A 57671-nucleotide genomic window follows, 5' to 3' on the forward strand; every position below is an offset into this window, starting at 1 on the left:
GCCCGCATCGCGGAGGCCCAGCGCGATCAGGAGGCCACCGAGGCCGAGCAGGTCGCCGCCGCCAAGAAGGCCGCCGCGATCCGTGAGTCGCAGATCCAGCAGTCCGGATATCAGGCCGAGGTCGACCAGGCCGCGGCCAAGGCCAGGCAGGCGGGCCCGCTGTCGGATGCCACCGCTCGCCAGGAGGTCGTGGTCCAGGAGACCAGGGCGGCCGAGCTGGAGGCCCAGCTCGCCGAGCAGCGGTTGCAGTCGCAGGTGCGCAAGCCGGCCGACGCCAAGGCGTACGAGACCGTGACGCTGTCGCAGGCCGAGCGTGACGCGCGCATCGCCCAGGCCGAGGCGGAGGCCCGGGAGACCGAGCTGCGCGCGGCGGCCCAGGCGTCGCAGGTGAAGCAGGCGGCGGCGGCCGAGGCGGAGTCGGTCCGGCTGCGTGGTGAGGCCGAGGCCGCGGCGACGAGGGCGACGGGTCTGAGCGAGGCCGAGGCATCCAAGGCGCGCGGACTGGCGGAGGCCGAGGCGGCCAAGGCCAAGGGTCTGGCCGAGGCCGAGGCGATCCGCGCACGCTCGGAGGCGCTGGCCGAGAACCAGGAGGCCGTCATCGCCCAGCAGCTCGCCGAGAACTGGCCGCAGATCGTGGAGGCCGGCTCGAAGGCGTTCGGCAACGTCGACCACATGGTGGTGCTGAACGGCGCCCAGGGCATCGAGGAGATGCTCGCCAAGGCCCTCACCCTCGGCGGCACCGGTCTCGGCCTGGCCCGGTCGCTGCTCGCAGGCGGCAACGGCCTGGGCGGCGGCGTGAACGGCACCGAGTCCGTCAACGGGAACGGCGCCGAGCCGGTCACCAAGAACATCATCGACACCGCCTCCTGAACGGGGTCGACGGAGAACGGCGTCGACGGTAAGCGCGGTTAACGGTAAGCGCGGTTGACGCGGCTCCGGGGCCGGTCACTCGGTCCCGGAGCCGGCGTCCGCCTCGGCCTGAGGGCGGCCGCCGGGCAGGAGAAGCAGCGCGCCCACGATGAGCACGGCCACGACGAGGAGCGCGAGGAAGACGTTGTGGACGGCGTCGGTCAGCGCGCCGCGGATGAAGGACATCGCGGCCGAGCCCGCGTCCGCGCCGCCCTGTCCGGTCAGCACCGAGCTCGTGGCGTCCACGCTCTTGGGCAGATGGTCGCCGGCCACCGAGGCGGGCGGATGGGCGAAGCGGTTCGACAGCGTCGCGTTGGAGACCGCGCCGAGTACGGCCGCGCCGACCGCGCTGCCGATCGAGCGGGAGAACATGTTGGTCGCGGTGACCACGCCGCGGCGCTCCCACCCGACGGAGGACTGAAGCGCGACCATCGTGGGACTCGACGTGAGCCCCAGGCCGATGCCGACGATCAGACACGCCACCGCGACCTGCCAGATCTGGGACTGCCGGCCGAGCAGGACGCATAGTACGGCCCCGGCCACGGTGAAGACGCTGCCGATCAGCGCGGTGTCGCGGAATCCGATGCGCATGTAGACGCGGCCCGAGAGCGTCGCGGCGAGCGGCCACCCGATGCTCATCGTGGCCAGGGTGAAGCCCGCCACCAGCGCGCCGGTGCCGAGCACGCCCTCGGCGTACGTGGGCACGTAGGAGCTGAGGCCGATGGTGAGCACGCCGATGCCCAGCGCGGCGAGGTTCCCGCCGGTCAGCAGGCGGTGGCGGAACACCCACAGCGGCAGGATCGGCTCGGCCGCCCGGCGTTCCACCAGGACGAAGGCGGCCACTCCGCCGACGCCCACGGCGAAGATGGCCAGGCTGATCGGAGACCCCCAACTCCAGGCCACCCCGCCTTCCAGCAGGCCGAGGATGAGCAGGGACGAGCCGGCGGTGAGCAGCACCGCGCCCAGGTAGTCGATCCGGTGCGAGCCGCGGGTCACCCGCTCCTTGAACCGCCGGGCGAGGGTCCAGGCCGCGATCGCGCCGAGCGGAAGGTTGATGAAGAAGATCCAGCGCCAGGACACGTACTCGGAGAACACGCCGCCGAGCGTGGGACCGACGACCGCCGACACCCCCCACACGCTGGCGAGGTAGCCCTGCACCCGGGCGCGCTCCGCCACCGAGTACATGTCCCCCACCATCGTCACGCTCATGGGCTGTACCGCCCCGGCGCCGATGCCCTGGATCGCACGGAACAGGATGAGCGTCGGCATGCTCCACGCGATGCCGCACAGCATGGACCCGAGAAGGAACACGGCGATACCGAAGAACATCACCGGCTTGCGCCCGAAGACATCGGCGAGCTTGCCGTAGATGGGGACGGTCACCGCCTGGGTGAGCAGATAGATCGAGAACAGCCATGGGAACTGCGAGAACCCGCCCAGGTCGGCGACGACGGACGGCACCGCGGTGGCGATGATCGTGCTGTCCAGCGCCACCAGGCCGGTGCACAGCATGACGGCGGCAAGCACCGGCCCGCGCTCGGACCTGAACCCGATGCCGTCCCGTTTGTCACCAGTCGTGATCGCGCTCACCCTGTCAAGCTCCCCCCGGACACACCGCCGTTACGGGAGTGACCAACCACTGTTTGTGCCCATACATTCCGGTCGTTACATTTCCGGCCGTACGGTCCCGACGGGGCGGCGCCACGACCCGAGGAGATACACCCTAGATCAGGACATGTTTCTCCGGGTTGCCGGCGAAGCAGAACTGGGCGTTTCGGGTCAGCTTGTAGTCGGCGGCCTGCCAGGTGTGGGCGGTCGCGTCCGATCCCCTCATGTAGATGAAGTTGAACCGGTCGGCCGAGTAGATCCGGATGCCCTCCGCCTTGCATCGCCGTACGAGCCGGGTGTCCTCACCGGCGTTCACCGGCTCGAACGGGTACGTCCGCAGCAGGTCGGCCCTGGCCAGAATCGTCGCGCCCTGGATGAGGTGGGCGTAGCGGTGCTCCAGGCCGGGCAGGCGCAGGACCGTGATGTCCTGGGAGGGGAAGTACGTGTAGTGGGCGCCCTTGCCGACCATCTCGGCGTCGGCGTAGTCGAACGACCGGACCAGGTCGGACAGGTAGTGCTCGCCGTAGATGTTGTCGTCGTCCATCTTGGCGATCAGCTCGCCCTCGGCGTGCGCGATGCCGTGGTTGAGCACCTCGCCCAGCGTCCAGGCGGGATCGGCGGTGAGCACCTTGACCGCGGGCACGCCGGCGGCCAGCGCCTTGTCCCGCACGACCGCCGGGTCCTCGGACAGGCCGTGCAGGACCAGCACGAGCTCCAGGTTGCGGTGCCGCTGCCGGGCCACCTGGTGGATCGCGTGGCCGAGCTGGCCGGCCCGGTTGGTCGGCAGCACGACGGAGATCGACGGCGACCGCGGGGCGACCGGGCGGCCGAGATCGGTGAGGATCTGGTCGACCCGGTGGGAGAACAGGTGCTTGTCGAACACCTCGCGCATGGCCAGATGGCCCTGGCGGGCCCGCAGCTCCGGGCTGTTGATGAGGTAGATCGCCCGGTTGTAGGCCTCCTCCTGGGAGTGGGCGACCGGGATGAGCTCGCCGAACGTCTCCTCGATCGCCCGCGACCACCCCGACAGCACGCTCGTCGAGCACGCGGACAGCTCGAAGACCCGGCGGGCGCACATGGTCGGCGAGTCGATCACCGAGTTGACGTTCAGGAAGACCTTGTACATCTTGTACGCGGCCAGCATCCGTTCGTACGGCAGCTCGCCCACGATGTGCGGGCGATACTCCTCGGGCCAGGCGTACTTGTCGGCCACTGAGGCGTTGCGCGCGAAGATGTGCAGGCCGAGATCGCGGGCAGGGGCGATGATGGTCTCCATCTGCTCGCGCCGCTCGGGATGCTTGTCGCGGAAGTACATGCCCGCGAAGACGATGTCGTACGGCCGGCCGTACCTGGTCTGGATCGGGTTGTGGATGCGCGGCTGGGCGGCGAACTGCAGCACACCGACCCGGTCATGCCCCAACTTTTCCCGATATTTCGGGATCATGTCGCCGTCGCACGTGTACACGTAGTCGAACAGCTTGGCCGTCTCGATGAAGAAGTCGAAGTTGGGCGGGTCCTCCTTGTTCCAGAAGACCGTGGGGATGCCCTCGGCCCGGCACCAGGCGATCAGGTCGCGCAACTCCTGCTTGGGGGCGTTGGTCCCGGTCATCTGGTAGCGCCACCGGCCCTGGTTGCCGTGCCAGGCCGACTCGCAGAACAGCAGCTCGGGCCGTTTCTCGGCGAAGATCTCCCGCCAGTCCTGCAGGCCGAACTCGATCTGGTCCCACTCGTAGCGGAACGCCATCCGGGAGAAGTCGTCGAGGATCACCGCGACCGGCATGTCCGGCCGCACGGTCGGGCCGTCGGGCCACTTCAGGTTGGGAATGGTGACCTCTGGGCCCCTGGCCTCGGCCTCCGCCGCGACCTCGATCGCCGGCCTCGGCGCCTGCGGCGCCCGCTTGCGGTCCTTCATCACCTTGCGGATCTCGCGCGGCAGCCGGATGAACTTGGCGGGCTTCGATCCCGTGCTCGTCAGGACCTCCGCCACCCGGTAGGGGCGCTGAACCTGGGTGGCCTTGATCCGCCAGACGGCGTAGTCGGCACGGGCCTCCTGGTAGGCGAGGCGGTTCTCCAGGTCGCGGATCCGCTGCTCGTAGTGCTCGACCTGCTTGCGCTCCTCGGGCAGCCAGTTCGCCGCCCCCAGCCGCTTGAACCGGGGCTCCTCGGGAGTCTGGGGCTCCTCCGGAGTCTGGCCCGGGTGCTGGGCGCCGGTCTCACGAGTCTCGTCCGTCTCAGCCATGCTTCTCCCCTTTGTGGAAAAGACATCGTACGGTGACTACCGCCCGCTTCGTGCCGATATGACCGAGCTAGTTCCCCCCCCACCCCCGTGATCTTGCGAATACTCGCACATCGGACCGTGAGCAGGGGTTTCCCGTGCGTGATCTTGCAATTTCTCGCAGGCATGGCCCTGAGCGGCGAAAACGTCATTCGTGATCTTGCACTTCCAACTGCGAGATCACGCGACACGTAAGCGCAGGTCGGCTGGCTCGCCTGCGAGAAACCGCAAGATCACGGAGCCGATTCGCGCAGGTCGGGACCGTGGCTTGCGAGAAACTGCAAGATCACGGGAAGGGGGTTTGGTCGACGCGGCCGCGGGCGGCGGGGGAGAGGTTGTCGCCCGCCAGCCAGGCGGAGATCACCCGGGCGATCCTGGGCCCGGCCGCGCCGTCCCACAGGGGCGGCAGCTCCCCGCTCGGTGTGGCCGCGCCGTCCGCGAGGGCCTTTTCGGCGGCGGCGGCCAGCCCGGCGGGGGTGACGAGGCGGTTGGTCCCGTGGGTGACCGTGATCGGGCGCTCGGTGTTCGGCCGGACGGTGAGGCACGGGACGCCCAGCATGGTCGTCTCCTCCTGTACGCCTCCGGAGTCGGTCACCACCAGCGCCGCGCCCCGTACAAGCGACAGGAAGTCGACGTAGCCGAGCGGGTCGACGATCTTGAGGTTCCGCCGGTCCACGAGGCCGGCCTCGGCCAGCCGCTGCCGCCCGCGCGGGTGCAGCGGCACGATGACCGGCACCTGCTCGGCGACGCCGAGCACCGCCTCGACGAGTTCGCGTGCCGCCTCGGGGGCGTCCACGTTGGCCGGCCGGTGCAGCGTCGCGACCGCGTACCTGTCCGACACGCCCAGACGCTCCCGCACCGGCGCCGGGTCGAGCTTCGGCAGCGCGGCGAACAGGCTGTCGATCATCGGGTTGCCGACGAGGTGCACCCGCGCGGGATCGACGCCCTCGTCGGCAAGGTGCGACAGGGCCTCCGGCGAGGTGGCGAACAGCAGGTCCGACAGCGCGTCGGTGACGACCCGGTTGACCTCCTCGGGCATCCCCCGGTCGAACGAGCGCAGCCCGGCCTCCACGTGCGCGGTCGGCACGTGCAGCTTGGCGCACACGAGGATGGCGGCGAGCGTCGAGTTCACGTCGCCGTAGACGACCACCAGCGAGGGGGAGTGCTCCAGCACCACCTCTTCGAGGCCGGTGAGCAGCGCGGCCGTCTGCCGCGCGTGCGATCCCGAGCCCACACCGAGGTTCGCGATCGGCTCGGGCAGGCCCAGGTCGGCGAAGAACACGTCCGACATGAGCGCGTCATAGTGCTGGCCCGTGTGGACGATGCCCTGCTTGACCCCGAGGTCGGCCAGGCCCTTCACGACCGGGGCCGCCTTGACGAAGTTGGGCCGGGCGCCCAGCACGTGCAGGACGAGGGGATTGTCCCTCATTGACCACGCCTTTCATCCGGTCGTCGGTGGTTTGACCTCTCTGGGACAAACGTTGCCTATGGTACGTTCACGCCGTGCAACCCGAGGCCAATACTCCTGCTACGCCTCCCACGCCCCCGGCAGCTCCGACGCAGGCTTCCCGGATAGCCGCCAAGTCTGCCAAGGTCGGCCTGGGCGGTTTCCTCCGCGGCTTCGCGAGGAATCCGGTCGTCGTCTCACGGATCTTCGTGAGCAAGGTCAAGTCGGATCCCGTACGGGTCGCCCAGGCCGCGGCGGAAGCCATGCCGTCGGGGCTGCGCCCGGTGATCGGACGTGTCGCCTGGCCGGCGGCCCGCTACACGCGGGTGGGCACCCGTCGCGTGCGGAGGGTCGCCCGGAAGATCCTCCGCCGGATGGCCGACGGGCCGATGGAGAAGGCGAAGGAGCACTTCGACACGGGGCACATGACGCAGGCGATCAAGACGCTGCAGCCACACCAGCGGTGGCCGTTCATCCGCCGCAGGATCGCCTACTACGAGGGCGAGATGGCCGCGCTCGGGCCCGACCCGATCCCGCCCAAACCCAGGGTCATCATGGGTGAGCGGGTGCCCGGCCGGGTGCTCCACATGGTCACCAACGCGCTGCCGTACACGCAGGCCGGCTACACGGTGCGCACGCATCGGATCGTCACCGCGCAGCGTGCCGCCGGGCTCGACCCCCACGTGGTGACGAGCTGGGGCTGGCCGATGCTGCAGGGGCACACCGAGGCCGAGCCGTACGAAGAGATCGACCAGATCCCGTACTACCGGCTGCTGCCGAAGGGCGAGGTGCCGTTCGAGACCCGCGGCCGGATCACCCGCGGGGCCGCCGACGTGACCGAGCTCGTCCGCACCCTGCGGCCGCAGGTGCTGCACGCCGCCACCGATCACCGCAACGGCTCGGTCGCGATGGCCGTACGCGAGCGGACGAACACCCCGTTCGTCTACGAGGTACGCGGCTTCCTCGAGGAGACCTGGGCCTCTCGCGACCCCAGGCGGGTCGGCACCGAGCGCCACCGCATGCAGCGCGAGCGCGAGGCGACCATCATGCGCGCCGCCGACGCCGTCGTGACGCTCGCCGAGACGATGGCCGTCGAGATCGTCGAGCGCGGCGTCCCGCGTGAGCGGATCCACCTGGCGCCCAACGCGGTGGACGACGCGCTGCTCACCGCGGAGTACGACGGCGCGGCCTTCCGCGAGCGGTACGGCATCGCGGCGAACGAGATCGTCGTCGGCTCGGTGTCGAGCATCGTCGGCTACGAGGGATTCGCGACGCTGCTGAGCGCGGCGGCGCTGCTGCGCGACGCGAAGACGCCGGTGCGGGTCCTTCTGGTCGGTGACGGCGCCGAGCGGCCGGCTCTGCTCGAGCAGGTCGAGCGACTCGGCCTGCGTGACGCGATCCTGCCCGGCCGGGTGGGGCCGGACGAGGCGCTCCAGGCGCAGGCGGCGATCGACATCTTCGTCTGCCCGCGCGAGGACCTGAGGGTCTGCCGCCTGGTCACCCCGCTCAAACCGGTCGAGGCCATGGCGCTCGGGAAGCCGGTGGTGCTCAGCGACCTGCCCGCGCTCGCCGAGCTCCTCGGCGCCGGAGGCGCCGCCGACATGACCGCGGGAGGCGCCGGGACGGGCGGGGCGGGTCTTCTCGTACGGCCCGGCGACCCGGCCGCCCTCGCCGAGGCCCTGGCCGCGCTGCGAGACGATCCGGAGCGTCGCCGCGCGATGGGCGAGGCGGGAAAGGCCGAGGTGGCGGCGCATCGGACGTGGAGCAGCCTGGCCCGCACCTACCAGCACATCTACCAAACAGTTACCGAGAGTCGCTAATCACCTGAACATCTGGTGCATTAGACGTCCTTGGTGCCAAGTTGAGATAACCTTTGCCACCATGAAGTGTTGTTTCCGCCCCCAGGTCACCACCCGGGTCGTCCCGTGACCCCCGTCGATCTCACGGTCATCGGGCTGGGTTACGTGGGCATGCCGCTGGTCAAGGAGGCCGCGGCGGGCGGCCTGCGGGTGGCCGGCCTGGACGTCGATCCTCGTAAGGTCGAGGCCATCAGCGCCGGTCGGTCGTACATCGACGACATCACCGACGCCGATCTCGACGCCATGCTCTCCAGCGGCTTCACCGCCACGCTGGATCCCTCGGTGCTCGCGCGCTCGCAGACCATCGTCATCTGCGTGCCGACGCCGCTCGACGAGGATCGCCGGCCGGATCTGTCCGCTGTCGAGGGCGCGATCGACGCGGTCGCCGAGCGCCTCCAGCGGGGGACGCTGGTCGTGCTGGAGTCCACCACGTGGCCCGGCACGACCGACCAGCTCGTACGGCCGCTGCTGGAGCGGCGCTCGGGGCTGGTGGCGGGCCGGGACTTCCATCTGGCGTACTCGCCCGAGCGCATCGACCCGGGCAACCTCAAGTACGGCCTGCGCAACACTCCGAAGGTCGTCGGCGGCCACACGATCGCCTGCCGGGACCGGGCGGTGGCGTTCTACAGCCGGTTCGTCGAGCGGGTGGTGCCGGTCAGCGGCACCCGCGAGGCCGAGATGGCCAAGCTGCTCGAGAACACCTACCGCCACGTCAACATCGCCCTCGTGAACGAGATGGCGATCTTCTGTGACGAGCTCGACGTGAACCTGTGGGAGGCCATCGAGGCGGCCTCCACCAAGCCGTTCGGGTTCCAGAAGTTCCTGCCGGGCCCGGGGGTGGGCGGCCACTGCATCCCGGTCGACCCGTCCTACCTGTCGTACACCGTGCGCAAGCTCGGCTACCCCTTCCGCTTCGTCGAGCTGGCCCAGGAGATCAACGAGCGGATGCCGGCCTACGTGGTCGCCCGGGTGCAGCGGCTGCTGAACCGGGAGCGCAAGGCCGTGAACGGCTCCCGCGTGCTGCTCCTCGGCGTCACCTACAAACCCGACATCGCCGACCAGCGCGAGACCCCGGCGGTCCCGGTGGCCGAGGCGCTGCTGGAGTTGGGCGCTGAGCTGTCGTACTGCGACCCGCACGTCCCGGAGTGGGAGATCGAGGGCAGGACGATCCCGCGTGCGGAGGACCTGGCCGAGGCCGTGGAGGCGGCCGACGTCACCGTGCTGCTCCAGCAGCACTCCATATTCGATCTGGACGTGGTGGAGAATCGGGCCCGGCTCGTGCTCGACACTCGCGGCGTGCTCGCGACCGGCGAACGCGTCGAGCGGTTGTAGGAGGGGTCCGCTCGTGCACGTGCTCGTCATGACCGTGGTGCATCACCCCGAGGACGCCCGGATCCTGCACCGGCAGATCCGCGCGCTCGTCGACGCAGGTCATGAGGTCACGTACGCGGCGCCGTACACCGCGCGCGGGGTGGTGCCCCGCCCGTGGGTCAACGGGGTGGACCTGCCCAGGGCGGCGGAACGGCGACGCCTGTCGGCCGTGTGGGCCGCGCGCAAGCTGTTCAAGAGCATGCGCGGCAGCGTGGATCTCGCGCTCATCCACGACCCCGAGTTGCTGCTCGCGGTGACCGGGGTGCGCAACCGGCCGCCGGTCGTCTGGGACGTCCACGAGGACACGCCCGCGACGCTCTCGCTGAAGCCGTGGCTGCCCGCGTTCCTGCGACCGCCGATGCGGTTCCTCGCCCGGCTCCTTGAGGGTACGGCGGAACGCCGCCTGCACCTGCTGCTCGCCGAGACGGCCTACGCCGGGCGGTTCAAGCAGGTGCACCTCGTCGTGCCGAACGAGACGTGGGTGCCCGACACCGTCAGCCCCCCAGGCGACGACCGCGTGGTCTATCTCGGCTGGCTGTCGGAGGCCCGCGGCGTGCGCGAGGCGGTCGAGGTGGCCAGGCTGCTCCAGCCGCATCGTGTGGCGGTCGAGCTGATCGGCTACGCCGACCCGCAGAGCCGGCCGGTGCTCAACGAAGCCGTCGCCCGCGGCCTGCTTGAGTGGCGCGACTTCATGCCGAACGACGAGGCGCTGAAGCGGCTCGATGGCGCGCTCGCCGGGCTGTCCCTGCTGCACGACGAGCCGAACTATCGACACTCGATGCCCACTAAGATCATTGAGTACATGGCGCACGGGATCCCGGTGATCACCACGCCGTCGCCGCGTGCGGTGGAGCTCGTCGAGCGCTACCAGTGTGGCGTCGTGGTCTCCTGGCAGAACCCGGACGCGGTGGCCCAAGCCGTGCTCCGGCTCAGAAACGACGCGGCCGAGCGGCGCGCCACCGGCGCCCGCGGCTACGCCGCCGCCCGGGCCAACCATCACTGGCCGAGCTCGGCGCGCCGGTTCGTCGCCCAGCTCGAAGCCTGGGGCGGCGTCAAGAAGCGCTGATCATTTGATTTTGAACGACGGGCGGTAGTGTCCTGAACGTGCGTTGGTTCACCCTCATCCTGGGCATGGCGATCCTCGCCGGGGTCGCATCCGTCGTGATCGTCCTGAGAGAAGCGGGTTCCGCGCCACAGACGGCCAGCGCCACATCGCCCGCGGTCTCACCCTCGCCTCCGCAGGGAGGCCCGCCCTCGCCCACGGCCAGCGCGTTCACCGACCCGTGCGGCACCTTCGACACCACCGCCGCCACGCCGTACGCCGTCACGGGCTACTGGCTGATCCCCACCTCCGATCCGTGCACCTGGCGCCGCCAGCTCCAGGCCATCCACCGCCTGGGCGGGGACACGGTCGTACGGCTCGGCTTCGGTCTGTCGCCGCGCCCGGTGGACCATGAGGGCCGAATCCTGGACAGACTGGACGAGGGCGCCGGTCCGAAGACCGCGACCCCGAAGACCGCGACCCCGAAGACCGCGACCCCGGGGAACGGCGCCCAGGACGAGCCCAAGCCCGACGGACGCTACGCCAAGTGCGAGGAGAACGGCCTCACCTGCGTGCAGTCGGCCGAGAAGGACCTCAAGGCCGCCAACCCGGGCAACATGCTCACCTGGACCTACGTCTACCGCACCGACGAGCGCTTCGGCCCGGGGATCTTCCGCTGCCCGTCCATGGAGCACGAGATCGAGGTGAACGGCGCCGTCTTCTACCGGCTGATCGCCCCCGAGGACGGCTCGGACGACCCCACGTGCGACTTCACCTCCAAGGGGCGGCGCTATCACCTGATCCTGGTCTCGGCCGGGGTGAAGGACAGCCTGTCCGAGCTGCTCGACCTGGGGGACCAGTTCGGCATCCAGGTCTTCCCTGCCCTGCCGCTCGCGCCCCGCGACCTGGTCAAGACGGCGACCGCCGATCCCCGGCACATCGGCACGCTCACCACGCTGACCCGGCGCGTCCTGCAGGACTACGGCGGCCGTTTCGCCGGCCGGGCCTCGCTCGGCGGCGTCTACCAGCCGTTCGAGCTGCAGATCCGCGACTGGACCGACCCGAGCAAGTTCCAGACCCTCCAGGTCTACGAGGAGCAGCACCGGATCGTCGAGCAGGTGCTGCCGGGCAAGCCGATCCTCGTCAGCCCCTACCTGGACGGCCGCAGGCAGAAGAAGTTCACCGCCACTCCCGCGCAGGTCGCCGCCGGGTTCAAGGCACTCGCCCGGACCGGTGTGGGCATCATCGCCCCGCAGGACGGCCGGGGCACCGGCAAGCTCGGCCTGTACTGGCCCAACCTGAAGAACAAGCCGGTGGACGACCGGCTCAAGCCCGTGGTCGGCGACACCACCTACGCCGACGCCTACCACGGCTCGACTCGCGACTACTACCGTGCGATGGCGCAGGCCCGGGAGGAGCTCGCGCAGGAGGGCGTCGACGTGAGCCTCTGGGCCAACGTGGAGGCGTTCGAGCCGACGCCCGGCGGCGGCGACGTCTGCGGCCGCCAGTCGGCCCGGGGGCGTACGGACAAGGCCCGGTTGGACACCCAGGTCGCGCTGGCCGCGCCGTACGTCTCCAAGATCATTTCGTACATGTGGAGCGACTTCTTCACCTGTGACTCTCCCTCGCTGTCCGAGGAGATCTCCGCCGACTGGAACCGGCCCATCGCGATCGAGGCGCGGCGCGACGACCGGGACGGCCAGGGCGGCCTGGAGATCCGGGGCTTCCACGTCGGCGCCGTCAAGGTCACGCTGAGCTGGAGCGGCGTGGAGACGCCTCGGGTGGTCGACTCGGCGCTGGCCGGCGCACACGACCCCGCGCCCATCGAGGGGCTGCCGGTCGGCGCGGAGAGCATCTGGATCCCGGTCGACTGGGCGAGCGTGCCGGAGAAGGTGTGGGTGCGCGTCGACGTGACCGCCCCCGACGGCAGGAAGGCGGCGGAGCCGGTCTACTACCGCAATAACGTGTAGGTTGCCTGTCGTGATCCCGCGAATCCCGGTCAGCGTGGATCTGGTCGTGCTCACCGTCAGGTCCCAGGAGCTCAGCGCGCTCGTGTGGCGGCGCAACCGGCCCCCGTACGAGGGCCGGTGGGCGCTGTCCGGCGGGTTCATCAAGCTGGAGGAGGACCTGCCGGCCGCCGCCGCCCGCGTGCTGGCCGAGCGGGCCGGGCTGCCGGGCGCCCAGGTCCACCTTGAGCAACTGCAGACGTACGGATATCCCGACCGCGACCCCCGCCAGCGGGTGGTCAGCGTCGCCTACCTGGGTCTCGCCCCCGACCTGCCCGCCTCGACCGAGGCGCACATGAGCTGGCAGCCGGTCGCCGAGCTGACCGAGATGGCCTTCGACCACCGCCGCATCATGCTCGACGGGGTCGAGCGGGCCCGGGGCAAGCTGGAGTACACCTCGCTGGGCGCGGCCTTCTGCCCGCCGGAGTTCACCGTTGCCGAGCTGCGCCGTGTCTACGAGATCGTCTGGGGGCGGCAGCTCGACCCGCGCAACTTCCACCGCAAGGTCACCAAGACCGAGGGGTTCCTCATGCCGACGGGCCGTACGACCACGAGGGACGGCGGCCGGCCCGCCATGCTCTATCGCCGGGGCCCGGCCGTGCTCCTGCACCCGCCGATGCTACGCGTCTGATCGTCGCTCAGGGATCTTTCAGGATATATTCCGGCCTATGCTCTTCACGGCCCCCCGCATTTCGGATGCGCCGGCCAAACTTCCCGATCCCCCGCGACTGCGCGTCCTCGACCTTCTACGGTTCTGCGCGGCGCTCGGGGTGGTGCTGTTCCATTTCGGCGAGACCCGTGCCTGGGGCACGCCGAACGCCTTTCCCGCGCTGAGCGCGGTCACGATGTTCGGCGTCTACGGCGTGCGGCTGTTCTTCGTCATCAGCGGGTTCGTGATCCTGATGAGCGCCTGGGGCCGTACGACCGGCGAGTTCGCCGTCTCGCGGATCGCCCGGCTCTACCCCGCCTACTGGGCGAGCGTGCTCGTCCTCGGCGGGCTGGCCGTCGGCGGGCTGATCACCGATCACCGGCCGTCCCTGAGCGAACTGCTGGCCAACATGACCATGCTCCAGCACGGTCTGCGGATCAGGGACCTGGAGATCGTGTACTGGACGCTCTGGCAGGAGCTGGTCTTCTACGCGCTCATCGCGTGCTTCGCCGCGATAGGCATCACCTACCGCCGCTGCCTGGCATTCCTCGGCGGCTGGGTGTTCCTCCTCGTCATCGCGGAACGGGTGGACGCCGACCTCCTCCAGGCCGTGCTGGTGCCGTTCGCCGCGCCGTACTTCATCGCCGGGATGGCGCTCTATCTCATCCACCGCTTCGGCGGGTCGGTCTTCCCCTGGCTGTTCGTCGGGATCGGCTGGGTGCTCGCGCTCGTCAACGTGCTCGGAGAGAAGCCCGCCGCGTTCACCAGGTTCGGCCACTCCCTCGGGTCGGCGCTCGTGGTCGGCGTGATCTCGCTGATCTTCCTGGTGATGATCCTGGTGGCGCGGGGGTCGCTCGACCGGCTCGACTGGCGCTGGCTCACCACGCTGGGCGCGCTGACCTATCCGCTCTACCTCTTCCACCACCACGTCGGATTCCTGCTCATCCAGGCGCTGCACCCCGTGCTCGGGAACCGGCTCACGCTGCCACTGGTGGTCGCCGCCGTCCTGGCCGTCGCGTACGCCGTCTACCGGCTGGTGGAGCGGCCGCTGCAGCCCCGGCTGAAAGCCGCGCTCACCCGCTCCCTCGAGACAACCGCCGTCGTGGCCACCGCCGCCACCGCCGCCGCCACGGCCGCTGCCAACGCGGCGGCCACCGCCGTAGCCGGGGCGGCCACCGCGGTCGCCGAGACCTCCGAAGGAGGCGCCGGCGTGAACGCGGGAGAGCGCCCGCTGGCCCAGCCCGCGCCCGCCCAACGCACCCCGTAGCCGGTGGCCGTGCCTGCGCCACCATGCCCGCGCGGCCGCCGCGTCCTCCACATATCCGGACGCGACCAGTTGCTCGACGACAGACGTAGCGTCCGGCACCTCCGGATGGCTGTGGTGGAGCAGGTCGGCGATTTCACCGGGGGAACGGGTGCCGTCCATTAAGGTCAGGGCGGCCCACACCCAGCCGTACGGATCTTCGATCTCGGCGGCGATCCCGTAGATCTCGCCGCCGAGGCGAAGAGTCCCGTCCTCGTATCGGTGGGGCCGATGCTCGATCTTCACCCGGGGCAGGCGCACCAGGCGATCACCGCTTTTCCTGACTTTTCCTGTCAAGGAATCGGCTCGGCAGGCAGGCCCCGAGGCGTCGCGGCTACTTCTTGTCCGTCGAGGTCTTGGTCGAGGTCTTGGTCGAGGTCTTGGCCGGGGACTTGGTCGAGGTCTTCTTGGGGCGCGGCGGGTAGATCTCGCCGCCCTTGAGTTCACGGCCCTGCAGCAGGGTCGTGATGGTGACGAACCGGTAGCCCTGCTTCTCCAGCTTCGTCAGCACCCCCGGCATGGCCTTCACCGTCTCGGGGACGATGTCGTGCAGCAGGATGACCGCGTTCCGCTTGGCCCCGGCGAGCGTCCGCTCGGCGATCACCTTGGTGTTCCTGGCCTGCCAGTCGAGGGTGGAGTGGCTCCACAGGATCTGCGGCAGGCCCACCTCGGCCATGAGCTGGGCAAGGTGGGCGTTGGTGGCGCCGTTCGGCGGCCGCATCATCGTGGGCGCCTTGCCGATCGTCTCGTAGATGATGTCCGAGGTGCTGGTGATCTCGCTGAAGACCTCGTTGTCGGGCAGCTTGGTCAGGTCCGGATGGTCCCAGGTGTGGTTGCCGATCTCATGGCCCTCCGCGGCGATGCGCTGGGTCATCTCGGGCCGGTTGGCCACCTTCCGGCCCAGCAGGAAGAACGTCGCCTTCGCGTTGTGCTTCTTCAGGGTGTCGAGCAGTTCGGGGGTGTACGGCCACGGGCCGTCGTCGAACGTGAGGGCGATGCACTTGTATTTCGCGCAGTACGGCTCCGCCTTCGTCTTGCCACTCGTCTTGCTGTTCGTATCGTTCTCGGCCTTCGTCTGCTGCTGCGTCGTGGCCGGCGTGGCGGTCGCCGACGCCGCCGTCGCGGGGGTCACGCACACGCCGGCAGCGCAGAGACCGGCCATCAAAATCCTGATATTCCGCCACATGCCGCAGGATCTTAGTGAGAAACCCTGAAAATAGGCTTAGAGCGGCGGAACCGCGTCCTTGGCGCGCTGGAGGGCGAGATTCGGCCACCAGGCACCCCCCCGGGGGTGACGATGCCGTAAAGCGGGTCCTTCGGACCGGCCGTGCCCCGGTCGCATCGATCGTCCGACATGCCGGGCGGGGTCCTTCGCGAGGGCCTGGTCGACGATCCCCCGCAGCGCTGCGCGGCGGCCACCTCGCGCTGGAACCGGCGCTGGAAATCCGGATCGGCCGCCCAGTGCGGGTGGATCACCTTGACCGCCGCCTCGCGGTCTTCCGCGTCCCGGCCCAGGAACACGGTGCCCATGCCGCCCTGACCGAGTCTGCCGAGGATGCGGTGCGGATCGATCTGCCGGGGATCCGCGTCTCGCAACCCCTCGCCCTCGGCACCGGTCGTCATGTTCTCCCCAATTGAAGGCTTACGGCGTGATCCTAACGAGGCGTTCTCGGTGCTACCAGGTGAGGGATCGGTGGCCGCGGTCCCCTTTCAGCGCTCCTCAAGGTGGCTGAAAGCGTCTGAATGCAGACTGCCGTCGACAGCAGATCGAAAGGATTCCCGCCATGATCACCCGCCCCCTGGTCGGCATCGCCTTCGCGGCGGCCGGCATCCTCGCCCTCGCCCCGATGACCGCCTCGTCCGCCGGCGCCACCGCCGACACAACGGCCGGCGCGACGACCGGCGCGACGACCAACGCGACAGCCAACGGCAAGTGGGGTCCCTATTACGCCAGAGGGACGAAGGCCAAGGCGAACGGGAAGCTGACCGCCGCGCCGAAGGACGACCCCAGCCTGCCCAACCCCCTCGTCAAGGTCACCGGCAGCGTCGTCAGCCTGAGCCGTACGCCGTCGACCTGCGGGTGGGCCGTCTTCCGCATCAGCTACTTCGACTCCGCCAACCAGCCGCATTTGGCGTACCGCAATTACCGCACCTGCTCGTACGGCAAGGCGAAGAAGTTCGCGTTCTCGGCGAAGAAGGTGGGGGAGGTCGAGGTCAAGGTCTGCTCCGAGCGGAAGGCCGCCAAGCCGTCGCTCAACTGTCAGTACGCGGGCACCTGGAAGTCGCTCTACGTCTACTACAGGTAGAGCTGCCCGGAGTCATCTTCTAAGGTTGCGGTATGCCGCGATTCCGCTCGTTTCTCGAGACCATGGCCCCTTACAAGCCGGGCAAATCGGTGGTCTCCTCAGATGGCCGCTCGTACAAGCTGTCCTCCAACGAGAACCCGCATGAGCCGCTGCCCTCGGTGGTCGAGGCGATCGCCAGGGCGGCGACGGAGATCAACCGCTATCCCGATCCCGGCTCGGCCAAGCTCACCGCGGCGCTGGCCGAGCGGTACGACGTGCCGGCCGAGCATGTCGCATTGGGCGCGGGGTCCGTGGCGGTCGCCCAGCAGATCCTGGAGGCGGTCGGCGAACCCGGCGCCGAGGTGGTCTACGCGTGGCGCTCCTTCGAGGCATATCCGCTGCTCGTCGGCCTCGCCGGGGCGACGTCCGTCCAGGTGCCGCTGAAGGACGAGACCCACGATCTCGATGCGATGGCCGAGGCGATCACGCCGCGGACCCGCCTGGTCTTCGTCTGCAACCCCAACAACCCGACCGGCACGGTCAACCGGACGGCCGAGCTGCGCCGCTTCCTCGACCGGGTGCCCGACGACGTGCTCGTGGTGCTCGACGAGGCCTACCGGGAGTACGTCAGGGACGAGGACGTGCCCGACGGCCTGGACTTCTACCGCGAGCGCGGCAACGTCGCCGTGCTGCGCACCTTCTCGAAGGCGTACGGCCTGGCCGGGCTGCGGGTGGGCTACCTGATCGGGCAGGCAGCGGTGGCGGAGGCCGTACGCAAGACGCTGCTGCCGTTCGCGGTCAACCACATCGCGCAGGCCGCCGCCATCGCGTCGCTCGCCGCCGAGGACGAGCTGAACGTTCGGGTCGAGGAGGCCGTCAAGGAGCGGGACAGGGTGCGTGATGCGCTGGTGGCCCAGGGCTGGAAGGTCCCGCCCACGGAGGCGAACTTCGTCTGGCTCCGGGTCGGCGACCGCACGATGGAGTTCGCCGAGCACTGCGCCGCGGCCGGGGTGGCCGTACGGCCCTTCGCCGGCGAGGGCGCCCGCATCTCCATTGGCGACGCCGAGGCCAACGACACCTTCCTCACCGCCGCCGCGGCCTTCCTGACCTGACCCCGTCGGGGCCTCGCGACTCCTGTCGCCGCGGATAGCGGTCGGCTATCACGCTCTGGCGGCGGGACGCGTGGCCCCCGCTGAAGTCCCGGTCGAACCGCTCCAGGGTGCGGGACGTTACAGCCGGCTCGTTGTCATCCTCACCCGGTCGGGTGTCGACACGGCCCTGAAGGGCGTTGGTCTGGGCCGGGCTCTTGTCGTTGGACGCCTTCCGTCGCGTGGCGGAGGTGTCCGATCGGGCGGCGTGCCGGCCCTGCTGATCCACTGCGAAACCGAACCAGCGCGGACCTTCTACCTCAAGCTCGCGAGGTTCGAGACGAGTCCCACCGATCCGCCGCATCTCTTCCTGCTGCCGAAGGACATGCGGCGTGCCATCGAGGCACTTCGATAACGCGAGGACCCCGCATCTCCAACGAGGTCTTACTCCGCGCAGCTGCCGGTCTCCTGGCCCGACCGTGGTCGAGCGAGAGGGCGTCCGCCCGAAGCCGAATTCCCCGAAGTTCGGGATAAGTCGGTGACATGGCCAAAATGCGGCTTCGTGGATAAAGGGCAATATCTCTCCAAGGAATGATCAGTGACACGGCTGCGGGCCGTTCGGGTGGCTCTGCACGTGGTTTTCTTTCCTCCGCATCCAGTGGGAGCACACCGAATGGCTTGCCGCCTGGCGCCGGTGACGGCCGGTTTCGGTGACGCTCCAGCGCATTTCGCATCATCTACGAGGAGAGAACGCCCATGTTCGCGAAACCATCGCGTTTCCTGTCCACCGGCCTCGCGGCGGGTGCCCTGCTGGCCGCGATGGCCGTGTCCGTCGCGGCCCCGGCATCGGCGGCCCAAAGCAACGCGGATGACACGGCCGTGACCGCGCTCGACTACAACAGCACGGGCTGGCGATACCTCCAGGTGCCGTCCACGACCGACGTGCCCGCGTTCTACGAGCGGGGTTTCGACGACAGTGCCTGGAAGACAGGGCAGTCCGGCTTCGGCACCCCGACCGGCTGCTCGTTCAACACCCCCGCCAACGTCAAGACGCCGTGGGACATCAATACCGACATTCTCGTACGCCACTGGCTTCATATTCCGAGGGACGCGGAGCAGGTCCGAATTCAGGGAACGGTCGACAACGACGCGCAGGTCTATCTGAACGGTCATCTCGTGCAGACGGCCAAGAGCGGTTACTGCAACACCGGTGCGATCGACGTCGTCGTCCCGGCGAACTACCTCGACTGCTGCAATTTGCTCGCCATTCGCGGGCATGACTACGGCGGATCGGCCTACCTGAACGTCCGGGTCACCTACATCAAGCCCACCCGGGCGTAAACGCGCAGGGCCGGCCCTTTCGGTTTCGGGGGCCGGCCCTGCTCGCTCGCCTGGTCAGGCTTGGCGGTCGGTGAAAGTCAAACGCTGGTGACTTCGGCGGGAAGTTCGGAGCCCGTGGCTTCGAGGAAGGCCGTCCTGGCTCCTTCAGGATCGACCTGATATGCCTGACGGAGGAGCCCGGTAACCTCGGTCGTGAGAAGATGCCGGTCCTCGCCTTGGCCGAGTAGCCACACCTCGGCCAAGGCCTGAGCGGCTTCCCGTCCGCGATTTGCCCTGACGAGAAGCAGTCCTTGCGTCACAAGACCCTGTTCCAGGTCGTGCCGCCAGCCGTCTGGATGGATCTGGGTGAGCTCACGCAACATGCTGACGGTTTCTTGAGCTATGAAGATATTCTGCTCCGCCACCATTGAATCGAATTGTAACGAGACCTCGATCCGCAGTTCGTGCGAAAGATCATCCAGTGCCCGGGCCAATGGGAGCAGCCAGTTCCCATCGGGATCCACTTTGTGCAGGGTCCGATAGATGTTGACGATCACACTCCGGATCGAGGCCTGCTCATGCGGCTCGGTTCTGTCGCAGCGCCGGGTCAGGGCTGTTGCGAGATCGGGAAGCCAGGTGGCGTCCTCCTTCTTACGAACACGCCGTACATCTTCGTCGATGCGTTCCATGAGAGCGGCGAAGCGCCGCGAATACTCTTCTCTGCTCTCTAATTCTCCGCCTACGGCGTCGAGTACCCGCTCATACCTTTTGGGCAGGCCCTCTGGCCCTTCTTGATAGCGTGTCATCAGGAGGTCGATCAGGGTTCGACCGTATGATGCGATGCCTTCGAATTCCGGAGAGATGAACAGATGGCCCCATGCTTGAAACGCGTTGTTCAGCACTTCGATAGGTGATTTTGCGGCGAACGCCAGGGCATCCGACCATGGATTGCACATGAAGTAAGCTGTTTCGAGCGTTCTATCGGTCGGGATGGGGATTAGCGAGCCCATATGCCATTCTGGGTCTGAATTTCCGGTCTCGCCGCCATTCTTGTCGCCGATGTACCTGATGATCAATTTGTTGTCGCGGCTATCAGATGTCGTTCGCTGCGCCTGAAAACAATTGATCAGACTGGTGAAGGCCTCTCTGCTAAGCCTGGAATCCCACAGGGACGTCAGGCGCTGCCAGGGGATGCCGGGATGCTCGGCCTGCGAAAAAAGTTCGCTACCCGCTATGCCCTCGGCGCCGAGAGCACTGAGGATCACCAGGTTGGCGGTGTAGTAGGCGTACCGGGTGATGAAGGTCGACTGCTCCGCCAGATAGCCCGCGTAACTGTGATCGGTTCGCGTCTCGGCCCCGTGCAGCAGCCGGATGAGTAGTCCCTTGGCCCGGTCGCGATCCAGACCGGGCAGCAACTCGATCAGAAAATCGAGGGTCGGCTGTCGCTCGGTCAGCAGGGAAAATGACAGCAGCGCGTAGAGAAGCCCGTCCTCCAGCGGCGACGGACCGAAGAAGGCGTCGGCGTTCGTTTCACGCCTGATCATCGAACGAAGAACGTCACGGACCATTCGTGCGACCAGATACTCGCCGAATGTCGCGTGCAGGAACTCATACGTATGTAAGGACGCACCGTCTCGCACTGCGGAAGCCTGGTGAACGAAGAAGAACCGCCCGATCAGCTTGTCGGCCCGTGATAGTGGCGCCTGGAAGCTCGTGCTCTGGGCCGGGGGAGCCGGGAGCAGAGCGGTGAGGTCCGCTTCGAGTTCATCGGTGGTGACCCATTGCCTGCCGCGGTTGAACATCGCGAACGCCGCGACCGCGAGGTTGCGCAGTTCCAGCTCCACAGCCTGTGCGCTGTCCGACTCGGCCAGACCCGGTCGGTGCTTGCCCACCTCACGCCTGGCGAAGCGGGTCAGCAGCCGTTCGTACAGCTCGGCCTGGCTGAGCGTGGTCTCGCCGCGCTGGAGGGCGTTGCCGTCGGTGTCGTACAGGGCGAGCATCAGCAACAGCAGCGGCTGTGACGCCAACTCCCCGTGTGCCAGCACACATTCCGCCGGCAACGGATCCAGCCCGTGGGCGGAGAAATAGTCCCGGTTCGCGGAGTTCCATACCGACAGCCACCGACGAACCTGCACCTCGGTGAAGGGCTCGAGCCGCACGAGCAGGCATCCGTGCGGAAAGCGCATCCGGTCGGCGACGGTCGTCCGCGTGGTCACCAGCATGACCACCGGGCGGCCGAGTTCGGTCTCCCGGCGCTGGAAGTCGACGATCTGTGCCAGGTAGTCCGACCGGTGGACGCCGGTGGCCTGCAGCAGCTCGTCCAACCCGTCCAGCATGACGACCGGCAGCGCGCCGCCGGCGGACCGCACCAGCTCCGGCCAGCTCAGCTGCTCTCCGATGGCATCCCGGACGGCTGCCTCGATCTGCTCCTGGATCGTCCCGTCCGACGGCACCTCACGCAGGGGCACCCGTACCGGCAGATAGTCGCCCTCCGGCAGTCGGCCGGCGAGGATCCTGGTGAGCACGGACTTGCCGGCACCCGGCTGGCCGAGCACGACCAGCGGCAGCCTGGTCGCCTCAGGCGAGGTGAGATAGCGGGCCAGGAACGCCACGATATCGTCGTTCGGCTCGACTTGGTTCCACCACGATTCCACGCTGGGAACGGCGTGCTCGGCGTATTCGGTCATTCGAAAGTCCGGGTTCACGTACGCTTCGGCGAGCGTGGGCAGGCTCATCCCCATGGGAATTTCGCCCGACTGCGCGATCGGCCGACTGAGGACCGCCCGATGCGCACGGGAGAGCGTATGCGGGTGTCCCGGCCTCCTGATCTGGGCGGCGATTCGGGTAAGCAGCGCCTCCAACTCGCCCAGGCCCGTGGCCAGATGATGTCGTTCGATCGCGTCACGCCAGAGTGCGAACTCAGGAACATCCACCGCCAACTGCCGGTGGAGCTCCTCGTACTTCCGGCACGCGGTTTCGGGGAGTTCCTGCCGCAGGGCGCTTTCGGTCTGAGTCCACTCGGTGGCGTTCAATCGGTCTCGAACGGCCAGGCCGGAGACGAACGAGGCCAGCTCTGCCGCGAGTTCGCGGTAATACTGCCGAATCGAGTACAGAGTGTCGGCGTAGGAGTGATGTGCTCGGAAACCGGCCGGTTCGATGGTCATCACCTTCGCGATGAACGATCCCTGGTGTGTGCCGCCACCGGCCAACGTCACCTGTTCGTCCTTCGTGAGGCGGAGCTCCTTCGGGTCGAACGGCAACGGCATCTCATCGAGAGCCTGGAAGAACGCGGCGACGATGATGGCGGCGTGGGCCGCCTCGAGCCGCGCCGTACGGTCGTAGCGGTTCAGGCCCGTGACGCGGTCGCGAAGCTTGCCCGCCACATTGGTGCCAAGCCGTACGACCTCGTCCTTGACATCGAACAGGGAGAGGACACCGGCGATCGGGGTGGCATCGAGCAGCGCGCCGCCGAGGACCTTCGCCACCTTGCTCTCCTGGCCGAGAAGCCGAACCGCGTCCGAGTAAGTGATCCCTTTACGCACCGGTCACTCCAACCATCACTTCAGGCGATGCCGACAGCCTTCATGACCTTGGTAGCAGGCCCAATGGCCATAAGTAGCCAGACAGCGTGATCGTTATAGGCGGTTCCGGAATGTGTCGACATCCGCTGTTGGTCAGTCGGCTCAGGTTTCTGTGCAGGACTGAGGGGCCGGTACGCGTTTCGGTAGCGAGGTCGGCCTGCGGCGTTCGGTGGAGACGACGAGCGCGACGCCCACGACGATCAGTGCGCCGGCGACCAGCATGGTGGCCGTGACCGGCTCGGACAGGATGAGCCACCCGAGGATCACCGCCACGACCGGGTTCACGTACGCGTAGGTCGACGCCAGCGAGATCGGCGCGTTGCCGAGCAGCCAGATGTAGGCCGTGAAGCCGATGAGGGAACCCGCGAGCACGAGGTAGGCCAGGGCCGCCCACGACTGCCAGGTCACCTCGGCGAGATGCAGTCGCTCGCCCTTCGCCGTACCGAGGACGAGCAGCGCGACGCCGCCCGCAGCCATCTCGGCCATGCTGGCCACGAAGGGGTTCGCCGGCATCGTGATCCGCTGGGACATGAACGATCCGATCGACCACGACAGCGACCCCAGCACGACCACGGTGATCCCCACCCCGCTGCCGGCGGGGCCGCCGCCGACCGAGCCGAGTGAGAGGAACGCGACGCCGGCGAAGCCCACCAGCACCCCGGCCAGGGTGAGCGCGTGCGGCCGGTCGCGGAAGACCGCCCTGAGCACGATCAGCCACAGCGGGGTCGAGGCGACGAGCAGTGCGGCCAGGCCGCTGGAGATGTGCTGCTCGGCCACCGAGACCATGCCGTTTCCCCCGGTCAGGAGGAGGACTCCGACCAGTGCCGCGCCCCCGAGCTCCCGTCGCGTCATGCGCAGCGGCACGGCCCTCACGCGTAGGACCGTGCCAAGGATCAGCGCGGCCGCGATGAAGCGGAGTCCGCCGCTCATCAGCGGGGGCATGGTCTCGATGACGATCATGATGCCGAGGTACGTCGAGCCCCACACCACGTACACGGCTCCGAGCGCCGACCACACCCGCATGTCATGACCGTCTCGTCTCATAGGTCATGACAATAGACCCGGGGGGCGGACTCAGCGGTTCAGCTTCTCCACGATGAGCCGGTAGAGCTGGCGCGGACGGCCGGGCTGGGGTGTGCGGTTCGGCGGAAGCGGCCACGCTAGCCCCTCGTCAACCAGCGTGCGCAGCAACCGCCGGGCCGTACGCGGCGTGACGCTGAGCATCCGCCCGGCACTCTCGGCGTCCACGACGGTGTCGCCGCCCTCCAGCTTGGCGGCCAGGCGGGTGAGCACCTCGATCCCCTTGGGCTTGAGCGGCACGGCCGGGTGGGGAGGCGTGCGGGGCGGCGGCACCAGTGCCCGGCCCTCGCGGTCGACCGCGAACCCCTGTGTCTGCTTGCCGCCCTGGGTGCGGGCCAGCGCGCCCCGGGCGTGAGTCTCCGCCTCGTGCGCCGTCCGCCCCATGCCGATGCCCACCTCGACGGCCAGCCCGAGCTCGTCGCGGATCCTGGCGGCGAACGGAAGCATGCGAAAACCATCCGTGGCCGCCGAGATCGAGCCCTTGGTGCCGACCACGAGATAGCCGTGGTCGTCGATCGGCCACACGCTGGCGTTGATCCGGTTGGCCTCCTGGACGAGCAGGCGGTGCAGCGACAGCCGCAGCTCGTCCCGCCAGAAGCGAGGCGAGGTCCGTCTTATCGGCTCGCGCAGCGTCGGCACCTCCACCAGCACGACGGTGAGCTGAGACTCCTCCAGCCGATGCCGGGTGCCGAGCAGCGCCGCCGTGTGCAGCGCCGTACGGACCGCGGCGGCGGTCGGGCGGACCGGTACGGCGGGCACCCCGGCGGCCGACAGCCGGTCGGCCACCCCCTGTACGCATGTCAGCGCCCCGGTCGTCGACCCCTGGCGCATCAGTCGTTCATGAAAGGCCGCGATCGTGTTGACCGAGCCGGTGTCCTCCCGGCTGTGCACCTCGCTCGACGGGAGGTTCAGATCGACGTAGGCCTCGTCGATCTCCGAACGGCCCACCACGTCGATGCTCACCCGCCGGGGATCGATCCGGTCGTCCAGAGCCGCCCGTGCGATCGCCGCGACCAGAGCCGCCCCGCCGAGTTGCACGTGGGTGGCGGGCATCGTCAGCACGCCGGCCCGCCGGGCGAGCTCGAAGGGCACCGGGCTCGCGAAAAGGCAGGCGTCCACCCCGGGACCCAGCCGCGTGACCTTGTCCGCCGCTTCCTGCTCGTCCCGATAGGCGGCCGCGACCAGGCGACAGGGCACCGGGGCGGCTGAGTGCCCCATGAGCATCACCCTTTCGACCAGGTCATGTGACCCGACCACACCGATGGTGAGGTCCGGTGCCACCGTGCTCAGACGCGATCCGCGCGGATTCTCTTCCGTGCGCTCGACCAATGTTCGTCCCATCCCACGTGCCTTCGTCGTCATGGCTTCCATTGGAACGATCGCTGGTTAGGGCCGAAATGTCACGCCCGGATTTACCGGAATACCATTCGGGTGTCGCAGGCCCGGTCTCTACAATGCAATGTTTGCGCTGGTCAAGACGGAAAAATGGGATTGCAGGCTCACGCCTCGCTCAAAGTGGAAATTTCATGTTCCACATCTGCGCCGAGCGCCTGCATGCGCTGGGCGAGCGCCGCGTGACCGCGATCGATGAGATATCCCGATCCGATCGTGGTCTCGCCCTCGGCGGCCAGGCCCGCGAGCACGAGCGCGATGCCGGATCGCAGATCGTGCGCGGTCACCTCGGTGCCGTGCAGCGGGGTGGGACCGTGTACGACCGCGCGGCTGTCGTCGACCTCGATGTTCGCACCCATCTTGTTCAGCTCGCCGGCGAGAGCGAATCGGCCGTCGAAGATGCGCTCGTGGATATAGCTGGATCCCTCCGCCAGGCACGCGACCGTCATCAGCGGCGACTGCAGGTCGGTGGCGAAGCCGGGGTAGGTGTCGGTGATGACGTTGATCGGGCGCAGCGCCCGCTCCCGCCGGACGTGCAGTACGGCGCCGTGGGTCTCGAACTCGACGCCCATCTGCTCGAGCTTCCAGCGGACCACGCCCAGGTGCTCCAGGGAGGCGCCGACCAGGTTCACCTCGCCGCCCGTGATCGCCGCCGCCATCGCGAACACGCCCGCGTCGAGCCGGTCGGGCATGACCGTGTGCTCGACCGCGGTCAGCTCGTTCACTCCCTCGACCGTGATGAAGCCGGTGCCGCCACCGCGGATCCGTGCGCCCATCCGGCTCAGCATGGCGATCACGTCGAGGACCTCGGGTTCGAGCGCCGCGTTCTCGATCACGGTGGTGCCCCTGGCCAGCGAGGCCGCCATGATCAGATTCTCGGTGCCCGTGTGGGAGGGCGTGTCGAGGTAGAGCGGATGGCCCACGAGCCCGGCGGCCTTGATGTGGATGACGCTCTCGCCCTCGTCCACGACCGCGCCGAGGCGCTTGTAGCCGAGGTAGTGGAAGTCCAGGTTGCGGCTGCCCAGGTTGCAGCCGCCGATGCCCTCGATGACCGCTTCGCCGAGCCGGTGGAGCAGGGCCGGCACGAACAGCACGGACCCGCGGAACCGTCGCGCGATCGCGGCGGGCAGGACGGGACTGGTGAGCCGGGAGGCATCGATGACGAGCGTTCGCTCGGTCTCGTGGAACTCCACCTTGGCGCCCACGGCCTGTGCGAGCTCGACCGCCCGGCGCACATCTTCGATCACCGGCACGTTGCGCAGCACGGTACGGCCCTCGGCCGCCATCAGCGCCGCCCCGATCATCGGCAGCACGGCGTTCTTCGCACCCTGGATGAAAGCGGTACCACGCAGCACGTTGCCACCACGGACGCGGTAACGAACCATGGACGAAACTCCTATGTTGGGGGAGGGATGGGGGATCCGCATGAGGCGGCGGCTTTGCCTCAGCGTAGCCCCTGATCCGGATGGTTCAGCCGAACTCGCACGGGCTCCTGTGACGGGGGTGACCGTACGGTCCGGGCTGGTTTGAGCAGTGCCCCGGGCCGGGGCGCTGAAACAGGCCTGTTCACAGGCTCCGTTCAGGCCCCGTTCAGATCCGAGGTCGGGCTCGGGCCTGATCGGACCAGGCTCAGACGGACCTGATCGCACCAGACCCCGACAGACCCAGCCACGCCCGGACAGAGCCGGCCCAGACCAGGCTCAGGCGCCGGACGCGTGCAGGGCGATGTCGGAGCGGTGGTGGGAGCCCCGCATCGTGATCTCGCCGAGCGCGTCGTAGGCGCGCGTCCTGGCCTCGGCCACGTCCGCCCCGGTGCCGACCACGTTGAGCACCCGCCCGCCGTTCGACACGAGCCGTCCGCTCCCGTCCAGGGCGGTCCCCGCGTGCAGGACGTACGCCCCCTCGACACCGATGGGGAGGCCGTCGATCGCGTCGCCCTTGACGGGATCGGCGGGATAGTTCTCCGCGGCCAGTACGACCGTCACGGCCGCGCCGCCTCGCCAGCGCAGCGGTTCGTGCGCGGCGAGGGCGCCGGTCGCGCAGGCGAGCAGCAGGCCGCCGAGCGGCGTCTCCAGCCGGTCGAGCACGACCTGCGTCTCCGGGTCGCCGAAGCGGGCGTTGAACTCGATGACGCGCGGGCCCGCCTCGGTCAGCGCCAGGCCCGCGTACAGCACGCCGGTGTACGGCATGCCGCGGCGGGCCAGCTCCGCGACGGTCGGCAGCACGATCTCGGACATGACCTGCTCGGTGAGGCCGGCGGGAGCCCACGGCAGCGGCGTGTAGGCGCCCATTCCTCCCGTGTTCGGCCCCTTGTCCCCGTCGTAGGCGCGTTTGAAGTCCTGCGCCGGCTGCAGCGGTACGGCGGTCACGCCGTCGCACAGTGCGAACAGCGACACCTCCGGACCGTCGAGATACTCCTCGATGACGACCCGTTCGCACGCCCCGGCGTGCGCCAGGGCCTCGTCCCGGCCGTCGGTCACGACCACGCCCTTGCCTGCCGCCAGGCCGTCGTCCTTGACCACGTACGGCGGGCCGAACTCGTCGAGCGCGGTGGCGGCCTCCGCGTCGGTCACGCAGGTGCGGGCCCGGGCGGTCGGCACGCCGGCGGCCAGCATGACGTCCTTGGCGAACGCCTTGGACCCCTCGATCGCCGCCGCCTCCCGCGACGGGCCGAAGCACGGGATGCCGGCCGACCTGACCGCGTCGGCGACTCCGGCGACGAGCGGCGCCTCGGGCCCGATGACCACGAGGCCGACCTCCAGTCGCCCGGCCAGTTCCGCCACGGCCGCGCCGTCGGTCGCGGCCACCTGATGCAGTTCGGCGATCTCGGCCATGCCCGGATTCCCGGGCGCGCAGTGGACTTCGGTGACGGTGGGGTCGAGCCGCAGGGCACGGCAGAGGGCGTGCTCGCGCCCCCCGCTTCCAATGACTAGTACGCGCACCGGCATATTGTCTCGCACCGCCCCGACCCGTCCTCTCCCCGCCGAATCCCCAGAGCCGAATCCCCGCAGCCGAATCCCCCCGCGGATTCTCGTGAAGCCCAATCGGATGCCACAGGTATGGCCAGGATGTGCCGGCCGCTTTCGGCAGGAAGTGCATGATCGGCCATGCTTCCTGGGGGTACCCTGGTAAAGGTGCTGTCCTGTGGTAGGTTGGGCAGGCTGTCAGTGCTGTCTTGTGGCGATTGGAGGTGGTCCGGGATGAACCCTGGTGATCCTGTCAGTACGTGCCGGCGCACGTGCGACGTGCGCATTCCCGACCACCTTGAGACCAAAGCCTGAGGGGCAGCTCACGCCTGTAATTGAGGGGTGACATCACGTCGCGCGGAGAGCGTGCCGGCTCGGGCGGGAAAGGCTCGCCATGCGCTCCTCGATTCTTTTCACCCGCATCAACAGGCACGGCAGGATGATTCCCCCTCGCCTCAACGGGGCCGTGTCGGCCACCGCAACGGGGCCGAGCGGCCCGCCGGACGACTCCGTGGTGGAGTTCGGCGCCTACGTCGGCGGTGAGAAGGTCGCGGCCCAGGGCATCCCCGAGGCGGTCAGGCTGGTCCGCGAGCACAACCACGACAGTCCGGTCCCCGACGCCTACGTGTGGGTCGGCCTGCACGAACCCGCCGCTCCCGAGGTCGAGTGGCTCGCCGAGCTCTTCGGTCTGCACCCGCTAGCCGTCGAGGACGCGATCAAGGCGCACCAGCGGCCCAAGGTCGAGCGGTACGGCGACTCGCTGTTCGTCGTGCTCAAGACCGTTGCCTTCGTCGACCACGACGCGACCGCCGGCTCCGGTGAGATCATCGGCACCGGCGAGATCATGCTGTTCGTCGGGCCCGACTTCGTGGTGACCGTACGGCACGGCGGGCACTGTCCGCTCGGCGACGTACGCGAGCGGATGGAGACCGAGCCGAAGATGCTGAAGCGGGGGCCGGTCGGCGTGCTGCACGCGATCGCCGACCACGTGGTCGACAGATATCTGCACGTCGCCGACCAGATGCAGGCCGAGCTCGAAGAGGTCGAGGCCGCCGTCTTCGCCGAGGTGAGCTCTCGCGACATCAATCGGATCTACCAGCTCAAGCGGCAGATGCTGGAGCTCAAGCGGGCCGTCGGTCCCCTGCAGACGCCGTTCAGCGCGCTGCCGCAGCGCCGCATGATCCCCTCAGAGATGCGGGAGTACTTCCGCGACGTGGGAGACCACCTCTCCCGGGTGTGCGAGCAGGTCCAGGCCTCCAACGAACTGTCCGACTCGATTCTGCAGGCCGCGCTCGCGCGCTCCAACGCGCTGGCGAACGAGGACATGCGGAAGATCTCGTCCTGGGTCGCGATCATCTCGGTCCCCACGATGATCGCCGGAATCTACGGCATGAACTTCGAACACATGCCGGAGGTCAAGACGGCCTGGGGCTACCCCCTCGTGATCGGCCTGATGGTCGTGGCCTGCACCCTCCTCCACCGCGCTTTCCGTCGCAACGGCTGGCTCTGACCGTCCACGTCTCGGTTGACCCCCAATTTCCCCCGGTCCGGAACCTTGATGGTCGGACTTCGAAGTCGCCCTGAGCCCGGGGGTGAGATTATCCCCCGGGCCACCCCTGCGCTCATCCGGCGCTCATCGAGCGTGTCGTGCATCTCGCCGACGAAGGCCCCCTTTGAGGAATGCAGCCCGCTCTACAGCAGCACGGGAAGGGCGATAACGGGAAGGGCGCTAACACGGGAAGGGCGCTAAGAAGGCGCTCACCATGATCAAGCGGCGGCCTCGACCTGACGTTATGGTCGAGTCGGTGTCCTAACCTGGAAATCGTCGAGGATCTCGACTATCGTCTTCTCGGAGCCCACATTTCCCGGAATCACGACATAGTCGAGCGGACGAGAGAAACGATCGCTCAGCCGCCATACGGAAACCCCTGGCACGATCTGTCCCTGAACGGTCGCGCATGTTGCGCCGATGCCGGTGCGAGCGACTTCGGCCGAGGTGATTCCCCCCTTCGAGACGACGAGGTCGAAGTGCTCGACCAGCTCGGACACACAGGTCGTCAAGGCTTCCATCACACGCTGACCGTGTCGCAAGGTCCCGTGCTCCTCATTGCGGTTCCGCTCAGACGAGATCACGACTAGCGGCGACTTATCGAGGCGTCGCTCGGCGGTCGCCGCGAGTTTCTTCCCCGCAGTGATCGGGTCGGCGAGTGCTTCGGCGGTCTCAAGGACGACGGATGGTCCCCAGCGCTCCTCGACGGCGCGCAACTGCGCACTGGCCGCCGCTGTATGCGATCCGCATACGAGCAGCGTCGCCCGTGGCGGCTGGAGGGCCGGGCGAAATGGGGTGGTGCTGCGCACGCCTGCCAGCTCGGCGGCGAGAGGGGCGCCGCACCGCACGACGATTCTCCGGCCACGGGCGCTCGCACCCGTGATGGCGTCGGCGATGGCGGCGATGTCCTGGTCGTTTTCGACGTCGGGCAATACGACGCTTCCGCTGGGCGCCTCGTGAAGCACCCGTAGGAGGCCGTTGGAGCGAACGGAGGCAAGGCTGATGCTCACTGGGCGGAAGGACGACTTCTCGCGTACGTAGTCCGTGAGCGTCGAACTGTGGAAGGAGAAGACCGGATCATCGGCGAACTCCGTTTGATGGGCCGGTACATCCACTCCATCGATGGAGACGTAATGAACGTTGTCGAGGGTCCTGCGGCCGCCCGCAGGGAAGGCCGGCACGAATACGAGCACGGAGTCGGGATCCATGAACTGCGCGGATTCGGCGAAAACGTGGCCGCGCAGTGTGGAGTCTCCTCGGAGCACGAAGCGTACTTCGACGCCGAGGGCTTCGGCCGCCGCGTTGGCGTTGCGACGCACCTCGTTGACCAGCTCGACGGCGGCCGCCTCGTCGATTGATCGGGTGTTGGTCAGAATGTAGACACTCGGGTTCTCCTTGAGCGCGTTCAGTATGGTCTCTCTGTCCCACGAGAAGAGAACGCGGACTCCCGTAGCGCTCTGGGTACCCGTGGGGTCGTCGTCCAGCACCACAGTGCGGACATCTTTTCTTGTCGCCGTCATCTCGTTAGAGCGTGTCTTTCTAGTTGATACCGGGCCGAGCGCCGGAATGGTCGTCGACTTTCGCTCGGTCCCGCAACGCACGCAATTTCACTCCTTCGATGTGGTCGCTCATCGCGGCGTATGCCCGCTCCGGCTCGCCACTCTCGATGGCATCCACGATGGCGTTGTGTTCGCCGACCGCATGATTGACGTCCGAACGGCCGACCGCCCCGAACAGCCGAAAACGCTGAACGTGCGCTTCGAGTGATTTATAAGCACGGAAGAGGAACGGATTGTTCGCCTGCTGGGCGATGAGGTCGTGGAACTCCTCGTCGGTCTTGCGATACTCCCCGTAACTCCTCTCTCGCCCGGCGAGCGATTTCATCTCTGCCACGTTCGTCCGAAGGGCCTGGATGAAGGCGTCGTCCGCATTGAGGCAAGCAAGGCGTGCGTTCGGCCCCTCTATGATCGATCGCGCATCCGTCAGCTGCAGGAGTTGCTCTGTTGTGATCAACTGGCCGGCACGATAGCCGCGCAGAGCCTCTCGTTCGACGAGTCCGGTTGCCTCGAGCCGTGCCAAGGCCTCCCTGATCGGGGTCGCAGAAACGGACAATTCCCGAGAGAGCGAATCGATGTTCACCGCCGCGCCTGCCTGAATCGTTCCGTCGATCAGTTGATCGAGGAGGATCTCGTAGATGCTGTCGGCGAGGGATCGACGGGAAGGTCGCGATGCTGAGTGTCCATATTGAGGGGACATGCCGCAGTTCTTCGCTTTCTGTCGTCGTAGATCTGGTTCCGCGGCCGACGCACTGTGGCGCCGGCCGCAGAACGAGGGAGAGCCTCAGCTCTCGTCTTCGATCTTGCCTGTCTTCAGGTTGCGGTCCACCACGTCGGCGATCCTCGCGAGGAAGGCATCCTTGCCGGAGACGACGTTGACATAGAAGTCATCGACGTTCTCCTTCGTCACCGGCGCCATCGTGTACGTGTAGTTCGATTCCGCGTTCTCACCCTTCACGACCTGGTGGAGCGCAGCGAGGCCGGCCGCGAACTCGGTCCGGGCGTGCTGCATCTGCGAGCCGATGAAGCGCCCGTCCTTGATCGCGTTCAGTCCGTCCTCGGTGGCGTCGACTCCGACGACCGCGACGGTCTTTCCGGCTTCGGTCGCCGCCTGGACGGCACCCAACCCGATTTCGTCACCGCACGCGATCACACCGTCGATGTGCGGGACAGCGGTCATCCAGTTCTTTACCTTGTCGATGGCTTCCGCGATGTTCTGCGCTCCGTCCTTGGCGACCGTCTCGACATCGGGGTATTTCGCGAGCACTTCCTCCATGCCCTTGGTGCGCTGAATCTCGTACGACGCACCCAGCAAGCACTGCAGGATCGCCACCTTGCCCTTGCCGTCGAGGTGGTCCATCATCATCTGCGCCGCTTGACGGCCGGCCGCGACATTGTCGGGAAGTACGGCGACATCGACCGAACTGTCGTCTTGCACTGTGGCGTTGACGAAACCAATCTTGATCCCCGCGTCTTTCGCTGCCTTCAGTTGCGGAGCGAGGGAGTCGAACTGAACGGGAGCGACCAGGATCCCGTCGACGCGCGCCTGGATGTACTGGTCGATCTGGTTGGCCTGGGTGGCGACGTCACCGTTGGCGGAGTTCCAGAGGAGTTCGATGTCGCGGGCCTTGGCGTATGCTTCGATTCCTTCCTTGCCCTGTGCGGCGAAGTTGTCCTGGCCGTAGACGGTCACGCCGATCCGCACGCGGTCACCGTCGCCTCCTGCGCTGCCCGGACTGTCCGATGTGCTGCATGCGCTCATGCCGAGGGCCAGCGCCGCTGCGGCGGCAATGCCGAGCACCCGAGTCTTGAGAATCCTCATTTTACTTTTCTTTTCCTTTCGTGTGGTCGCATCGGTGCGGCCACGTCGTCAGATGGGGGCTGCCTCAACGGTTGAGTCTGCGGATTGCGAACACGTCGACACCGACGGCGGTCGCGATCAGTAGCCCCTTGATGACGTCCTGCCAATAGGAGGGGATGAGCATGATGTCGAGGCCGTTGTTGAGCGTCTGGATCAGTAGGAGTCCGATCGCCGTGCCCCACACGGTGCCGCGGCCGCCGAAGAGGCTTGCGCCGCCGATCACGACCGCCGCGATCGCGTCGAGTTCATATCCGGCTCCGAGGCTCGGGGCGGCGTTGACGACTCTCGACGAGAGCAGGACTCCCGAGATTCCTGCGAGGAGACCGGAGATGGCGTACACCTGGAACCGCACGCGGCTTACCTTGATCCCGGCGATCTCGGCCGCGACGGCGTTGCCGCCGACCGCGTAGATGCGGGTGCCGAACGCGAACTTGTGCAAGAGCACGCCGATGACGAGAAGACCGATGAACATCAGCCAGACCGGGACGGGCAGGCCGCCGAGGCGAGTATTGGCGAGTTCCCCATACGCGGCTGGGATGCCCAAGATCGGCGCACCCTTGCCGACCGCGTAGGCGAGCCCACTCGCGGCGGTCAGCGTCGACAGGGTGGCCACGAAAGGAGCAATGGCGAATACGGATACCAAGAGCCCGTTCACGATCCCGACCGCAAGGCCGACGAGCACTCCGATCGCGAAGCCCAGCCAGATTCTCGAGGGGTCGTTGACCGCGAACCAGGCCGATGTCATGGCACTCAGCGCGATGACCGAGCCGACCGAGAGATCGATGCCTCCCGTCAGGATGACCAACGTCTGGCCCAGCGCGATGAGCGCGAAGGGCGCGGCGGCGATGAGGATGGACTGAAGGTTCTGAGGGGAGGCGAATCGTGGGGTCGCAAGAGTGAACACCAGCACCGCGATGAGCATGACGCCCACCATGGAGTTTCGGATGAGGAACACGCCGCCGCGAGACCGCCAGAATGTCTTGGACACCTCCGTCGTGATGGAGGATGGAATCGCAGTGGTATCAGTTCGCATGACGGCTCTCCCGGTGAGGTTCGGCTATGCCGGCGGCATGTCTGAAGACGAGTTCTTGAAGGACTTCGGCGTCGGGGTGATCGGCTCGATCGAATTCGGCAACGATTTCTCCTTGGGTCATGACCACGATGCGGTGGGCAAGCCCGATGACTTCCGTCATGTCGGATGACGCCATCAGGATGGCGACGTTGTGCTCCCTCGCGAGATCGGTGATCAGTTGATAGATCTCGCTGCGCGCCCCCACATCCACCCCTCGGGTGGGTTCGTCGAGCAGAAGGACTTTAAGATCACCGGTCAGCCAGCGGCCGATCACGACCTTCTGCTGGTTCCCGCCCGACAGGTGGCCGACTTCCTGTTTGAGGCTCGTACGCTTCAGACGTACGGCATCCATGTTGTGGGTGACGTGTTCGACGATTTCCTTTTTATTGAGCCAGCCGAAACGGGTGAAGCGTCGTAGTCGAGGAAGGATGCCGTTCAGGAGAATGTTCATCGACAGAACGGCTCCGCCGACCTTGCGGTCCTCCGGCACGAGCGCCATCCCGGCTCGGATCGCTGCCGAAGGGTCGTGGCTCCGGATGACGCGCCCGTCGATCGCGCACTGCCCCCCGTATGCGCGCCGGGCACCATACGCCGCCTCCATCAGCTCTGTGCGCCCCGCGCCGAGGAGTCCGGCGAGTGCCACGATCTCGCCCTTGCGAACGGTCAGCGAGACGGCGGGTCCGCCGGGAGTCACGACGAGATCTGAGATCGAGAGGATGGACTCGCCGCCTCCGGGTGATTGGAGCGCCGGGTACAGATCGTCCAGTTCGCGACCGATCATCGATGTGACGATCTGTTCGTCGCTGATTCTCGATATCGCCTCGTCGGAAATGAGCACCCCGTCGCGGAGCACGACCACTCTGGTGGCGACGGCCCTGATCTCAGCCATCTTGTGTGTCGTGTAAACGATCGCGACGCCCTGATCGCGCAGATCGCGGATGATCCGGTAGAGCCGATCGACCTCGTTCTGGGAGATCGCAGATGTCGGCTCGTCGAGCAGGATGACCGACGCACCGATGGAGATGCATTTCACGATCTCGATCAGTTGCTGCATCGCTGTGCTCAGCGTGCGCATCGGAGTGCGGGGGTCGACGTGGAGGTCGAAGGACCGGAGCAATTCCCTGGAATCGCGGATCATTGATTTTCGATCGAGTGCACCGAGCGTGGTGCGAGGCTCGCGACCGAGAAAGATGTTGGCATATACGGGCAGGTCGAGAACCGGTGCGAGTTCCTGCGGAACGATCGCGATGCCGCGCCGCCGCGATTCGCGCACCGAACCGAGGTTGAGCGGCTCGCCCGATACGCCGACCTCTCCGGCGTCGGGGATGACGAGGCCGGCGAGAATCTTCATGAGCGTGGATTTCCCGGCACCGTTCTCCCCGGCGAGAGCGATGACCTCACCGGGCTCGACGTCCAGGTCGATACCCCGGAGCACAGGGTTGTCGCCGTAGCTCTTGACGACGTTCCGCACCGCGATCAGGGGTGAGGTGGTCGCGGCGACGGTTACGGCCTCTTTACCGTGTGTGTGCTCCATCGGACTCTCCTCGTCATCGCGGCGAGCGTTTCGGCGATCCTATAGGATCGATGATTAGCGCATCAAGGGTCGCAGAACGTGGCACAGCGTGTGCGGTCTGCGCCCGCCTACTCGTGGTGGAGATCGACCGGACAGCCCGCCGACAGTGGCAGGGTCACCCGGCCGATGCGGGTGATCGACTCTGGTGGGTGGCCGGGAGAAGCGCGAAGAGGGTCAGCATGCGGGTTCCGTACCGGTGCTGATCGACGGCGAGGACCGCCTGGACCCGAGCTGGCAGACCGACCTGTGAGAGCGCGGCGTCGACGCGCAGGATGCCGTGTCCGTTGAGGTGACGATGTGGCGGTGCGCGCGGCACTCCATCGGCCTCTCCTCGTCCATTGCAGCGATCTTCCCATATCCTATAGGATCGATGATCACGTGCGGGCCTTGCCGGCGCGGCACGGCATCAGAGTCGATCCCGGGGTCCGGTGCAGAGGAGAGGATGCGCTGTGCATTTCCTAGAGCTCCACGAGATTGCGACGCTGATCAGACGAGGGGAAGCAACCTCGTCCGAGGTCACGGAAGCGATGCTGGAGCGCATCGACCGGTATGACGCGCGCCTGTCGAGCTTCAGCGATGTCCTTGCCGATTCGGCCCGCAAGGAGGCGGAGGAGCGCGACTCGCGATACGGCGCCGGCCGGGAACCGGGCGTGCTCCACGGGGTCCCCATCGCCGTGAAAGATCTTTTCGCGGTCACGGGTACGCCCACCACTGCAGGTACTCGAGCATTCGACGATCAAATCGCGGCATTCGATGCGACCGTCGTGCAGCGTTTGAGGTCCGCGGGCGCGGTGATCATCGGCAAGCTGAACATGTCCGAGGGTGCGTTCGCCGCCCATCACCCGCAGCTGGGCACGCCACGAAATCCTTGGGGCGATCACCTCTGGGTGGGCGCGTCATCGAGTGGCAATGCTGCGGCGACCTCGGCCGGGCTCTGCTACGCGAGCATGGGTTCCGATACAGGAGGATCCATCCGTTTTCCGTCCGCCGCGACGGGGCTGAGCGGGCTGAAGCCCACCTGGGGCCGAGTGTCGCGAGCGGGAATGGTCGGGTTCGCGCGAGACCTCGACTGCCCCGGGCCGATGGCGCGAAGCGTACGCGACTGTGCAATCGTGTACGACGCCATATCGGGCCCCGACCCCGATGACCCGGTGACGTTGCGACGTCCCGGGAGCTCATTGACCGAAGCATGCGAGCACGCGGAAGACATCGTCGGCGGCACCCGCATCGGTTTCGATCCGTCCTTCCTGGCTCTTTGCGATGCCGAGACACGTGACGTGATCCTCGCCGCCGCAGCGGTGCTCGAGTCGCTCGGAGCCGAGCTCGTCGAGGTGGCGCTTCCATCTGTGGAGCAGATCGTCGACGATTGGACGCCTGCCTGCGCGGTCGAGGCGGCACTCGTGCATGAAGATGTCTTCCGCCGTTCACCCGAGGTCTACGGACCCCAACTGAGCGCGCTGATCGCTCAGGGGCTCGCGGTTTCCGGAGTCGACTACCAGCGGATTCTCCACAGACGGCAAGATTTCTCGGGACGCGTCCGCGAGACGTTCGCCGACATCGACGCTCTGCTGCTGCAGGTGACCGGCATCGCCGGGCCTACCGCGGAGTACCTGGACGACATCGGAGTCGGTGCTGAGTGGCGTACGCGCATCATGATGGCGACGTGTCCCATCAACTCCGCGGGTCTGCCGGCCATGACCATTCCTGGAGGGGTCACCGGCTCCGGGGCCCCGATCGGATTCCAGATCGTCGGGGCGTCCGATCGTGAGGCGACGATCGTCGCTCTCGCGCAAGCATTCCAGCGGCACACCGACCACCACCGTCGGCATCCGTCCGCCTACGTGTAGCCCGCGGTGACAGCCCGCCGGGTCCTCCCAGCGACCAGAAGAAGGAACCCCGTGATGAACAATCTCCCCAGCGCTCGCACCGCGATCGTCACCGGAGCGGCCTCGGCGCGTGGCATCGGCCGACGCGTCGCGGAACGACTCGCGGAAGACGGATGGAGTATCGGGATCATCGACCTCGACGCGAGCGCCTCCGCGGAGGCCGCGTCCGAGCTCGCCGAGCGCTTCGATGTCCTCGCCTCGGGATGGGGGGCCGACATCTCCGATCCCCATGCGATCTCGCGAGCACTCGACGAGGCTGAGGCCTCCTTGCCGCCGCTGGTGGGGCTCGCGAACATCGCGGGCATCTCATCGCCGACGCCGTACCTCGAGCTGACGCTCGACGAGTGGCGTCGTCAGCTCGACGTGAATCTCACCGGCGTCCATATCGTCACCCAGCGCGCGGCTCGCTCTATGGTGAGGCACGGCATCGGCCGAATCGTCAGCATCTCGTCGATCTCCGCCCAGCGCGGTGGTGGTACGTACAGCAAGACGCCGTATTCGACGGCCAAGGCCGGTCTGATCGGCTTCACCCGATCGGTGGCTCGAGAACTCGGTGAATTCGGAATCACCGCCAACACCGTCTCACCTGGACCGATCGACACGGACATCATGGGCGGACGCCTGACGGAAGAGCGCAAGCAAGGGTTCATCGACGAGCAGATCGTGAAGCGCATCGGAGCACCCGCCGACGTGGCGCATGCAGTGGCCTTCCTAATGTCGGACGGCGCCGGGTTCATCACCGGTCAGAACGTCAATGTGAACGGCGGACAGTACATGAGTTAACGGCGGAGGCCGTCTCGGAGGCTTCGGTCCTCGTCGTCGTTCACAAGGGGATTCGCTCCTTTCCGTGCTCGTACCCCGGACCTGGTGTATCCCGTTCTGGTTCACCCGTGGACTTGGTGATGAGCCGGCGTGAGTGTGCGCCCGGACACGGCGGCGAGTTCGTCGCCTGGCCGTGGCTCTCGGGGGAGGCCGGCCCCACCTCCCCGCCGGACCCCGGATGATCGGCGGCTCGCCCGGCTTCAGATGGATCGCCGAGGGCCGACCCGAGTCGGAGGGCTTCCGCGAGCACGGCCCCCGATGGGCGCCGACGTAGCCGAACTCGTCGGCTTGCCGCGCTGTCGCCCCGCTTTCCGCTGCATCGGCCGGATCTGGCCGCAATCCTTCCCGAAATTTCACGACATACGCAATGCATTTTTATTCATTGCGATTTCCCGATTGATATCGTTACCTGGAGGGGTAGTACCTCGACAGCAGACCGTTTCCACTTTTACAGGAGCGTGTCATGACAGAGGCCGCACCTCGCCTGATGACCTTTCCCACCGCGCGCGAGCGTCCCTTCGATCCGCCGGACGAGCTGGGACGCTGGCAGGAGGAGACGCCCGTCCGCCGGATGACCTATCCGGACGGACATGAGGGCTGGGTGGTCACCGGGTACGCCGAAGCCCGCGCGATCCTCGCCGACCCGCGCTTCTCCACCCGCCCCGAGCTCCTTCACTCCCCGTTCCCGCAGCGTCCGATCCGGCAGGAGGACCTGGACCGGTTGCCGCCGGGCTTCTTCATCCGGATGGATCCCCCCGACCACACCCGGTTCCGCAAGCTGCTCACCGGCCAGTTCACCGTGCGCCGGATGAAGCTGCTGGAGCCCAGGATCGCGGAGATCGTCGCCGACCACCTCGACGCGATGGAGCGCATGGGCCCCCCGGTGGACCTCGTGTCGTCCTTCGCGCTGCCCATCCCCTCCCTGGTCATCTGCGAGCTGCTCGGCGTGCCGTACGGCGACCGCGAGCGGTTCCAGCGAGACTCCGCCACGCTGCTGAACCTGGAGACGCCGGTCGAGGAGTCACGGGCCGCCCTGGACGACCTGTTCGACTATCTGCACGACCTCGTGCTGCGCAAGAAGCGGGAGCCGGAGGACGATCTGCTCAGCGGGCTGATCTCCGCGGATGAGCTGACCGACCGCGAGATCGCGGGCATGGGGCTGCTGCTGCTCATCGCCGGGCACGAGACGACCGCCAACATGCTGGGACTCGGCACGTTCGCGCTGCTGACCACTCCGGCGCAGCTCGCGGTCATGCGTGACGACCCCGACAGCGTCGAGAACGCGGTCGAGGAGCTGATGCGCTATCTCACCGTCATCCACTTCGGCCTCATCCGGGCGGCCCTGGAAGACGTGGAGATCGGCGACCATCTGATCCACGCGGGGGATTCCGTGCTGCTGTCGGTGCCCCTGGCCAACCGCGATCCCGAACGGTTCGCCGACCCCACGGTGCTCGACGTCACCCGATCGGCGCACGGCCATCTCGCGTTCGGCCACGGTGTCCACCAGTGCCTTGGGCAGCAGCTCGCCCGGGCGGAGATGCGCATCGCGTATCCCGCCCTGCTGCGCCGCTTCCCGGGCCTGCGCCTGGCCGTACCACCCGAGGAGGTCCCGATGCGGACCGCCATGGCCATCTACGGCGTGCACCGCCTGCCCGTGGCCTGGTAGGAGGGGGAAATGAAGATCAACGCGGATACCGGGCGGTGTGTCGGCGCCGGGATGTGCGCGCTCACCGTGCCCGGGGTCTTCGACCAGAGCGATGACGACGGCACCGTGGTGCTGCTCGACCCCGAACCGGCCGAGTCGCTGCGCGAGGCGGTCGAGCAGGCCGTACGGCTCTGCCCTTCGGGAGCTCTGTCGATCACTCCGTAGGTTATGCGCTCACCGGGCGGAGGGGGCTGATCGGTTCGGCGAGAGGCAGCTCCCGGGTCGCCCACAGGCGTCGCATGCGGTCGGGATAGTCGGTGACGATGCCGGACGCGCCCATGTCGATGAGCCGGCCGGCCTCCACGGGGTCGTTGACCGTCCACACGACGACGGGGAGGCCCTGAGCGGCCGCGTCCGCCATCAGGGCCGGGTCCACGATCCTGCGGTCGGGAGACAGCGTCGTGGCGCCCACGGCGGCCGCCGCCCCGGTGAGCCCGGCGACCTCGCCGTCGGGGTCGTCGGGGGAGCCGGCCGGGGAGTCTGCGGCGAAATCGGTGAGGTGCAGCCCGTTCATCCAGACCGGGTGCATCGTGCGCCGCTCGACCAGGGCGTATCGCCGTTCGACCAGTGGCCTGGCGGCTTCGAGGATCCGCCAGTCGAAGCTGAGGAGGGCCGCCCGGGACAGCCGGTCGTGCCGTTCCAGCTCCGTGACCACGAGCTCGGTGAACTTGCCGGGGTCGGCCGACAGATCGGGGCGGGTGGGATCGGACTTCAGCTCGACGTGGAGTCGTACGTCGTCCGCGCCCAGCGCCCCGATCAGGCCGAGGACCGCGCCGAGCGTCGGCATCCGGGTGTCCGGCAGCGGCACCTGGGTCATCGCGAACTGGTCGTCCGGCCGCTGCGGCAGCCGTACGCCGACGTCGAGCGTGCGCAGCTGGGGCAGTGTGAGCGAGATGATCGGCTTGCCGACATAGGGGAACATCTCGTCGTGCGGTGCCGCCATGCCGGTGTCCGCGCTGGTCACGGACGAGACGATGAGGTCATGGGTGAGGACGATCTCGCCGTCGGCCGACATGGCGACATCGAACTCCAGTGCGTCCACCCCGAGTTCGAGCGCGTAGGCCAGGCCGGGAAGCGTGTTCTCCGGCCGGAGCCCACGCGCCCCTCTGTGACCATGCAACTCAACTTTTTCAAGCACAAGGGCGTACCCTACTGGGTCGCCGACTCAGTGCCGTGCATTACCGTCCCGTATGGCGTGGCCGCACGGGACTTTACCGGACGGAACGCCATGCATGGGACTCACGCGTACGGGGTTCAACCGTACGTGACCGCCGCGTGGCTCAGCCGATGGCCTCGCATTGAAGGCCAGGCCGACAGGCTCAGACGAGCGGGCGCAGCTGCAGCGTCTGGGTGCGGCCGGGACCGACGCCGATGGCGGAGATCGGGGCGCCGCTCATCTCCTCAAGTGCCCTGACGTACGACTGGGCGGTGGGCGGCAGATCCTCGAAGGTCTTGGCGCCGGTGATGTCCTCCTGCCAGCCGGGCAGCTCCTCGTAGATCGGCTTGGCGTGGTGGAACTCGGTCTGCGTCATCGGGATCTCGTCGTGCCGCACGCCGTCGACGTCATAGGCCACGCAGACCGGGATCCGCTCCAGGCCGGACAGCACGTCGAGCTTCGTGAGGAAGAAGTCGGTGACGCCGTTGATCCGCGTCGCATAGCGCGCGATGACCGCGTCGAACCAGCCGCAGCGGCGGTTGCGCCCGGTGGTGGTGCCGAACTCGCCGCCGGTCTGGCGCAGCCACTCGCCCTGCTCGTCCAGCAGCTCGGTGGGGAACGGCCCGGAGCCGACGCGCGTGGTGTACGCCTTCAGAATGCCGATTATCCTGGTCAGCCGGGTCGGGGGGATGCCCGAGCCGGTGCAGGCGCCACCCGAGGTGGGCGAGCTCGACGTTACGAAGGGATAGGTGCCGTGGTCGATGTCGAGCAGCGTGCCCTGGCCGCCTTCGAGCAGCACGACCTTGTCCTCGTCGAGGGCGCGGTTCAGCACGAGCGAGGTGTCGGTGATGTGCGGGCGCAGCCGCTCGGCGTAGCCGAGGTACTCCGCAAGGATCTTGGCGGGCTCCAGGCCACGGCGATTGTAGATCTTTGTGAGGATCTGGTTCTTCTCGGTGAGCGCGGCCTCGATCTTCTGGCCGAGGATGCCCGGGTCGAGCAGGTCCTGGACGCGGATGCCCATGCGGTAGATCTTGTCGCCGTACGTCGGGCCGATGCCCCGCCCGGTCGTGCCGATCTTGGACTTGCCGAGGTAGCGCTCGGTCACCTTGTCGATGGCCTTGTGGTGGGGCATGATCAGATGGGCGTTGGCCGAGATCAGCAGTCGGTCGCAGGCGATCCCGCGTTCGGCGAGGCCGTCGATCTCGCTGAGCAGCACGCCGGGGTCGATGACGACGCCGTTGCCGATGACCGGCACGACGTCGGGCGACAGCACCCCGGTCGGGAGGAGGTGCAGCGCGTACTTCTGATCTCCGATGACCACGGTGTGGCCCGCGTTGTTCCCTCCCTGGTAGCGCACGACGTAGTCGACGTCGCCGCCCAGCAGGTCGGTGGCCTTCCCCTTGCCCTCGTCGCCCCACTGGGCGCCCACGAGAACGACAGCCGGCATGGTCCCACTCCCGAGCACAAATGGAAAACCCCTGGCGCAAGCGCGGCAGGGGCTCTTGCAACCAGAGACTATCCCAGGCCCCGAGCCCGGCGAGACCTGGGAGATCGGTTGTTATCGCCTGAAATCAGTCAGGGGGCGTGAATGAGGACGTCGGCGGCGGTCGCGCTGCTGTCCCGGAGGAATTGGGCGCAGCGCTCGGCCTCGTCCTTCTCCCCGATCGCCTGGGCCGCCCGCGAAAGCGCGTACAGGCATCGCAGGAACCCCCGGTTGGGCTCGTGCTCCCACGGAATAGGGCCGTGGCCCTTCCATCCGGCGCGCCGGAGCTGGTCGAGCCCCCGGTGGTAACCGGTGCGCGCGAAGGCGTACGACGTCACGGCATGGCCCGCCGCGAAGTAGTCGTCAGCGAGAGTGGCCCAGGCCGCCGCGTAGGCGGGGAAACGCGCGGCGACGTCGGCCGCCTTCGTGCCCGCCTCCAGCATCTCGCGGGCCTCGGAGTGGTCCGGCAGCAGGGTGGGCGGCGGACCGGCAAGGAGGTTCTCGTGCGATTCCATAGTGCACAGTCTCACCTGTGAAACGCCCGGAGGTAATGGCGGGTCCCGGTTGTGTTCGCGGCCTTAACGCGGAAACGGAAGATCGTCGAAAAATCTTCCGTTCCCGCGCTGCAGGCCGACTCGCCTGAGCCCGGCGCCGGCGGATTACTTGAGCTTGGTGCCGGCGGACTTCAGGTGCTGGCAGGCCTCCACGATCCGGGCGGCCATCCCGGCCTCGGCGGACTTGCCGTACGAACGGGGGTCGTACGTCTTCTTGTTGCCGACCTCGCCGTCGACCTTCAGGACGCCGTCGTAGTTCTTGAAGATGTGGTCCACGATCGGCCGGGTGAAGGCGTACTGCGTGTCGGTGTCGATGTTCATCTTGACCACGCCGTAGGAGATCGCCTCGTGGATCTCCTCGAGCAGCGAGCCGGAGCCGCCGTGGAAGACCAGGTCGAACGGCTTGTCCTTGCCGTACTTGGCGCCGACGGCGTCCTGGATCTCCTTGAGCACCGACGGGCGCAGCTTGACGTGACCGGGCTTGTAGACGCCGTGCACGTTGCCGAAGGTCGCGGCCAGCATGTAGCGGCCACGCTCGCCCAGGCCGACGGCCTCGGCCGTGGCGATGGCGTCCTCGGGCGTGGTGTACAGCTTCTCGTTGATCTCACCGACGATGCCGTCCTCCTCACCGCCGACAACGCCGATCTCCATCTCCATGATGATGCGAGCGGCGGCGCACTTCTCGATGAGCTCGGCGGCGATGGAGAGGTTCTCCTCCAGCGGCACGGCGGAGCCGTCCCACATGTGGGACTGGAACAGCGGATCCTGGCCCCGGGAGACCCGCTCGCGCGAGATCTCGATGAGCGGGCGCATGAAGCCGTCCAGCTTGTTCTTCGGGCAGTGGTCGGTGTGCAGGGCCACGGTCACCGGGTACTTGTCGGCGACGACCCGGGCGTACTCGGCCAGCGCCACCGACCCGGTCACCATGTCCTTCACGGTCGTGCCGGAGAGGAACTCGGCGCCACCGGTCGAGACCTGGATGATTCCGTCGCTCTCCGCCTCGGCGAAGCCGCGGAGCGCGGCGTTCAACGTCTGTGACGAGGTCACGTTGATCGCCGGGTAGGCGAAGCCACCCGCCTTGGCCCGATCGAGCATCTCGGCGTAGACCTCTGGGGTCGCGATAGGCATCGGTAGTCATCTCCTCTTGGACGTTAACCCGGCGATGCCCAGTATCCCGAAGGTCACGCCGGAGAGGAAAGCGGCACCGCCGTCGGCCGCCACATGTGGCCGGAGGGTCCGTTTCGGTTAACTCTCGGCTGATGCGCGACGGGTAGGCTCGCCTCGTGGATGTCCTCTTGGATCTTCTTGACCCGAAGTGGTGGCTGGGCATGCTCGGCGCCTTCGCCACGATCGGCGTCATCGCCATCGTGTTCGCGGAGACCGGACTGCTCGTCGGGTTCTTCCTCCCCGGTGACTCGCTGCTGGTCGCCGCAGGGATCTTCAGTGGCGCCGCGGCCGCGCAGAGCCTGGAAATCGAACCGCTCTCGCTGCCCACGCTGCTCGTCTTCACGCCGCTCGCCGCCATCGCGGGAGCGCAACTCGGCCACTATCTCGGCTCGAGATTCGGCCGCAAGATGTTCGACAAACCGGACTCCCGGCTGTTCAAGAAGGAGCACGTCGAGAAGGCGGAGTTCTACTTCGAGAAATTCGGCCCGGCCAAGGCCGTCGTCGTCGCCCGGTTCATGCCGATCGTCCGCACGTTCATGAACCCCGTCGCCGGTGTGCTGGAGATGGACCCCCGCCGCTTCTTCGTCTGGAACGTCGTCGGCGGAGTCGTATGGGTCGAGTCCCTGCTGATGCTCGGCCACTTCCTCGGCACCAAGGTCGAGAACATCGACAAGTACATCCTGCCCGGCGTCTTCGTGATCGTCCTCCTGTCGATCCTCCCGATCGTCCGCGAGGTGCTCAAGAACCGCAAGGCCGCCCGGGTGGAGCCGAAGGGCCGACACCACGCCCGCAAGTGACTCGCCGTTAGAGGGAGCCGTCGCCTACCCTTCCACAATGTGGGACGGCACAGGTCTGACCCGATGGGCTTCGCCAGGCTGGCACTCGTCAGCCTGGCGGCGCTGCTGCTACTCGCGCTGGTCGTGATCGGCGCGCGGGCGCTGCTGTCCGCGCTCGGCTCCGAGGACGTGCCGGAAGCCGCGCCGTCCCCGACGGCGTCCGCCTCGACCCCCGCCACGGCCTCTCCCGCGGAGACCGGACGGCCGCCGGGTGAGCGGGTGCCCACCGTGCGCATCGTCTGCCAGGCCGACCGCTGCCCGGTCTTCGTACGGGTGCCCGGCGGCGACGTGCTCATCGACCGAGACCTGACCCGCGGTGAGCAGACGTCCTATTTCGAACCGGAACTCGACGTGGTCCTGGCCGACGGGAGCGTGGTCCAGGTGTTCGAGAACGGCGAACTCCGCGCCGCCGGCGCGCCCGGCGAACGTGAATCTTTCAGCGTCACGCGAGCCCGAGATCGGTGAGGCTGAAGGCCGAGCGGTACGGCAGGCCGGTCGCGGCGAGGTTCTCGTCGCCGCCGCGGTGCACGATCGTGGCGATGCCCACGACCTCGGCGCCCGCCTCCCGTAGCGCCTCGACCGCGGTCAGCACCGAGCCGCCCGTGGTCGTGGTGTCCTCAACGGCCAGCACCCGCCGCCCGGCGACGTCCGGCCCCTCGATCCTGCGCTGCAGGCCGTGCGCCTTGCCCGCCTTCCGTACGACGAACGCGTTCAGCGCGCGGCCACGGGCCGCCGCCGCGTGCAGCATCGCCGTCGCCACCGGGTCGGCGCCCAGCGTCAGCCCTCCGACGGCCTCGTAGCCGAGGTCCTCGGTGAGGTCCAGCATCACCCGGCCCACCAGTGGGGCGGCCACCGCGTCCAGCGTGATGCGCCGCAGGTCCACGTACCAGTCGGCCTCCTTGCCCGACGAGAGCACGACCCGGCCGTGCACGATTCCCTTGTTCTTGATCTCGTCAAGGAGGCTGTCGCGGTCACTCATGGTGCTCAGCGTACGGCTTCGCGATGACCCGTCGGGCACCTGCCGTTCCGGGTAAAGCGGTCACCCCGGTTTAGCCATGTGGGAGGGTGCGGAATTAATGGCCTTGCAACACTGGGTAATCGCGAGGTCACGATGAGTAGAAAAGCCCGGCAAACCGACATCGAGTTGCTGGAAGCCGTGCGAGGTGGGAGCACCGCGGCGTATGGCGTGCTCTACCAGCGGCACGTGGGAGCGGCCAGGTCACTGGCCCGGCAGCTTGTGCAGGGCACCGATGAGGTCGAGGAGGTCCTGGTCGCGGCCTTCGCCCAGGTCCTGGACCTGATCCGGGGTGGGGCCGGCCCGGTCTGCGCCTTCCGGCCCTACCTGCTGACGGCGGTCCGGCGTTACGTGACCACCGGGGAGGTCGACCTGGCCGACCCCGACCACGTCCACGTGGACCCGGAGCTGGCCGGTCTGGAGCGTTCGGCGATCGCGCGGGCCTACCTCGCGCTGCCCGAGCAGTGGCGGATGGTGCTGTGGCACGTCGAGGTCGAGGGCGCCGGTCCCGCGGAGGTCGCCTCGTTCCTCGCGCTCTCCCGGAAGGGCGCGGCGGCCCTCGTTGCGCAGGCCCGAGAAGGCCTCCGGCAGGCGTACCTCAGGCTCCACGAGGAGACGGGGCCGGACGAGGAGTGCCGCCCGATCCTGCCCAAGATCGTGCAGTACGTCGAGGGCGATCTGCCCAGGCGCGCGGTCGGCGACGTGGACGAGCACATCGCCGGATGCATCGACTGCAGGTCGGTGTTCCTGGAGCTCGCGGACCTGACGCAGGGGCTACGAGTGATCGTCGGTCCGCTCGTGGCGGGGCCGGCCGTCGACGACTACCTCGCGGATCTCGCCGGGGCGGGTGACGCGATGAAGGCCGAGCCACGGGGTGTGCCCGTGCTCTCCCGGGTGCCCACGCCGTGCCGGGCCGTCATCGCGGGTGCGGCCGCCGCCGCACTGGCCCTGAGCCTGTTCCTGCTGGTCTCCGGGCCGACCGTGAAGAGACCCCTGGCCGGCGAGGAGGCGGCGCTGTTCCCGCGCAGCGCCTCCGGCCCGCCCGCCCACCCCCACGCTCCCACCCCCGCAGGCGCGGGATCCGACGCCTCCTCGCCCGCTCCTGATCAGGACCGCTCCCGGGAGGCTCCATCCGAGCGGAGGACGAGTTCGGAGCAGAAGGCGGCCTCCGAGTCAGAGCAGAAGACGGCCTCGGCGCTCTCCACTCCCCGTCCGAGGCCGACGCGGAGCGCCCCGTCGCTGCGGGCGCTCGGCGGGCGCAGCGCGCTGGCCGCCCCGCAGGTCACCCGTGAGCGGGTCAGGCGGCAGGCGTCGCCCTCGGCCAGGACGGATCGGGCGGGCCCCGGCCAGTCGGATCAGGGCCGATTTGATCAGAGTCGGTCTGATCAGGGCCGGACGGGCGTCAGGCGGTCCACTCTGGTCGCGACCATCGACCCGCTCGGCGCGCTCGTCCGCGCCAGGCCCGGGATCGTCGCCCTGCGGCTTCGCAATGCAGGGACGGCGGCGGGGCAGGACGTCACGGCCACGGTACGTCTGCCGCGTGGTGTCATGCTCATGGCCTCCGGCACGGAGGACGGCTGGTCCTGCCGTACGGCCGGGCAGCGGGTGCGGTGCGCTCGCCCGGGACTGGCCGCCGGTGAGAGCAGCACGCTCTTCCTGAGAGTGAACGTGGCGGCCGACGCGCCGACCAGCGGGGGACTCGGGGCGTCGGTGCGGTCCGGCCCGTTGAAGACGGTCGCCGAGTCCGATTCGGACGTACGGGAGGCCGGTGCCGCGGCCCGATTCGCCGCGACCGGCAGGGTGATGACGCGGACCATCGGCAACGCGCTGGTGGGCCCCGCCGGCGGCCGTCCGGACTGCGCGTCCGGCGAGTCCCGCGAGCCGGTCGAGGGGACCGGCGACCCGGGTGCGGCGGTCCCGATCGACCTCGATCACGACTCCACCACGCGCACCTCCAGCTGCGCGCACCTCGACCTGCCCGCCGGAAGCCGGGTGCTCTGGGCCGGCCTCTACTGGTCGGCGGTCGGTCAGGAAACGGCCCGTCCCTTTTCGGGGCGGGAGGTGAAGGTCCGGCCGCCGGGCGCCGAGCGTTATCAGACGGTCAGGGCGGCCGAGGTGACGCATCGGGATCGGCGGCCGGGCTATCAGGCGTTCGCGGACGTCACCGCCATGGTCCGCGGGTCCGGTGGGGGCCGCTGGTGGGTCGCCGACGCCCCGACGGGGCCGGGGGCGGCCAGGCAGGCCGGCTGGAGCCTGGTCGTGGTGGCCGAGGACAGGCGGCAGCCGTACGGCACGGCGGCCGTTCTGGACGCGGCGGCCGGCGGCGGCGAGACGATGACGATCCCGCTCGATGGCCTCACCCCCGGAGGCGCTCCCGCCAGGGTCGATCTCGTGCTGTGGAACGCGACGCGCGGCGGGGGCGGCGTCGTGACGGTGAACGACGGGGCACGGCGTGATGCCGGCCGTCGCGGCAGGAGAACCGGGGCCTCGGCGGTGGCGGTCGACACCTTCCAGACGCTTCTCGGTCGCCGCCCGGTGCTGCGGCTGACGGCCGAACGCGACGGACTCCTGTTCGGAGTCGCCGCCATCACCACCCGTACATGGTCCTAACTGTCAGAGGGAGGGCAGGACCGGGGCAAACTGGTACGGTCTGCGTAAGCACTGTGACGTCAGGGGCGCCGGCCGAATCGCCGGGAATCGCCTCGCGCGATCTACCCGCTTGACTACCCTGATAGGGCCACGCAGGAAGGGCGGTGTCACGTGGATCGGTGCGCGCTGTTCGTTGACGCCGGCTATTTGCTGGCCGACGGCGCGATGGCCGTGCATGGGACCCGCCATCGTGAAGCCGTCGCGTGGGACTATCCCGGTCTGCTGAAGCTCCTGACCGGCCTGTCGCGTGAACGCACGGGTCTGCCGTTGCTGAGATGCTACTGGTACGAGGCGACCGTCGAGGGGCGCCGGACGCCGGAGCACGACGTGCTGGCCGACATCCCGGGCCTCAAGCTGCGGCTCGCCCGCATCAGGCCCGGCCGTCGGGAGGGTGTGGACGCCCAGGCGCATCGTGACCTGATGACGCTCGCCCGCAACAACGCGATCTGCGACGCGGTGGTCGTCAGCGGCGACGAAGATCTGGCGCAGGTGGTCAGCGACGCCCAGGACCTCGGCATCCGGGTGACCGTCATGCAGATCGCCGCCGACAGCGCGTGGGCGGCCTCTCGTACGCTGCGGCAGGAGTGCGACGATCTCATCGAGATCGGCGGCGGCCAGCTCAGGCCGTACGTCACAATGATCACCAACGTGGATCCCGGCGGTCTGCCGAGCGGCAACGGCCAGCACCGCCATCAGCAGTCGGCGAGCAACGGCCAGGCGCACAGCAACGGCGTGGTGCCGCACGTGAACGGGGCATCGGAGGGCGGCCGGTCCTCCGGATCGACGCACGCACGCCCCTCTCAGCCCGCGCTTCCCGCACAGCCGTCGACACCCCCGCAGCTCCCGCCGGCGCCGCCGCCCGGTCCCTCCCAGCCCGCAGCCCCCGCGCAGTCGAGCGGTTCCAGCCAATCGTCCGGGTCGGCCCCATCCGGGTCAGCACACTCGAGTGGTTCCGCACTTCCGTCCGGCTCTGTGCCGCCGTCCGGACCGGCCCACTCCTCCCCGGCACAGTCTTCTCCGGCGCAGCCGTCGTCGGCCCAATCTCCGGCGACACAGTCCCCGGCGACACAGTCCCCGGCACAGTCGCCCCCCGCGCAGAGCTCACCGTCCGGCTATCCGGGGTTCGCCGAGCCGCTGTCGCCGCCGTCCCAGCGGCAACCTCAGCGGGCGCGGCGTCAGCCGCAGTCGACTCCGCCGCCGCAGGCTCCGCCGTCCCACGCTGCGCCGTCTGCTGGTGTGCCGTCCCACGGTGCCTCGTCCCAGGGGGCGCAGCCCCAGACCCCGGCGTCCGCACCGTCGCACCAGTACGGGAGCGGTTCCGGAGGCTACTCGCCCGTGCTGGGGCCGTACACGGGCCCCCATCCCGCCCCCATCCCGTCCACGCCGCCCCAGTCGGGGACCACCAAGACCCTCGCCGAGGCGGTGCAGGCCGCGCACAAGGAGGGGCATGACTTCGGCGACTCGGTGGCGCGCGACGCTCCCGCCCTGTGGCTTGAGGCGGTGCTGGCCCGTAAGCCCCGCATGCCGTCCGACCTCGAGGCGCGTCTGCTGCAGGGGTCGTCGCTGCCGATCGACTTCCTGCTCCACGACGAAGTCCGCCACGCCCTCCGCCGCGGTTTCTGGGATGCCCTGGAACGGGCACGCCACTGATCGATGACGTCGGCGGGTCACTCGGGTGTGCGCCCGTTCCCTTCCCATCCCTTCCCACCGAGCGGAGCGAGGCCAAGGGCGGCGCGCGGAGCGAGGCCAAGGGCGGCGCGCGGAGCGAGGCCAAGGGCGGCGCGCGGAGCGAGGCCAAGGGCAGGGCGGGGGCACGCCACTGACCTGTGCTTCGCCTGCCGCTGGGGGCGGTGTCACTACTGGAGGGCGTCGAAGCCCGCCCGTAGGTGAGAGACACGTTCGCTCAGCTCGTTGATCGCCCCGGTCAACATGCTGTCTCCCGACTTGTCCGCGAGCTCGCGGACCCGCTTGAGTTCGTCTTCGATGGCGACGATCCGGTTGGACAACTCGGCCAGCAGGGACACCTGCCCGACGCCCCCGGCTGACGGGACACCATCCGACACCTCGCCCGCGAGCCGCTCGCGCAGCAGCGCCGACTGCTCGGCGAGCCGCTGATTCATGGTGTAGAGCTGCACGAACACGGCGACCTTGGCGCGCAGAACCCACGGATCGAACGGCTTGGTGAGGTAGTCGACGGCGCCGGCGGCGTACCCCCGGAAGGCGTAATCGGGGGCGCTGTCCACCACGGTCAGGAAGATGATCGGGATGTTGCGGGTCCGCTCCCGCCGCTTGATGTGCGCGGCGGTCTCGAAACCATCCATCCCGGGCATCCGCACGTCGAGGAGGATGAGTGCGAAATCGGACGATAGCAGGGCCTTGAGCGCCTCTTCACCGGATCGGGCCCGTACGGGGACCACGTCCAGTGAGCTGAGGATCGCCTCAAGCGCGATCAGATTCTCTTCGCGGTCGTCGACGAGGAGGACCTTTACGCGTTCAGCCATCGATCACGCCCCTTCGTCGGTGTCACGAGGCTCTGTGCTCGAGGAGGACCGTATCCGTTCCGCCGCGTCGGCGCGTCCGCGCATCAACCAGCCACGGAGTCGTTCCAGGAGCCGGTCGACGTCGACCGGCTTGGGCACGTAGTCGGACGCTCCCGAGGCGATGCTCTTCTCCCGGTCTCCGTGCATCACCTTCGCGGTCAGCGCGATGATCGGGAGGTCGGCGAACTGGGGCATCCGCCGGATCGCCGAGGTGGTGGCCCAGCCGTCCATCTCCGGCATCATGATGTCCATCAGAACGAGCGCGACGTCCTCGTTGCGCTCCAACTGCTCGATGCCCTCGCGGCCGTTCTCGGCGTAGACCACGGTCGTGCCGTGCCGTTCGAGCACGCTGGTGAGTGCGAACACGTTGCGGATGTCGTCGTCCACGATGAGGATCTTGCTGCCGGTGAGTGGGTCGTCACCCTGCCAGTCCTGCCCGTCCATCGAGGGAACGAACTGGGACGTCGGCATGTCCGTGGGCATCGGGAGCTCCGGGCGGATCTCCTCCGCCTCGAGGACGGGCACCGAGATGCGCGGGGCGGCGGTCTTCCCGCCGGTGGTGGCTCCACCGTCGGGCGACGCCAGCGGCCCCGAGTAGAGCATCGGCAGGTAGAGGGTGAACGTGCTGCCCATCCCCGGTGTGCTGTCCACGTGGATCTCCCCGCCGAGCAGGCGGGCGATCTCGCGGCAGATCGACAGGCCGAGGCCGGTGCCGCCGTACTTGCGGCTCGTGGTGCCGTCGGCCTGCCGGAACGCTTCGAAGATGACCTCCAGCTTGTCCGGGGCGATGCCGATGCCGGTGTCCACGACCTTGAACGCGACTACGCCCTCCAGGCCCTGCAGCGTCTCGTCGCTGTACGACACGTGCCGCGGCGCCGGGGTGACCTCCAGCCGCACCTCTCCCTTGGGGGTGAACTTGACGGCGTTGGAGAGCAGGTTGCGCAGCACCTGCTGCAGGCGCTGCTCGTCGGTGTGCAGTTCGTTCGGTACGGCGGGGTCCACCGTGATGGCGAACGACAGCCCCTTGTCCTGGGCGAGGGGCGCGAAGGTGGCCTCCACGTAGTCGACCAGCTTGGCCAGCGAGAGCTGCTGCGGGTCGATGTCCATCCGCCCCGCCTCCACCTTCGACAGGTCGAGGATGTCGTTGATGAGCTGGAGCAGCGCTGAGCCCGCGTCGTGGATGGTCCGGGCGAACTCGACCTGCTGCGCGGTCAGGTTGCCCTCGGTGTTCTCGGCCAGCAGCTTGGCGAGCACGAGCAGGCTGTTCAGCGGGGTACGCAGCTCGTGGGACATGTTGGCGAGGAACTCGGTCTTGTACCGCGAGGAGACGGCGAGCTGTTCGGCCCGCTCCTCGAGCGTCCGCCTGGCCTGCTCGATCTGGAAGTTCTGGATCTCGATGGCCCGGTTCTGCTTGGCCAGCAGCGCCGCCTTGTCCTCCAGCTCGGCGTTGGACCTGCGCAGCTCCTCCTGCTGACGCTGCAGCTCGTCGGAGCGCTCCTGCAGCTCGTGGGCCAGTCGCTGCGACTCCTTGAGCAGGTCCTCGGTGCGGGAGTTGGCCATGATCGTGTTGATCGTGACGCCGATGGTCTCCACGAGCTGGGCGAGGAAGTCGAGGTGAACCTCGCTGAAGTGGGTGAACGAGGCCATCTCCAGCACGCCGAGGACCTGGTTCTCGAACAGGATCGGCAAGACCACGATCTGCGCCGGCTGCGACCTGCTGAGACCGGTCTCGATGGTGATGTTCTCGCCGGGGATGTTCTCCAGGATGATCGGGTGGTCTCCCGTCGCGGCCTGGCCGACGATGCCCTCGCCGAGCGCGAAGCGCTGCCGGGGGCTCGATCCCGGCTGAATGCCGTACCCGGCGATCAGGTTGAGCTGGCCGTCGGTCACCAGGTACGCGGCGCCGTGGCTGGCGGAGACGAGCGGGGTGAGCTCACTCATGATCAGCCTGGCGACCTCGAACAGGTCACGGTGGCCCTGCATGAGCCGGGAGATCCTGGCCAGGTTGGACTTGAGCCAGTCCTGCTCTTCGTTGGCCTTGGTAGTGGCCCGCAGGTTGGCCACCATCGTGTTGATGTTGTCCTTGAGGTCGGCGAGCTCGCCCTCCGCCTCCGCGGTGATCGACTGGGTGAGGTCGCCTCGGGCGACGGCGCTGGTCACCGCGGCGATGGCACGCACCTGTGTGGTGAGGCGGGCGGCCAGCTCGTTCACGCTCTCGGTGAGGCCCTTCCAGATGCCCTCGACGCCCTCGACCTGGGCCTGACCGCCGAGGCGGCCCTCGGAGCCGACCTCCTGGGCGACCCGGGTGACCTCGTCGGCGAACGAGGAGAGCTGGTCGACCATTCTGTTGATCGTGGTCTTCAGCGCGAGGATCTCGCCCTGGGCGTCGACGTCGATCTTGAGGGTGAGGTCGCCCTTCGCGACGGCCGTGGTCACCTCGGCGATGTCGCGCACCTGGTAGGTGAGGTTGTTCGCCATCGAGTTGACGTTGTCGGTGAGGTCTTTCCAGACGCCGGAGACGCCCCGGACGCGGGCCTGGCCGCCGAGGCGGCCTTCGGTGCCGACCTCGCGGGCGACTCGGGTGACCTCGTCGGCGAAGGCGGACAGCTGGTCCACCATCGTGTTCATCGTGTCTTTGAGCTGGAGGATCTCGCCCTGGGCGTCGACGGTGATCTTCTTGGTGAGGTTGCCCTGGGCGACGGCGGTGGAGACGGCCGCGATCTGACGCACCTGTGAGGTGAGGTTGTTCGCCATGAAGTTGACGTTGTCGGTGAGGTCTTTCCAGACGCCGGAGACGCCGCGCACCTGGGCCTGGCCGCCGAGGCGGCCTTCTGTGCCGACCTCGCGGGCGACTCGGGTGACCTCGTCGGCGAACGAGGAGAGCTGGTCGACCATCGTGTTCATGGTGCTCTTCAGCTCCAGGATCTCGCCCTGGGCGTCGACGTCGATCTTCCGGGTCAGGTCGCCGTTGGCGACGGCCGTGGTGACCTGGGCGATGTTACGCACCTGGTAGGTGAGGTTGTTCGCCATCGAGTTGACGTTGTCGGTGAGGTCTTTCCAGACGCCGGAGACGCCGCGCACCTCGGCACGCCCGCCGAGGCGGCCCTCTGTGCCGACCTCGCGGGCGACTCGGGTGACCTCGTCGGCGAAGGCGGACAACTGGTCCACCATCGTGTTCAGGGTCTCCTTGAGCTCCAGGATCTCGCCCTGGGCATCGACCGTGATCTTCTTGGTGAGGTTGCCCTGGGCGACGGCGGTGGAGACGGCCGCGATCTGACGCACCTGTGAGGTCAGGTTGTTCGCCATCGAGTTGACGTTGTCGGTGAGGTCTTTCCAGACGCCGGAGACGCCGCGCACCTGGGCCTGGCCGCCGAGCTGGCCCTCTGTGCCGACCTCGCGGGCGACTCGGGTGACCTCCTCGGCGAACGCCGAAAGCTGGTCCACCATGGTGTTAACGGTGTTCTTCAGCTCCAGCATCTCGCCGACCGCGTCGACCGTGACCTTGCGGCTGAGGTCGCCGTTGGCGACGGCCGTGGTCACCTCGGCGATGTCGCGCACCTGGGCGGAGACGCGGGTGGACATGGTGTTCACCGACTCGGTGAGGTCCCGCCAGCTGCCGGACATGCCCTTCAGATTGGCGCGGCCGCCGAGCTTGCCCTCCGTGCCCAGGTCCTTGGCCACGCGGGTCACCTCGGAGGTGAACAGCGACAGCTGGTCCACCATGCCGTTGATGGCCTTGCCGAGCCGCCGCACCTCCCCGCGCGAGCTGCGGTTCAGGTCGATCTTGCGGGACAGGTCTCCCTTGGCCACCGCGTCGATGACGTCGGCCGCGCCGCTGACGGGGGTGACGAGCGCGTCGATCAGGTCGTTGACCGAGTCCACGCTCTCGGACCACAGTCCCACGCCGGGGCCGGGGCTGAGCCGCTCGTTGAACCGGCCCTCCTTGACCACCTCCCGGCGGACCCTGTTCAGCTCGTTGGCCAGGTGCTCACGCCGGTCGGCCACCTCGTTGAGCAGCAGCCGGATCTCGCTCAGCATCCCGGGTGGGGCGTGCGGCACCCGCCGACGGAAGTTGCCGTCACGCCACATGATGAGCGTTTCCAGGAATGGCCTGAGATCGGACTCGGTGTAGCTCCGCTCCGGCCCGGCCACCTCGACGTTGGCGGACGACATCTAGCCTCCTTCCCCCCGGGGGGGTTTCGCGACCAAGACCATGATGTACGGCGACCAAGACGTCCAGCCATCCAGCCGCGGACTCCATGTCAGTCTGTCACGTTCCGTCGAATGCGACGTCCTCTTGTTTACTCCTAAGAGCGTGAATGTGGTATGCACGATGTCAGTGACAAGCTCTCCTCGTGCCGTCCTGGCCGCCTCCTTCACGCCAGGGGAGACGGCCGTGCCCGATGCCAAGCGGTTCACCCGGGAGGTGATGACCGCGTGGGCCGCCGTGTCCGTGCACGCCGATGCCGAGCGGCTGGCGGCCGAGCTGGTGGAGGATGCCCCGCAAGCGCCGTTCGAGATCGTCTGGATCCATCAGGGCGACAGCGTGCAGATAGAGGTGCGGGAGAAGTCCGAGGAAGCGGAGTTCGGCCCGCCCGCCGGGGCCGCCTCCTGGGGCGTCACGTTCAACTCCTCGCTTCGGACCAGGTGGGCCCGGCTCGAACTGCCGGGCGGTGAGATCCAGCCCCCGGACGAGTGGGTCGCCGAGGCCTCACGCGGGCCGGGCTGGCTGGGCTTTCTCGCCGACGCGAGCGAACTGCTGGCCGGCACGCTGAACCCCGACATGGTCCCGGCGATCATCGCGCAGGTCGTGGTGCCCCGCCTGGCCAGCTGGTGCGCCGTCTACACCGCCGAGCACGCCGCCGGGCCGCTGCGGCTCGCCTATCTGTGGCACGCGGACGAGATGCAGCTCGACGGACTGCGAGAGCGGCTCGCCGATGCCCAGATGCCGTCGGAGGACGGCCCCGTGGTGCTCCACATCGACGGCTGGCAGTCGCTGGCCTTCCCGCTGACCGCCAGGGGACGGCGGCTCGGGGTGATGTGCCTGGGCCGGCACGACCGGTTCCCCGACGAGTCCATGCAGCTCGCCGAGGACCTCAGCCGCCGCGCGGCGCTGGCCATGGACAACGCGCGCCTGTACGCCCAGCAGGCGGCGGCGAACCGGGCGCTGCAGCGAAGCCTGCTGCCGCCTGACGAACCGACGACTCCCGGGCTCGACTTCCACGTCATCTACGAACCCGCCGGCGAGACGAACGAGGTCGGCGGGGACTTCTACGACCTGTTCCCGACGGGCGAGGGAGTCTGGCGGTTCGCCATCGGCGACGTCTGCGGCACCGGTCCGGAAGCGGCGGCCGTCACCGGGCTCGCCCGGCACACGCTGCGGCTGCTCGCCCGCGAGGGGTACGGCGTGGCCGCCGTCGTCGGCCGCCTCAACCACGCCATTCTCGAAGAGGGGGAGCGGGCCCGCTTCCTGACCCTGCTGCACGGGGAGATCACCCGCGTCGACGACGGGCTCGCCGTCACCCTGGTCTCCGCCGGTCACCCCGAGGCGCTGCGGCTGCGGCCGAACGGCGCCGTAGACGTGGTCGGCTCGCCCCAGTCGCTCCTCGGGGTCTTCCCCGAGGCGGAGTTCCGCGCGGAGAGCGCTCACCTGGGCCCCGGCGACGTGCTGCTGGGAGTCACCGACGGGGTTACGGAGCGGCGGTCGGGCACCCGCCTCCTCGACGACGACGGCGGGCTGTCCCGGCTGCTCGCGGAGTGCGTCGACCTGTCGGCCCGGGCGGTCGCCGAGCGGATCCGCCGTGCCGTACAGGACTTCGCATCCGAGCCGATGGCCGATGACCTGGCCATCCTCGTGCTGCGCGCGCCCTGATCGACACGCGGTGCGGACGGCTCACTGAGACGCTGCGGTCAGCAGTTCAGGCAGGCCGGGCCGTACGCTTGCGCGGCTATGACTCTTCTCTCACTCGGCCACGCCGGGCGAGCAGACACCGCACGACCCAGAGCACGCCCTGATGTACGGCGATGCCCACGAAGGCATTGATGGCACCGAACACAGCACCACCC

43 protein-coding genes (1 of these 43 cut by a window edge) are annotated in these 57671 nt (G+C 68.3%); 21 read left to right on the forward strand and 22 right to left on the reverse strand.

What is annotated here, in order from left to right; genetic code table 11:
- A protein-coding gene (locus tag AP234_RS18935; protein ID WP_055480993.1) for an SPFH domain-containing protein crosses the window boundary here: on the forward strand, positions 1–870 show its 3' portion. 618 nt of this gene lie to the left of the window's left edge; the window shows 870 of its 1488 coding nt (coding positions 619–1488); its start codon lies off the left edge, out of view; it ends in the stop codon at positions 868–870.
- A gap of 75 nt (positions 871–945) precedes the next feature.
- On the opposite strand, the gene AP234_RS18940 is transcribed toward AP234_RS18935, so the two are convergent.
- The 3 genes from AP234_RS18940 to wecB form a co-directional block, all read right to left on the reverse strand.
- Positions 946–2499 carry an MDR family MFS transporter gene (locus AP234_RS18940; protein WP_235558243.1) on the reverse strand — a complete coding sequence of 518 codons (1554 nt, stop codon included), beginning with the start codon at positions 2497–2499 and terminating at the stop codon, positions 946–948.
- 133 nt (positions 2500–2632) lie between these two features.
- Complete coding sequence (locus AP234_RS18945; protein ID WP_055480994.1) at positions 2633–4756, reverse strand: glycosyltransferase family protein; 2124 nt, start codon at positions 4754–4756, stop codon at positions 2633–2635.
- A 322-nt stretch (positions 4757–5078) separates the two neighbouring features.
- Positions 5079–6221: a non-hydrolyzing UDP-N-acetylglucosamine 2-epimerase gene (wecB, locus tag AP234_RS18950; RefSeq protein ID WP_055480995.1), complete on the reverse strand. Its 1143-nt coding sequence runs from the start codon at positions 6219–6221 to the stop codon at positions 5079–5081.
- A 227-nt stretch (positions 6222–6448) separates the two neighbouring features.
- On the opposite strand from wecB, the gene AP234_RS18955 reads away from it, so the two are divergent.
- The 6 genes from AP234_RS18955 (at position 6449) to AP234_RS18980 (ending at position 14433) form a co-directional block, all read left to right on the forward strand.
- A complete protein-coding gene (locus AP234_RS18955; RefSeq protein WP_235558244.1) occupies positions 6449–8059 on the forward strand; it encodes a glycosyltransferase in 1611 nt (536 codons plus the stop codon).
- A 105-nt stretch (positions 8060–8164) separates the two neighbouring features.
- Positions 8165–9430, forward strand: a complete 1266-nt coding sequence (locus tag AP234_RS18960) for a nucleotide sugar dehydrogenase (protein ID WP_083502229.1) — start codon at positions 8165–8167, stop codon at positions 9428–9430.
- A gap of 13 nt (positions 9431–9443) precedes the next feature.
- The gene (locus AP234_RS18965) at positions 9444–10535 is read left to right on the forward strand and encodes a glycosyltransferase (RefSeq protein ID WP_200926587.1); all 1092 of its coding nucleotides are present in this window, start codon (positions 9444–9446) and stop codon (positions 10533–10535) included.
- 38 nt (positions 10536–10573) lie between these two features.
- Positions 10574–12481, forward strand: a complete 1908-nt coding sequence (locus AP234_RS18970; protein WP_055480997.1) for a DUF4434 domain-containing protein — start codon at positions 10574–10576, stop codon at positions 12479–12481.
- A gap of 10 nt (positions 12482–12491) precedes the next feature.
- Entirely contained in the window at positions 12492–13148 is a 657-nt protein-coding gene (locus tag AP234_RS18975) for an NrtR DNA-binding winged helix domain-containing protein (RefSeq protein ID WP_055480998.1), read from the forward strand.
- 37 nt (positions 13149–13185) lie between these two features.
- Positions 13186–14433 carry an acyltransferase family protein gene (locus AP234_RS18980; protein ID WP_055480999.1) on the forward strand — a complete coding sequence of 416 codons (1248 nt, stop codon included), beginning with the start codon at positions 13186–13188 and terminating at the stop codon, positions 14431–14433.
- A 370-nt stretch (positions 14434–14803) separates the two neighbouring features.
- Here AP234_RS18980 and AP234_RS18985 read toward each other — a convergent pair whose 3' ends face one another.
- Positions 14804–15631: a polysaccharide deacetylase family protein gene (locus tag AP234_RS18985; protein ID WP_055481000.1), complete on the reverse strand. Its 828-nt coding sequence runs from the start codon at positions 15629–15631 to the stop codon at positions 14804–14806.
- A gap of 35 nt (positions 15632–15666) precedes the next feature.
- The gene (locus AP234_RS18990; protein ID WP_055481001.1) at positions 15667–16092 is read right to left on the reverse strand and encodes a hypothetical protein; all 426 of its coding nucleotides are present in this window, start codon (positions 16090–16092) and stop codon (positions 15667–15669) included.
- Positions 16093–16253: 161 nt separating this feature from the next.
- Here AP234_RS18990 and AP234_RS18995 point away from each other — a divergent pair, with 161 nt between their 5' ends.
- The 4 genes from AP234_RS18995 (at position 16254) to AP234_RS19005 (ending at position 19183) form a co-directional block, all read left to right on the forward strand.
- On the forward strand, positions 16254–16775 hold the full coding sequence (locus AP234_RS18995) for a hypothetical protein (RefSeq protein ID WP_055481002.1): 522 nt from the start codon (positions 16254–16256) through the stop codon (positions 16773–16775).
- Positions 16776–16807: 32 nt separating this feature from the next.
- The gene (gene hisC / locus AP234_RS19000) at positions 16808–17866 is read left to right on the forward strand and encodes a histidinol-phosphate transaminase (RefSeq protein WP_055481003.1); all 1059 of its coding nucleotides are present in this window, start codon (positions 16808–16810) and stop codon (positions 17864–17866) included.
- A 244-nt stretch (positions 17867–18110) separates the two neighbouring features.
- Complete coding sequence (locus AP234_RS37330) at positions 18111–18257, forward strand: hypothetical protein (protein ID WP_160330469.1); 147 nt, start codon at positions 18111–18113, stop codon at positions 18255–18257.
- A 341-nt stretch (positions 18258–18598) separates the two neighbouring features.
- The gene (locus AP234_RS19005) at positions 18599–19183 is read left to right on the forward strand and encodes a hypothetical protein (protein ID WP_055481004.1); all 585 of its coding nucleotides are present in this window, start codon (positions 18599–18601) and stop codon (positions 19181–19183) included.
- Between the two features lie 77 nt (positions 19184–19260).
- Here AP234_RS19005 and AP234_RS19010 read toward each other — a convergent pair whose 3' ends face one another.
- The 5 genes from AP234_RS19010 to purD all read right to left on the reverse strand — a co-directional run bounded on the left by AP234_RS19010 (position 19261) and on the right by purD (position 28157).
- Positions 19261–22704 (reverse strand): NACHT domain-containing protein, encoded by a 3444-nt coding sequence (locus tag AP234_RS19010; RefSeq protein WP_431998805.1) that lies wholly within the window; start codon positions 22702–22704, stop codon positions 19261–19263.
- A 141-nt stretch (positions 22705–22845) separates the two neighbouring features.
- Positions 22846–23787 carry an EamA family transporter gene (locus AP234_RS19015; protein ID WP_055481006.1) on the reverse strand — a complete coding sequence of 314 codons (942 nt, stop codon included), beginning with the start codon at positions 23785–23787 and terminating at the stop codon, positions 22846–22848.
- A gap of 30 nt (positions 23788–23817) precedes the next feature.
- The gene (locus AP234_RS19020) at positions 23818–25047 is read right to left on the reverse strand and encodes a GTP cyclohydrolase IIa (protein WP_055481063.1); all 1230 of its coding nucleotides are present in this window, start codon (positions 25045–25047) and stop codon (positions 23818–23820) included.
- A gap of 275 nt (positions 25048–25322) precedes the next feature.
- Positions 25323–26600 (reverse strand): UDP-N-acetylglucosamine 1-carboxyvinyltransferase, encoded by a 1278-nt coding sequence (gene murA, locus AP234_RS19025; protein WP_055481007.1) that lies wholly within the window; start codon positions 26598–26600, stop codon positions 25323–25325.
- Between the two features lie 315 nt (positions 26601–26915).
- Positions 26916–28157: a phosphoribosylamine--glycine ligase gene (purD, locus tag AP234_RS19030; protein WP_055481064.1), complete on the reverse strand. Its 1242-nt coding sequence runs from the start codon at positions 28155–28157 to the stop codon at positions 26916–26918.
- 463 nt (positions 28158–28620) lie between these two features.
- Between purD and AP234_RS19035 the strand changes: the two genes are divergently transcribed.
- Complete coding sequence (locus AP234_RS19035) at positions 28621–29691, forward strand: magnesium and cobalt transport protein CorA (RefSeq protein WP_235558245.1); 1071 nt, start codon at positions 28621–28623, stop codon at positions 29689–29691.
- 281 nt (positions 29692–29972) lie between these two features.
- Here AP234_RS19035 and AP234_RS19040 read toward each other — a convergent pair whose 3' ends face one another.
- The 5 genes from AP234_RS19040 to AP234_RS19060 all read right to left on the reverse strand — a co-directional run bounded on the left by AP234_RS19040 (position 29973) and on the right by AP234_RS19060 (position 35753).
- Positions 29973–31250, reverse strand: coding sequence for a four-carbon acid sugar kinase family protein (locus AP234_RS19040; RefSeq protein WP_055481009.1), 1278 nt, complete (start codon positions 31248–31250; stop codon positions 29973–29975).
- 19 nt (positions 31251–31269) lie between these two features.
- Positions 31270–31986, reverse strand: coding sequence for a GntR family transcriptional regulator (locus AP234_RS19045; RefSeq protein WP_055481010.1), 717 nt, complete (start codon positions 31984–31986; stop codon positions 31270–31272).
- 84 nt (positions 31987–32070) lie between these two features.
- On the reverse strand, positions 32071–33108 hold the full coding sequence (locus tag AP234_RS19050) for a substrate-binding domain-containing protein (RefSeq protein WP_055481011.1): 1038 nt from the start codon (positions 33106–33108) through the stop codon (positions 32071–32073).
- A 64-nt stretch (positions 33109–33172) separates the two neighbouring features.
- Positions 33173–34069 carry an ABC transporter permease gene (locus AP234_RS19055; RefSeq protein ID WP_200926588.1) on the reverse strand — a complete coding sequence of 299 codons (897 nt, stop codon included), beginning with the start codon at positions 34067–34069 and terminating at the stop codon, positions 33173–33175.
- Between the two features lie 100 nt (positions 34070–34169).
- Positions 34170–35753, reverse strand: a complete 1584-nt coding sequence (locus AP234_RS19060) for a sugar ABC transporter ATP-binding protein (protein WP_055481013.1) — start codon at positions 35751–35753, stop codon at positions 34170–34172.
- 488 nt (positions 35754–36241) lie between these two features.
- Here AP234_RS19060 and AP234_RS19065 point away from each other — a divergent pair, with 488 nt between their 5' ends.
- The 4 genes from AP234_RS19065 (at position 36242) to AP234_RS19080 (ending at position 40370) form a co-directional block, all read left to right on the forward strand.
- The gene (locus AP234_RS19065; RefSeq protein WP_063842985.1) at positions 36242–37639 is read left to right on the forward strand and encodes an amidase; all 1398 of its coding nucleotides are present in this window, start codon (positions 36242–36244) and stop codon (positions 37637–37639) included.
- A gap of 54 nt (positions 37640–37693) precedes the next feature.
- Positions 37694–38461, forward strand: a complete 768-nt coding sequence (locus tag AP234_RS19070; RefSeq protein WP_055481015.1) for an SDR family oxidoreductase — start codon at positions 37694–37696, stop codon at positions 38459–38461.
- A gap of 502 nt (positions 38462–38963) precedes the next feature.
- Positions 38964–40166 (forward strand): cytochrome P450, encoded by a 1203-nt coding sequence (locus tag AP234_RS19075; protein ID WP_055481016.1) that lies wholly within the window; start codon positions 38964–38966, stop codon positions 40164–40166.
- Positions 40167–40175: 9 nt separating this feature from the next.
- Entirely contained in the window at positions 40176–40370 is a 195-nt protein-coding gene (locus AP234_RS19080) for a (4Fe-4S)-binding protein (RefSeq protein WP_055481017.1), read from the forward strand.
- 1 nt (position 40371) lies between these two features.
- Here the strand turns inward: AP234_RS19080 and AP234_RS19085 are convergent, their stop codons facing one another.
- From AP234_RS19085 to fbaA, 4 genes are all read right to left on the reverse strand, one after another.
- Positions 40372–41343, reverse strand: coding sequence for a glycerophosphodiester phosphodiesterase family protein (locus tag AP234_RS19085; RefSeq protein WP_055481018.1), 972 nt, complete (start codon positions 41341–41343; stop codon positions 40372–40374).
- Positions 41344–41524: 181 nt separating this feature from the next.
- A complete protein-coding gene (locus tag AP234_RS19090) occupies positions 41525–42808 on the reverse strand; it encodes an adenylosuccinate synthase (RefSeq protein ID WP_055481019.1) in 1284 nt (427 codons plus the stop codon).
- A gap of 128 nt (positions 42809–42936) precedes the next feature.
- Entirely contained in the window at positions 42937–43359 is a 423-nt protein-coding gene (locus AP234_RS19095) for a DUF3151 domain-containing protein (protein WP_055481020.1), read from the reverse strand.
- A 144-nt stretch (positions 43360–43503) separates the two neighbouring features.
- Positions 43504–44526, reverse strand: a complete 1023-nt coding sequence (fbaA, locus tag AP234_RS19100) for a class II fructose-bisphosphate aldolase (protein WP_055481021.1) — start codon at positions 44524–44526, stop codon at positions 43504–43506.
- Positions 44527–44693: 167 nt separating this feature from the next.
- On the opposite strand from fbaA, the gene AP234_RS19105 reads away from it, so the two are divergent.
- Positions 44694–45362, forward strand: a complete 669-nt coding sequence (locus AP234_RS19105) for a VTT domain-containing protein (RefSeq protein ID WP_235558246.1) — start codon at positions 44694–44696, stop codon at positions 45360–45362.
- A gap of 39 nt (positions 45363–45401) precedes the next feature.
- A complete protein-coding gene (locus AP234_RS19110; RefSeq protein ID WP_152990500.1) occupies positions 45402–45866 on the forward strand; it encodes a hypothetical protein in 465 nt (154 codons plus the stop codon).
- Here AP234_RS19110 and pyrE read toward each other — a convergent pair.
- A complete protein-coding gene (gene pyrE / locus AP234_RS19115; protein ID WP_055481024.1) occupies positions 45844–46380 on the reverse strand; it encodes an orotate phosphoribosyltransferase in 537 nt (178 codons plus the stop codon). The two genes, AP234_RS19110 and pyrE, sit on opposite strands and share 23 nt — an antisense overlap.
- Positions 46381–46512: 132 nt before the next feature.
- Between pyrE and AP234_RS19120 the strand changes: the two genes are divergently transcribed.
- Together AP234_RS19120 and AP234_RS19125 are read left to right on the forward strand one after the other, a co-directional pair.
- Positions 46513–49026: a sigma-70 family RNA polymerase sigma factor gene (locus AP234_RS19120; protein ID WP_152990501.1), complete on the forward strand. Its 2514-nt coding sequence runs from the start codon at positions 46513–46515 to the stop codon at positions 49024–49026.
- A gap of 150 nt (positions 49027–49176) precedes the next feature.
- Positions 49177–50715 carry an NYN domain-containing protein gene (locus AP234_RS19125; protein ID WP_055481026.1) on the forward strand — a complete coding sequence of 513 codons (1539 nt, stop codon included), beginning with the start codon at positions 49177–49179 and terminating at the stop codon, positions 50713–50715.
- Positions 50716–50921: 206 nt separating this feature from the next.
- On the opposite strand, the gene AP234_RS19130 is transcribed toward AP234_RS19125, so the two are convergent.
- Both AP234_RS19130 and AP234_RS19135 read right to left on the reverse strand, forming a co-directional pair.
- Positions 50922–51566 (reverse strand): response regulator, encoded by a 645-nt coding sequence (locus tag AP234_RS19130; protein WP_055481027.1) that lies wholly within the window; start codon positions 51564–51566, stop codon positions 50922–50924.
- Between the two features lie 3 nt (positions 51567–51569).
- Positions 51570–55778, reverse strand: a complete 4209-nt coding sequence (locus AP234_RS19135; RefSeq protein ID WP_055481028.1) for a HAMP domain-containing protein — start codon at positions 55776–55778, stop codon at positions 51570–51572.
- Positions 55779–55938: 160 nt separating this feature from the next.
- Here AP234_RS19135 and AP234_RS19140 point away from each other — a divergent pair, with 160 nt between their 5' ends.
- Entirely contained in the window at positions 55939–57477 is a 1539-nt protein-coding gene (locus AP234_RS19140) for a GAF domain-containing SpoIIE family protein phosphatase (RefSeq protein ID WP_083502233.1), read from the forward strand.
- Positions 57478–57671: the final 194 nt, after the last annotated feature.

Source organism: Sphaerimonospora mesophila (assembly GCF_001417795.1).
GTDB lineage: Bacteria > Actinomycetota > Actinomycetes > Streptosporangiales > Streptosporangiaceae > Sphaerimonospora > Sphaerimonospora mesophila.

Excerpts from the sequence above, each read along its gene's own strand:
- AP234_RS18945 (WP_055480994.1), bottom strand. The coding sequence starts at position 4,756 with ATGGCTGAGACGGACGAGACTCGTGAGACCGGCGCCCAGCACCCGGGC.
- wecB (WP_055480995.1), bottom strand. The coding sequence starts at position 6,221 with ATGAGGGACAATCCCCTCGTCCTGCACGTGCTGGGCGCCCGGCCCAAC.
- AP234_RS18980 (WP_055480999.1), top strand. The coding sequence starts at position 13,186 with ATGCTCTTCACGGCCCCCCGCATTTCGGATGCGCCGGCCAAACTTCCC.
- AP234_RS18985 (WP_055481000.1), bottom strand. The coding sequence starts at position 15,631 with ATGGCCGGTCTCTGCGCTGCCGGCGTGTGCGTGACCCCCGCGACGGCG.
- AP234_RS18990 (WP_055481001.1), bottom strand. The coding sequence starts at position 16,092 with ATGACGACCGGTGCCGAGGGCGAGGGGTTGCGAGACGCGGATCCCCGG.
- AP234_RS18995 (WP_055481002.1), top strand. The coding sequence starts at position 16,254 with ATGATCACCCGCCCCCTGGTCGGCATCGCCTTCGCGGCGGCCGGCATC.
- hisC (WP_055481003.1), top strand. The coding sequence starts at position 16,808 with ATGCCGCGATTCCGCTCGTTTCTCGAGACCATGGCCCCTTACAAGCCG.
- AP234_RS19005 (WP_055481004.1), top strand. The coding sequence starts at position 18,599 with ATGTTCGCGAAACCATCGCGTTTCCTGTCCACCGGCCTCGCGGCGGGT.
- AP234_RS19015 (WP_055481006.1), bottom strand. The coding sequence starts at position 23,787 with ATGAGACGAGACGGTCATGACATGCGGGTGTGGTCGGCGCTCGGAGCC.
- AP234_RS19020 (WP_055481063.1), bottom strand. The coding sequence starts at position 25,047 with ATGCTCATGGGGCACTCAGCCGCCCCGGTGCCCTGTCGCCTGGTCGCG.
- murA (WP_055481007.1), bottom strand. The coding sequence starts at position 26,600 with ATGGTTCGTTACCGCGTCCGTGGTGGCAACGTGCTGCGTGGTACCGCT.
- AP234_RS19035 (WP_235558245.1), top strand. The coding sequence starts at position 28,621 with ATGATTCCCCCTCGCCTCAACGGGGCCGTGTCGGCCACCGCAACGGGG.
- AP234_RS19040 (WP_055481009.1), bottom strand. The coding sequence starts at position 31,250 with ATGACGGCGACAAGAAAAGATGTCCGCACTGTGGTGCTGGACGACGAC.
- AP234_RS19045 (WP_055481010.1), bottom strand. The coding sequence starts at position 31,986 with ATGTCCCCTCAATATGGACACTCAGCATCGCGACCTTCCCGTCGATCC.
- AP234_RS19050 (WP_055481011.1), bottom strand. The coding sequence starts at position 33,108 with ATGAGGATTCTCAAGACTCGGGTGCTCGGCATTGCCGCCGCAGCGGCG.
- AP234_RS19055 (WP_200926588.1), bottom strand. The coding sequence starts at position 34,069 with ATGCTCATCGCGGTGCTGGTGTTCACTCTTGCGACCCCACGATTCGCC.
- AP234_RS19060 (WP_055481013.1), bottom strand. The coding sequence starts at position 35,753 with ATGGAGCACACACACGGTAAAGAGGCCGTAACCGTCGCCGCGACCACC.
- AP234_RS19070 (WP_055481015.1), top strand. The coding sequence starts at position 37,694 with ATGAACAATCTCCCCAGCGCTCGCACCGCGATCGTCACCGGAGCGGCC.
- AP234_RS19075 (WP_055481016.1), top strand. The coding sequence starts at position 38,964 with ATGACAGAGGCCGCACCTCGCCTGATGACCTTTCCCACCGCGCGCGAG.
- AP234_RS19080 (WP_055481017.1), top strand. The coding sequence starts at position 40,176 with ATGAAGATCAACGCGGATACCGGGCGGTGTGTCGGCGCCGGGATGTGC.
- AP234_RS19090 (WP_055481019.1), bottom strand. The coding sequence starts at position 42,808 with ATGCCGGCTGTCGTTCTCGTGGGCGCCCAGTGGGGCGACGAGGGCAAG.
- AP234_RS19095 (WP_055481020.1), bottom strand. The coding sequence starts at position 43,359 with ATGGAATCGCACGAGAACCTCCTTGCCGGTCCGCCGCCCACCCTGCTG.
- fbaA (WP_055481021.1), bottom strand. The coding sequence starts at position 44,526 with ATGCCTATCGCGACCCCAGAGGTCTACGCCGAGATGCTCGATCGGGCC.
- pyrE (WP_055481024.1), bottom strand. The coding sequence starts at position 46,380 with ATGAGTGACCGCGACAGCCTCCTTGACGAGATCAAGAACAAGGGAATC.
- AP234_RS19120 (WP_152990501.1), top strand. The coding sequence starts at position 46,513 with ATGAGTAGAAAAGCCCGGCAAACCGACATCGAGTTGCTGGAAGCCGTG.
- AP234_RS19130 (WP_055481027.1), bottom strand. The coding sequence starts at position 51,566 with ATGGCTGAACGCGTAAAGGTCCTCCTCGTCGACGACCGCGAAGAGAAT.
- AP234_RS19135 (WP_055481028.1), bottom strand. The coding sequence starts at position 55,778 with ATGTCGTCCGCCAACGTCGAGGTGGCCGGGCCGGAGCGGAGCTACACC.
- AP234_RS19140 (WP_083502233.1), top strand. The coding sequence starts at position 55,939 with ATGTCAGTGACAAGCTCTCCTCGTGCCGTCCTGGCCGCCTCCTTCACG.